Origin of the sequence: Minwuia thermotolerans, assembly GCF_002924445.1 — a bacterium.
GTDB classification, from domain to species: Bacteria; Pseudomonadota; Alphaproteobacteria; order Minwuiales; family Minwuiaceae; genus Minwuia; species Minwuia thermotolerans.
The window spans coordinates 1-43,444 of the sequence record NZ_PIGG01000042.1; the positions used below are offsets into that span (position 1 = coordinate 1).

At 65.7% G+C, this 43,444-nt stretch carries 44 protein-coding genes and 2 pseudogenes; 32 read left to right on the forward strand and 14 right to left on the reverse strand.

What is annotated here, in order from left to right; translation table 11 throughout:
* From CWC60_RS13880 to CWC60_RS13890, 4 genes and pseudogenes are all read right to left on the reverse strand, one after another.
* A pseudogene (locus CWC60_RS13880) lies at nt 1–114 on the reverse strand (IS630 family transposase); the annotation flags it as partial.
* A gap of 60 nt (nt 115–174) precedes the next feature.
* A complete protein-coding gene (locus tag CWC60_RS13885; RefSeq protein WP_109794548.1) occupies nt 175–1,068 on the reverse strand; it encodes an NACHT domain-containing protein in 894 nt (297 codons plus the stop codon).
* Complete coding sequence (locus CWC60_RS23290; RefSeq protein WP_125182787.1) at nt 1,055–1,390, reverse strand: restriction endonuclease; 336 nt, start codon at nt 1,388–1,390, stop codon at nt 1,055–1,057. Before CWC60_RS23290 ends, CWC60_RS13885 begins: the two co-directional genes overlap by 14 nt.
* A gap of 93 nt (nt 1,391–1,483) precedes the next feature.
* Nucleotides 1,484–2,491, reverse strand: coding sequence for an NADPH:quinone oxidoreductase family protein (locus CWC60_RS13890; RefSeq protein ID WP_109794549.1), 1,008 nt, complete (start codon nt 2,489–2,491; stop codon nt 1,484–1,486).
* A 324-nt stretch (nt 2,492–2,815) separates the two neighbouring features.
* Between CWC60_RS13890 and CWC60_RS13895 the strand changes: the two genes are divergently transcribed.
* On the forward strand, nt 2,816–3,283 hold the full coding sequence (locus tag CWC60_RS13895; RefSeq protein WP_109794550.1) for a PAS domain-containing protein: 468 nt from the start codon (nt 2,816–2,818) through the stop codon (nt 3,281–3,283).
* Nucleotides 3,284–3,460: 177 nt separating this feature from the next.
* Here CWC60_RS13895 and CWC60_RS13900 read toward each other — a convergent pair whose 3' ends face one another.
* Complete coding sequence (locus CWC60_RS13900; RefSeq protein ID WP_109794551.1) at nt 3,461–4,450, reverse strand: aldo/keto reductase; 990 nt, start codon at nt 4,448–4,450, stop codon at nt 3,461–3,463.
* Nucleotides 4,451–4,476: 26 nt separating this feature from the next.
* A complete protein-coding gene (locus tag CWC60_RS13905) occupies nt 4,477–5,577 on the reverse strand; it encodes an iron-containing alcohol dehydrogenase (protein WP_109794552.1) in 1,101 nt (366 codons plus the stop codon).
* 140 nt (nt 5,578–5,717) lie between these two features.
* On the opposite strand from CWC60_RS13905, the gene CWC60_RS13910 reads away from it, so the two are divergent.
* From CWC60_RS13910 to CWC60_RS13920, 3 genes are all read left to right on the forward strand, one after another.
* Nucleotides 5,718–6,203 carry an NUDIX hydrolase gene (locus tag CWC60_RS13910; RefSeq protein ID WP_109794553.1) on the forward strand — a complete coding sequence of 162 codons (486 nt, stop codon included), beginning with the start codon at nt 5,718–5,720 and terminating at the stop codon, nt 6,201–6,203.
* Between the two features lie 86 nt (nt 6,204–6,289).
* On the forward strand, nt 6,290–7,768 hold the full coding sequence (locus CWC60_RS13915) for an inorganic phosphate transporter (protein WP_109794554.1): 1,479 nt from the start codon (nt 6,290–6,292) through the stop codon (nt 7,766–7,768).
* A gap of 109 nt (nt 7,769–7,877) precedes the next feature.
* The gene (locus CWC60_RS13920; RefSeq protein WP_109794555.1) at nt 7,878–8,396 is read left to right on the forward strand and encodes a universal stress protein; all 519 of its coding nucleotides are present in this window, start codon (nt 7,878–7,880) and stop codon (nt 8,394–8,396) included.
* 10 nt (nt 8,397–8,406) lie between these two features.
* On the opposite strand, the gene CWC60_RS13925 is transcribed toward CWC60_RS13920, so the two are convergent.
* From CWC60_RS13925 to CWC60_RS13940, 4 genes are all read right to left on the reverse strand, one after another.
* Nucleotides 8,407–9,192, reverse strand: coding sequence for a fumarylacetoacetate hydrolase family protein (locus CWC60_RS13925; protein ID WP_109794556.1), 786 nt, complete (start codon nt 9,190–9,192; stop codon nt 8,407–8,409).
* A gap of 10 nt (nt 9,193–9,202) precedes the next feature.
* On the reverse strand, nt 9,203–10,078 hold the full coding sequence (gene yghU, locus CWC60_RS13930) for a glutathione-dependent disulfide-bond oxidoreductase (protein WP_109794557.1): 876 nt from the start codon (nt 10,076–10,078) through the stop codon (nt 9,203–9,205).
* Nucleotides 10,079–10,121: 43 nt separating this feature from the next.
* Nucleotides 10,122–10,544, reverse strand: coding sequence for a nuclear transport factor 2 family protein (locus tag CWC60_RS13935; protein WP_164516547.1), 423 nt, complete (start codon nt 10,542–10,544; stop codon nt 10,122–10,124).
* Between the two features lie 89 nt (nt 10,545–10,633).
* On the reverse strand, nt 10,634–11,779 hold the full coding sequence (locus CWC60_RS13940) for a patatin-like phospholipase family protein (RefSeq protein ID WP_206419934.1): 1,146 nt from the start codon (nt 11,777–11,779) through the stop codon (nt 10,634–10,636).
* A 156-nt stretch (nt 11,780–11,935) separates the two neighbouring features.
* On the opposite strand from CWC60_RS13940, the gene CWC60_RS13945 reads away from it, so the two are divergent.
* On the forward strand, nt 11,936–12,811 hold the full coding sequence (locus CWC60_RS13945) for an NAD(P)-dependent oxidoreductase (RefSeq protein ID WP_109794559.1): 876 nt from the start codon (nt 11,936–11,938) through the stop codon (nt 12,809–12,811).
* 103 nt (nt 12,812–12,914) lie between these two features.
* Here CWC60_RS13945 and CWC60_RS13950 read toward each other — a convergent pair whose 3' ends face one another.
* A complete protein-coding gene (locus CWC60_RS13950; protein WP_109794560.1) occupies nt 12,915–15,365 on the reverse strand; it encodes a GcvT family protein in 2,451 nt (816 codons plus the stop codon).
* A 153-nt stretch (nt 15,366–15,518) separates the two neighbouring features.
* On the opposite strand from CWC60_RS13950, the gene CWC60_RS13955 reads away from it, so the two are divergent.
* Nucleotides 15,519–16,607 (forward strand): carbohydrate kinase family protein, encoded by a 1,089-nt coding sequence (locus CWC60_RS13955; RefSeq protein WP_109794561.1) that lies wholly within the window; start codon nt 15,519–15,521, stop codon nt 16,605–16,607.
* A gap of 11 nt (nt 16,608–16,618) precedes the next feature.
* Here the strand turns inward: CWC60_RS13955 and CWC60_RS13960 are convergent, their stop codons facing one another.
* Nucleotides 16,619–17,536, reverse strand: a complete 918-nt coding sequence (locus tag CWC60_RS13960; RefSeq protein WP_109794562.1) for an SDR family NAD(P)-dependent oxidoreductase — start codon at nt 17,534–17,536, stop codon at nt 16,619–16,621.
* Between the two features lie 155 nt (nt 17,537–17,691).
* Here CWC60_RS13960 and CWC60_RS13965 point away from each other — a divergent pair, with 155 nt between their 5' ends.
* From CWC60_RS13965 to CWC60_RS14060, 20 genes are all read left to right on the forward strand, one after another.
* A complete protein-coding gene (locus CWC60_RS13965; RefSeq protein WP_109794563.1) occupies nt 17,692–18,252 on the forward strand; it encodes a tyrosine phosphatase family protein in 561 nt (186 codons plus the stop codon).
* Nucleotides 18,253–18,346: 94 nt separating this feature from the next.
* Nucleotides 18,347–18,772, forward strand: coding sequence for an Hsp20/alpha crystallin family protein (locus CWC60_RS13970; RefSeq protein ID WP_109794586.1), 426 nt, complete (start codon nt 18,347–18,349; stop codon nt 18,770–18,772).
* 112 nt (nt 18,773–18,884) lie between these two features.
* Nucleotides 18,885–19,379: a hypothetical protein gene (locus tag CWC60_RS13975; protein WP_109794564.1), complete on the forward strand. Its 495-nt coding sequence runs from the start codon at nt 18,885–18,887 to the stop codon at nt 19,377–19,379.
* A gap of 66 nt (nt 19,380–19,445) precedes the next feature.
* Complete coding sequence (locus tag CWC60_RS13980; RefSeq protein ID WP_109794565.1) at nt 19,446–20,237, forward strand: SDR family NAD(P)-dependent oxidoreductase; 792 nt, start codon at nt 19,446–19,448, stop codon at nt 20,235–20,237.
* Nucleotides 20,238–20,301: 64 nt separating this feature from the next.
* Nucleotides 20,302–20,850, forward strand: a complete 549-nt coding sequence (locus CWC60_RS13985; protein WP_109794566.1) for a methanogen output domain 1-containing protein — start codon at nt 20,302–20,304, stop codon at nt 20,848–20,850.
* The gene (locus CWC60_RS13990) at nt 20,847–21,878 is read left to right on the forward strand and encodes a sensor histidine kinase (protein ID WP_125182788.1); all 1,032 of its coding nucleotides are present in this window, start codon (nt 20,847–20,849) and stop codon (nt 21,876–21,878) included. The genes CWC60_RS13985 and CWC60_RS13990 overlap by 4 nt, the downstream gene beginning before the upstream one ends.
* The gene (locus CWC60_RS13995) at nt 21,875–22,360 is read left to right on the forward strand and encodes a response regulator (RefSeq protein WP_109794568.1); all 486 of its coding nucleotides are present in this window, start codon (nt 21,875–21,877) and stop codon (nt 22,358–22,360) included. Before CWC60_RS13990 ends, CWC60_RS13995 begins: the two co-directional genes overlap by 4 nt.
* Nucleotides 22,361–22,540: 180 nt before the next feature.
* Nucleotides 22,541–23,836, forward strand: coding sequence for an ATP-grasp domain-containing protein (locus CWC60_RS14000; protein ID WP_164516548.1), 1,296 nt, complete (start codon nt 22,541–22,543; stop codon nt 23,834–23,836).
* Nucleotides 23,837–23,863: 27 nt separating this feature from the next.
* Nucleotides 23,864–25,909: a CocE/NonD family hydrolase gene (locus CWC60_RS14005; RefSeq protein ID WP_109794587.1), complete on the forward strand. Its 2,046-nt coding sequence runs from the start codon at nt 23,864–23,866 to the stop codon at nt 25,907–25,909.
* A gap of 30 nt (nt 25,910–25,939) precedes the next feature.
* Complete coding sequence (locus tag CWC60_RS14010; protein WP_206419936.1) at nt 25,940–26,803, forward strand: DUF6544 family protein; 864 nt, start codon at nt 25,940–25,942, stop codon at nt 26,801–26,803.
* A 108-nt stretch (nt 26,804–26,911) separates the two neighbouring features.
* Entirely contained in the window at nt 26,912–28,006 is a 1,095-nt protein-coding gene (locus CWC60_RS14015; protein ID WP_109794570.1) for an HD-GYP domain-containing protein, read from the forward strand.
* Nucleotides 28,007–28,083: 77 nt separating this feature from the next.
* On the forward strand, nt 28,084–28,758 hold the full coding sequence (locus CWC60_RS14020) for a nitroreductase family protein (protein ID WP_109794571.1): 675 nt from the start codon (nt 28,084–28,086) through the stop codon (nt 28,756–28,758).
* 4 nt (nt 28,759–28,762) lie between these two features.
* Nucleotides 28,763–30,235: a flavin-containing monooxygenase gene (locus tag CWC60_RS14025; RefSeq protein WP_109794572.1), complete on the forward strand. Its 1,473-nt coding sequence runs from the start codon at nt 28,763–28,765 to the stop codon at nt 30,233–30,235.
* A gap of 288 nt (nt 30,236–30,523) precedes the next feature.
* The gene (locus CWC60_RS14030; protein WP_109794573.1) at nt 30,524–31,807 is read left to right on the forward strand and encodes a tyrosine-type recombinase/integrase; all 1,284 of its coding nucleotides are present in this window, start codon (nt 30,524–30,526) and stop codon (nt 31,805–31,807) included.
* Nucleotides 31,808–31,879: 72 nt separating this feature from the next.
* Nucleotides 31,880–32,077, forward strand: a complete 198-nt coding sequence (locus tag CWC60_RS14035) for a helix-turn-helix transcriptional regulator (RefSeq protein WP_109794574.1) — start codon at nt 31,880–31,882, stop codon at nt 32,075–32,077.
* A 515-nt stretch (nt 32,078–32,592) separates the two neighbouring features.
* A complete protein-coding gene (locus CWC60_RS14040) occupies nt 32,593–33,327 on the forward strand; it encodes a hypothetical protein (RefSeq protein WP_125182789.1) in 735 nt (244 codons plus the stop codon).
* Nucleotides 33,328–33,753: 426 nt separating this feature from the next.
* Nucleotides 33,754–34,209, forward strand: a complete 456-nt coding sequence (locus tag CWC60_RS14045) for a hypothetical protein (RefSeq protein ID WP_109794576.1) — start codon at nt 33,754–33,756, stop codon at nt 34,207–34,209.
* A 284-nt stretch (nt 34,210–34,493) separates the two neighbouring features.
* The gene (locus CWC60_RS14050) at nt 34,494–34,676 is read left to right on the forward strand and encodes a hypothetical protein (RefSeq protein WP_125182790.1); all 183 of its coding nucleotides are present in this window, start codon (nt 34,494–34,496) and stop codon (nt 34,674–34,676) included.
* Nucleotides 34,677–34,917: 241 nt separating this feature from the next.
* Nucleotides 34,918–36,018, forward strand: coding sequence for a glycosyltransferase family 4 protein (locus CWC60_RS14055; protein ID WP_206419937.1), 1,101 nt, complete (start codon nt 34,918–34,920; stop codon nt 36,016–36,018).
* A gap of 7 nt (nt 36,019–36,025) precedes the next feature.
* The gene (locus CWC60_RS14060; RefSeq protein WP_109794579.1) at nt 36,026–36,811 is read left to right on the forward strand and encodes a YdcF family protein; all 786 of its coding nucleotides are present in this window, start codon (nt 36,026–36,028) and stop codon (nt 36,809–36,811) included.
* A 2-nt stretch (nt 36,812–36,813) separates the two neighbouring features.
* Here CWC60_RS14060 and nusG read toward each other — a convergent pair whose 3' ends face one another.
* Nucleotides 36,814–37,326 (reverse strand): transcription termination/antitermination protein NusG, encoded by a 513-nt coding sequence (gene nusG, locus CWC60_RS14065; protein ID WP_109794580.1) that lies wholly within the window; start codon nt 37,324–37,326, stop codon nt 36,814–36,816.
* 375 nt (nt 37,327–37,701) lie between these two features.
* Between nusG and CWC60_RS14070 the strand changes: the two genes are divergently transcribed.
* The 6 genes from CWC60_RS14070 to CWC60_RS14095 all read left to right on the forward strand — a co-directional run bounded on the left by CWC60_RS14070 (nt 37,702) and on the right by CWC60_RS14095 (nt 43,206).
* The gene (locus CWC60_RS14070) at nt 37,702–38,043 is read left to right on the forward strand and encodes a MarR family EPS-associated transcriptional regulator (RefSeq protein WP_206419938.1); all 342 of its coding nucleotides are present in this window, start codon (nt 37,702–37,704) and stop codon (nt 38,041–38,043) included.
* A gap of 896 nt (nt 38,044–38,939) precedes the next feature.
* A complete protein-coding gene (locus tag CWC60_RS14075; protein ID WP_206419939.1) occupies nt 38,940–39,503 on the forward strand; it encodes a GNAT family N-acetyltransferase in 564 nt (187 codons plus the stop codon).
* Complete coding sequence (locus CWC60_RS14080) at nt 39,500–39,937, forward strand: sugar 3,4-ketoisomerase (RefSeq protein WP_109794582.1); 438 nt, start codon at nt 39,500–39,502, stop codon at nt 39,935–39,937. The genes CWC60_RS14075 and CWC60_RS14080 overlap by 4 nt, the downstream gene beginning before the upstream one ends.
* On the forward strand, nt 39,934–41,052 hold the full coding sequence (locus tag CWC60_RS14085; protein ID WP_109794583.1) for a DegT/DnrJ/EryC1/StrS family aminotransferase: 1,119 nt from the start codon (nt 39,934–39,936) through the stop codon (nt 41,050–41,052). Before CWC60_RS14080 ends, CWC60_RS14085 begins: the two co-directional genes overlap by 4 nt.
* A 152-nt stretch (nt 41,053–41,204) precedes the next feature.
* The gene (locus CWC60_RS24295; RefSeq protein WP_277422331.1) at nt 41,205–41,609 is read left to right on the forward strand and encodes an acyltransferase; all 405 of its coding nucleotides are present in this window, start codon (nt 41,205–41,207) and stop codon (nt 41,607–41,609) included.
* Nucleotides 41,610–41,655: 46 nt separating this feature from the next.
* A complete protein-coding gene (locus CWC60_RS14095; RefSeq protein WP_109794584.1) occupies nt 41,656–43,206 on the forward strand; it encodes an O-antigen translocase in 1,551 nt (516 codons plus the stop codon).
* 6 nt (nt 43,207–43,212) lie between these two features.
* Here the strand turns inward: CWC60_RS14095 and CWC60_RS14100 are convergent.
* Nucleotides 43,213–43,444, reverse strand: a pseudogene (locus CWC60_RS14100) (IS630 family transposase); the annotation flags it as partial.

Consider the following 43,444-nt stretch of genomic DNA (forward strand, 5'->3'; position numbering starts at 1 on the left):
GAGGACGATCCGGGCTCGCCAGACATGGTTCTGAGGGGCGTTCCGATCCCGGACGAGCGCCTCAAGACGAGAGCGGTCATCCGGAGAAACTTCGAAGCTGATACCCGTGCGCATGCCGCAGACTCGCACGCAAAGCCGACAAGGGGAATCCCCATCGGGACTCCACTGTCGGGTTCAATCCACTAGCAAGTAGGCAATAATAACGGGTTTACCGGACAAAGACCTTCCGCCATCGTTAGATTTACTATTTCGAAGGGTCCTTTGTAATATATTTAGAATTAACCTCTGCCCTCTTGCATCGCCTTCGAGTTTGCGTCGAATTAGATTTTCTGTCTGTTCTACTGTTAGATCTCTTAAAATACGTTCATAACGATTAAGTATATGTTCTTCTATTAACGAATCTATGGCCTTTTCTTCTTCAATATACCGTTTATCCCTCTCTCCTACATAAAAAGTTCTTTGAGAAAGTGCGCTATACAATGACTCAAATACCCGTAGCTCCTCGTCCTGGGTAAAATAGTTGGGCCGACTGGTCAAAATACCTCTTGCGCCGTCAACGGATAGATCTGCAAGAGATTTTAGACAGGCACGACGCTCCCTTGGATTCATGAATTGCGCCATCTCATCGTATCCATCCAAAAGCAATATTATTCTCTGCTCTCGAATTAAAGTAAAGACAAATTCAATTGGAATGTGACCGAGACTATTATGGTCCAAAAAATGATGTAATAGTGTTCTTGCATCAAATTGCCTAGAAAAATCTCGTAATGATATCCTCATAGGCAGTTTCCCTTCTGGATGTTCGTGATATCGGCAAATTAGACGATACTGAAGAACCTCAGTCAGGCACGTTTTTCCTGTTCCATACTCACCTAATAAAATAATCCACCGATTCTCCACATTGTCGGTGTATGCCCAGTTAGTAATCCAATCAGTGGCAAATTCTTCTCCGTGCGCATCTTCAAAATTTGCCTCTTCGTATGTTTCCGACAATTCTTTCATACGAGGGTCATTCATTATTTTCTGAATGTAATCGTCAAATTTCTCAAATGCCTTAAAAAAAATCATTGTAAGTATACGTTCGGACTCTTGAGGCGCGAGCGCGCTCTTCTACATCAGGCGTGAATCCGGTTAAAGACACAATAATGCAGATTGCTTCTGGATCTAGTTCTCTAATCACGCCGAATTTTGTGAAATCCTTTCCATATTTTGTGTTGTCAACGTACGAAATGGTGGCTTCAATATACAGCTTTTGACCAAAGGCGGCGCCCTTGGGGCTTGCAACTATATCTACTTCACTACCTGAATACTTGCGGCTAAATTCCACATTATAATTGTTCTGACGAAGAATTTCGCCGATAGCTGCCGGAAGCGTTTTCTCATTGAGCATAATTGTCCCCTCTTGGGGGACGATTCCAGATTTCCAACTCTATGCTGTCAAGTGTTTTCAACAGGCCGGCGTTCCGACCTATTTCCTCTCCCTCTACGGCACAACCACCACGCGTCCCATCGCCTGGCGGGAGGTGACGATCTTCATGGCCGCCTGGAAATCCTCCAGCGGCAGGACGTGGGAGGTGTGCAGGCTGAGCCGGCCCTCGCGCCACCACTGCACCAGGCGCTCGACATCCGCCGCGAGCCGGTCCGCGTGTTCGTAGCGCACGTCCTCCCGCCCCCAGCCGCAGTAGTAGCCCAGGAACAGGCCGCAGACGGCGATGTTCTTGACCAGCAGGTGGTTGGCCGGGATCAGCGGGATGTCGCCGCCGGCGAAGCCGATGGGGCAGATGCGCGCGCCGGGCGCCATGCAGCGGAGCGACTGGCGGAAGACCTCGCCGCCGACGGGCTCGTAGACCGCGTCGACGCCGCGGCCGTTCGTGATCTCCATGACCTTCCGGCGGAAATCGTCCTCGGCGTAGTTGATGACGTGGTCGGCGCCGTGCTCGGCGACGAAGCGGCATTTCTCCGCCGTGCCCGCGGTGGCGATGACCCGGGTCCCCAGCGCCTTGCCGATCTCGACCGCCGCCAGGCCGACGCCGCCGGCCGCGCCGTGGACCAGCAGCCATTCGCCTTCCGAGACGTCGAGCTGATGGCGCCAGGTCAGCGCCGCCATCGACGTCGCGTAGGAGGGCGAGAGGCTGGCCGCCTCCGGGAAATCCAGCTCGTCGGGGATGGGGTAGAGATTGGCGTCGTAGCCCGCGGCCTCCTCGGCCAGCGCGCCCCAGTCGATGATGCCGGCGACGCGGTCGCCGACCTTCAGCCGCTCGACGCCTTCCGCGACCTCGGTGACCACGCCGGCCACCTCGCCGCCGGGCACATAGGGCATGGGCGGGCGGCGCTGGTAGTCGCCCGTCGCCATCAGCCGCAGCGCGATCGACAGCGGCGCGGCCTTCACCTGGATACGCACCTGGCGCGGCTTCAGCTCCGGCCGGGGCGCGTCATGCTCCAGGACCAGATTCTCGAACTCGGTGAACTCGTGGATACGCACGGCGCGCATGGCTTCGCTCCTCCCCAGTTGCGATGCGGCGCGATCATGGCCCGCGGCGACAGGAGCGGCAACCGGCCCCCGCGCAGGGCGGGGCTGCACGGGGCGGCGCTCCCCGTATCCCGCCGCTCACGCCGCGCGCGCGGGATCCATGCCTGAGCAGGTCCGGCGAACGCGGCGTTTCCATGATTCAGAAGGCGCGCGGGCCGGCCAGGCCATCCCCCGCGCGCCGACCGGCAATGCGCGCCGGCCGGCAATGCGCGCCGACCGGCTCCGCTTGGCGCGTGTGTGCGGGCGGGGTATTCTTGTCACCCTGGGGGGGGGAATCGATAACCTGTGTCGGGCGACATCGACTGGAGCGTGCGCGAACTGGACGCGCCGGAGCATCCGCTGAACCGGCGCCTGCTGGCGTGGTACGAGGCGCTGCCGGCGGCGGACGGCGTGCCGTCCCGCGCCGACCTGGACCCGGCGGCGATCGGGCCGCTGCTGCCCGGCTTCTTCATGGTGGAGCCCGCGGGGGAGGGCGATGACGTGCGCTACCGCCTGGTGGGCTCCGCGATCGAGCACCGCCTCGGCGTCACCTTGACCGGCAAGCGCGCCTCGGAACTCTTCGCGCCGGAGATGGCGGCCGCGGTGATGGCGGTCTACCGCCGTATCTTCGAGGGCCGCGAGCGCATCGTGCTGCGCGGATCGTTCGAGGGGCTGGGCATCGAGTTCATCGAGTTCGAGGCGCTGATCCTGCCCATGCGCGCCCGCAACGGCGAAGGCATGATGGCGGTGGGCGGCCTCTTCGCCTTCGGCTGAGGGGCGGGGAGAGCGGAACGCCGCCGTCCCCCACCCTGTCCCTCCCCCTTGGCCAAGGGGGAGGGTGGTCCCGCGTCAGCGGGAGCGGGAGGGGGTGAACCCGCGAACGCGGCGTTTCCATGAATCAGAAGGCGCGCCGGCCAGCCGGGCCATCCCCGGCGCGCCGACCGGCAACTCCTAGCAGTACCGCTCCGGCGCTTCCCACTGTTCGGCGTTGTAGCGGTCGCCATGGCACCAGCCGACGGGCAGCACGCTCTCGATCCGGGCCATGTCGCCGTCCGTGAGGTCCATTTCCGCGCCGGCGACGCATTCCTTCAGGTGCTTTACCGAGCGCGTGCCGGGGATCGGCAGGACGTGTTCGCCCTGTTTCAGCAGCCAGGCGATGGCGAGGCTCGCCGCGGCCACGCCCATATCGGCGGCGAGCGCCCGGAACTTCGCGTTGTAAGCCAGGTTGGCCGAGTGGTTGGGCTCGACGAAGCGCGGGTTGTTCTTCATGAAGCCCATGGTCCGGCAGGCCTCCAGGCTGTGCGGGCGGTCGGTCAGCAGCCCGCGCCCGACGGGCGAGAAGGCGACCAGCGCCGCCCCCAGCTCCTGGCACGCCTGCACCAGGCCCAGCTCCGGCGCGCGGGTGGCGAGCGAATATTCCGACTGCACCGCGGCGATGGGGTGGATGGCGGCGGCGCGGCGCAGCGAGGACGGCGCGATCTCCGAATAGCCGATGGCCTTCACCTTGCCCGCCTTCACGAACGACGCGAGGGTCTCGGTGACGTCCTCGATCTCGTGCGCGGTGTCGCGGCGGTGGACGTAGTAGAGGTCGATGGCCTCGACGCCCAGGCGCTGCAGGCTGCCGTCGAGCTGTTCGCGCATGTGGTCCGGGTCGTTGTTGAAGCGCCGCTCCGGATCGCGCTGGATGCCGACCTTGGTGGCGATGGCGAAGGGCGGCCGGCCGCCGCGGGCCTTCAGCCATTTGCCCAGCCAGGTCTCGGAACGGCCATTGCCGTAGACGTTCGCGGTGTCGACATGGGTGACGCCCAGCTCGACGCAGGCGTCGAGGATGGCCATGGAGCCTTCCTCCGTCGCCGGCCCGTAGAAGTCGGCGAAGGACATGGCGCCATAGCCCACGGCGCTCACCATCGGGCCGTCCGCGCCCAGTTTCCGCTGCTGCATTCCCTCGTCTCTCCTCGGTTTCCGGTCTACCAGAGTTCGTCCAGCAGCGCCGCCAGCGCCTCGGGCGTGGCGATGTCCGCATCCGGCGCGCCGAGATGGGCGAGCTCGTCGGCCACCGCCTTCGCCACCAGCGGGATCTCGTCGCGCTTCGCCGTCGTGTCGGAGAGCCGCCGCGGAATCTCGAGGCGGTCGAAGAAGGCCTCGATCGCCGGGGCCGCGCCGTCCGCCCCGGGCAGCCCCATGGCCGCTGCGATCTTCGCCTGCGCCGGGCCGGTGCGGTCCTTCAGGAAGCGGGCCGCCGCCGGCAGCGCGATGCACGACGTCACCCCGTGCGGCACGTCCCAGCGCGCCCCGATCTGGTGGCCCAGCGGGTGGCTGAGGCGGAAGCCGACCTTCTTCGCCCCCAGCAGGCCCCAGATGGATTTCCACGCCGCGTGCTGGCAGGCCAGCCGGTCCTCCAGCGCCTCCGGGTCGCGCGACCGCGCCAGGTGCGCCGTCAGATCGGCGATGGCCCCCAGCCGAAGCGTCTCCAGCAGCGGATGGCAGTCGGGCCACCACAGCCCCTCGACGGCGTGGTCCAGGGCCTTGATGCCGGTGGTCAGCCACAGCTCCGGCGGCGTCGGCCGGCAGAGCTCCGGGTCGTAGAGGATGATCTCAGGCTGCATCGCCGGGTCGACGTGGACATGCTTGATGCGCGTCTGCTCGTCGGTCATGCCCGCGGCGAAGGTGAATTCGCCGGCCGAGAGCGTCGTCGGGATGACGATCTGGCGGGGCGGGGCCTCGCCCGCTTCCTTCAGCTTCAGCACCACCATCTTGGCCGTGTCGATGGGGCTGCCGCCGCCGAAGACGACAATGCCGTCTGCGCGGCCCTCGCGCGCCGCGGCCACCGCCGCGGTCACGGTGCTTTCGGGCACGTGCTGGGCGCAGCCGCTGAACGTGCCGGCGTGGCGGGCGCCCAGCGTCGTCTCGACACGGGCCACCAGATCGGTCTTCTCCGCCAGCGTCCGGCCTGTGAGAACCAGCGCCCGTTCGACGCTCATGTCGGCCAGCACGCCGGGCAGTTCGGCGAGCGCGCCGATGCCGCTGATCACGCGGTCCGGCCCGCATTCGGTGAAATCATGGATCATAGCGTCCCCTCCCCAGGAACCGAGAGGCAACAGCCTAGAGCCGTTCGCGGCGCGTGGGAACCGGCGTGCGCGGCCCCCTTGCACCCGGTGATTCGCGATCGGATATAGTAGATTGATGATTCGCAAGGGATTCGCCTGAGATGTCACGCCTGCTGCACAGGGCCTGGGCCGACTATCTGCAGCCGCTGCTCCGGCGGCCGGACCGGCTGCAGATCGCCGCGCTGTGCCACCGCGGCGCGGCGGATGGCGGGCGGCAAGTCCTGCTGGTGACGTCGCTGCACACGCAGCGCTGGATCCTGCCCAAGGGCTGGCCCATCGACGGGCTGGACTTTCCCCAGGCGGCGGCGCACGAGGCCTGGGAGGAAGCCGGCGTCATCCCGTCTGGCGTGACCGAGGCTGCGGTTGGGAGCTACTACTACGACAAGAAGCTGCGCGGCGGCGCGCCGGTCGGCTGCGAGGTCCGCGTCTTCGCTGTCGAGGTGGCGCGGCTGGCCGACGACTATCCGGAAGCGGCGCGCCGGCGGCGGGAATGGCTCGCCCCGGCCGAGGCGGCATCCCGGGTCGAGGAACCGGATCTGGCGGCGCTGCTGGCGGAATTTGCGACGCGGGCGCACGCGAACGCTTGAACCGCGGCCCGGCTGCGGCTAGGCAGAGCCTTTCATGACAGTTTTGTGACAGTCCGGCGTCAGCCGGCCGGCGAAATGGCGGGGCCTTGAGCACGGACAGCGAGCCGAAGCAGTGGAAGACGCTCGACAAGGACCTGAACCGCATCAGCCGGGTCGAGTACGCCACGCGATATGTCGCCCGGCCGCTCGTCGGCGTGGGCGTCGCCTTCGCCTTCGTCGCCCTGGCGACGCTGGCCGCGGCGGTCACCTTCGGCCAGGCCCAGGGCGCGGTCTTCGTCGTCGCCGCCGCCGCCTTCGGGGCCTACATGGCCCTGAACATCGGCGCCAACGACGTCGCCAACAACATGGGTCCCGCGGTCGGCGCACGGGCGCTGACCATGGGCGGCGCCATCGTCATTGCGGCGATCTGCGAAAGTGCGGGCGCCCTGCTGGCGGGCGGCGACGTGGTTTCGACCATCTCCAAGGGCATCATCGATCCGGCCGGCGTCGCCGACGGAAGCACCTTCACCTGGGCCATGATGGCGGCGCTGATCGCGGCGGCGCTGTGGATCAATCTGGCGACGTGGATCGGCGCCCCGGTCTCGACCACCCATTCCGTGGTCGGCGGGGTGATGGGCTCGGGCGTGGCCGCCGCCGGCGTGGCGGCCGTCAACTGGCCCAGCATGGCCGCGATCGCGGCGAGCTGGGTGGTCTCCCCGGTGCTGGGCGGCGTCATCGCCGCCGCATTCCTGGCCTTCATCAAGACCTTCATCATCTACCAGGACGACAAGATCGCCGCCGCCCGGCGCTGGGTGCCGGTGCTGGTGGGCATCATGGCCGGCGCCTTCGCCGCCTATCTCGCCATCAAGGGGTTCAAGCGGGTGATCGCCATCGACCTGCTGACCGCGCTGCTGATCGGCGCCGGGGCGGGCGCGGTCGCCTATGTCGTCACCGCGCCGCTGATCCGCCGCCAGTCGGAAGGCATGGAGAACCGCAACCGCTCGCTGAAGGAGCTGTTCGGCCTGCCGCTTGTGATCTCGGCGGGACTGCTTTCCTTCGCCCACGGCGCCAACGACGTCGCCAACGCCGTGGGGCCGCTGGCCGCGATCGTCCATGCCCAGGAGGCCGGCGGCTTCGCCGGCAAGGTCACGATCCCGCTCTGGGTCATGGTGATCGGCGCGCTGGGCATTTCCTTCGGGCTGGTGCTGTTCGGGCCGAAGCTGATCCGCATGGTCGGCAGCCAGATCACCAAGCTGAATCCGATGCGCGCCTATTGCGTGGCGCTTTCGGCCGCGATCACGGTAATCATCGCCTCCTGGCTCGGCCTGCCCGTCAGTTCGACCCACATCGCCGTGGGCGGGGTCTTCGGGGTCGGCTTCTTCCGCGAATGGGACACCGAGCGGCGCGCCCGCAAGGGCAACCGCCATATCGCCGTCAAGCAGGTTGCGCCGGAGGAACGCCGCCGGCGCAAGCTGGTGCGGCGCAGCCACTTCATGACCGTGATCGCCGCGTGGGTCGTCACCGTGCCGGCTACGGCGCTGATCTCCGGCCTGGTCTTCCTCGCTCTGGACGGCGCCTTTTCTTGATACGGATCAAGGGCCCGCGGCGGCCAATGCTTCACGATGTCTCCCGTGAAGGGGCGGGCTCCGTGTTCGGCGGGTCGCCCGGAATACCGGCAAGCGGGAGGTATCTGCGATGTTCAAGACGATCCTTTGCCCGATCGACGGGTCTGATCACAGCCGCAAGGCGCTGAAGCTGGCGATAGACCTCGCCGGGACCCACGGCGCGAAACTGGTCATCCAGCACAACATGCTGCTGAACGCGGATGCGGAGGAACTGGAGCGGTTCGCCCGGGCCGAAGGGCTGGGCGGCAAGGTCGAGCCCGAAGTGAAGCGGTTGCGGGCTGTCGAAGGCCGGCTCAACTACGGCTTCGAGGAACCCCCCGAGAGCACGCCGCGCATGTACGCGGAGATCGGCCAGAGTCTGCTGGACGGGGCGAAGGAAGACGCGCGGGAAAAAGGTCTGAAGCACGTCGAGACGGTCCTGACCGACGGCGAGGCGGCGCGGCAGATACTGCGCTGCATCGAGGACAGGGAGGTCGATTGCGTCATCATGGGTTCACGCGGTCTGAGCGACATGCGCGCCCTCTATCTCGGCAGCGTCTCCCACAAGGTGCTGAATCGCGCGCCGTGCACCTGCATCGCTGTAAAATAGCCGTCTCGTCTCAGCCGGAGGCGCGGATAACGGGATTGCGGAGCCGGCCGATGCCGGTGATCTCGATCTCGCAGATATCGCCGTGGACCATGTTCTCACTTTTGCCCTCGGTACCCATCCAGATGACGTCGCGGGGATAGAGCGTGACATAGCGGGTCATGCGGACCAGAAAATCGGCCACGGAATGCACCATGTTCGCTGTCGGGAAATCGATGATCTCCCGGCCGTTCAGTCGCACTTTGGTGCGCGCCGCCTGCTGGTCGAATTCGGTCTCGATCCAGGGGCCCATGGGCGCGAAGCTGTCGGTGTTCTTGGCGCGCCAGAGGGTGAAGTCCTCCTTCTGCCACGACCGCTCGGAGACGTCGTTGCCGATGGTGAATCCCAGAACGCAGTCGAAGCAATTGTCATAAGTCAGGCGCTTCGCTTCCCGGCCGATGACTGCAACCAGTTCCGCCTCGTACTGGATCTGATCGCTGGCGTCCGCCGGGATGACGATGGGGTCGCCGGGTCCGGAAATCGCGTTGATCGCGCGATAGCCGATATCCGCCGCCTTCGGGATCTCGGGCGCCATACCGACAGACTCGGCGATTTCGCGAACATGTTCCGCGTAGTTCAGGCCGGCGGCATAGAACGTCCGCGGCATGACCGGCGCCAGCAGTTTCGTTTCCGCCAGCGGCCGGGTCGCGCGCGTCCGCTCGAAGCCGTCGAAGGGATCGCCCGTCACGTCCGCAAGGCGGTCTCCTTCCAAGAGCCCGAAGGTCTCGCGGCCGTCGACGAGATAACGCGCCCAGCGCATGCGCCGGGCCTCAGTCGGCGGCGTCCAGCTTGTCCTGCGTCTTCGTCTCGAAGTCGCTGGCGTCGTGGCGCTCGTGAAGCTGGCTGGAAGGGTCGCCGAAGGTGCGGTTGACCATCCGGCCCCGCTTCACCGCCGGCCGCTGCGCGATCTCGTCGGCCCAGCGGTGCACGTTCTTGTAGGTATGCGCCTCGATGAATGTGGCGGATTCACCGTAGATGACGCCCTTCACCAGCGCGCCGTACCAGGGCCAGACGGCCATGTCGGCGATGGTGTAGTCGCTGCCGCCCAGATACTGCGTCTCGGCCAGCCGGCGGTCGAGCACGTCGAGCTGGCGCTTCACTTCCATGGTGTAGCGGTCGATGGCGTATTTGATCTTGATCGGCGCATAGGCATAGAAGTGCCCGAAGCCGCCGCCCAGATAGGGCGCGCTGCCCATCTGCCAGAACAGCCAGTTGAGCGCCTCGGTGCGTCCCGCGTGATCCTTCGGCAGGAAGGCGCCGAACTTGTCCGCCAGATAGAGCAGAATCGAACCGGATTCGAAGACCCGGATCGGCTCCGGACCCGAACGGTCCACCATGGCCGGGATCTTGGAGTTCGGATTGATGTCGACGAAACCCGAGCCGAACTGGTCGCCCTCCTGGATGCGGATCAGCCAGGCATCGTATTCCGCGCCCGTGTGTCCGGCGGCCAGCAGCTCCTCCAGCAGCACCGTCACCTTGACGCCATTGGGCGTGCCCAGCGAATAGAGCTGGATCGGGTGGTCGCCGACCGGCAGATCCTTGTCGTGGGTGGGACCAGCCACGGGTCGATTGATGTTGGCGAAGCGCCCGCCGCTCTCCTCGTCCTGCTTCCAGACGGTCGGCGGCGTGTATTCCTGATCGCTCATGGCGTGCTCCCTGAGATCGGCGTTCTATGTGCTGCGGCTTGATCTAGGACGCCGCTTCCGCCTGTCCACCGACGGCGGCGAGTTTCAGCTTGTCGGCCTTGGCGTAGGTCAGTTTCGCCGTGATCCGGCCTTCCGCGTCGAAATGCAGGATGTCGAGGCCCCGCCAGCCGGCGCGGCCGCGGCTGGTGTCCATGCTGCAGAGCCAGCTCACCATGGTCTTGCGCGTTTCCGGATCGACGAAGATGTCCTCCTCGGCGAAGCGCATCTTCCCGAATGTGCCGGAGAACTGGGGCTCGAAGGCGGCGCGGATTTCATCCATCCCCTTCGCCGGCGCGCCGTCGAACTGGTCATAGACGGCGTCGGGCGCGAAATAGCTCATCACGCCCTCCAGATCGTCGTTGTTGAAGCAGGCGGTGAAGTCGAGCGTGAGCTGCTTCAGCCGTTCGTACTCGGCGCTGTTGGCCATGATCGCCTCCCCTTGCATCTCCTCGAGCGCGGGATGCTAGCGCGCGCTGCGCGCGGTGGCCATAGCGCCCCGCCGTCCTGCGGAGGGGTTCAGCCCCCGTCATCGAAGCCGAGGAAGCGTGCGAGTTCGTCGCGTTGGGCCATCGCGTCTCCGTAGCCCAGCTCGATCAGTTCGCGCGTGAAGGCGGGCACGAACATCAGATAGCTCGGAAGCTGGCCGTCGGCGCCGCCCATGCCGAGACCCCGGAGCAGCATCCGGATGTTGAAGGGCAGCTTGCCGAAATGCGCGGCCGCCATCCGGCGAATGTCGCGGGAGGGGCGGATGGCCTGCACGGCGATGTATTCCAGCCGTGTTTCCGACCGTCGTTCCTCGGGCAGCAGCGCGAGCGTCGCGTTCACCCGTTCCAGCCGTTCGATATCGGCGTTCAGGTTGTCCATGAACAGCACGTCCAGCAGATAGCCGCTGAGTTGCCCGAGGCTCGGATAGTCCGGGCGCTCGGAGGGACTGTCGGGGGCCTCGTGGCGGGTGCCGATGACCAGGATGCGGTTGGCGCCGAGCCGGATCGCCGGGCTGAGCGGCGCCGTCAGCCTGAGCGAGCCGTCGAGATAGTATTCGTCGCCGATCTGCCTGGCCGGAAAGATGAACGGCAGGGCCGAGGAGGCCACGAGATGGGCCACGTCCAGTTCCGCCCGGAAACCGTCGCGGCGCGCGCGCTCCCAGTTCTCCGGCCCCTCGCACGACTGGAAGAAGGTGATCGCCCGCGTCCGGGAATAGCTGGAGACCGAGATCGCCAGTGCCCGCAGGGCGCCGGCGTCGATGGCCGGGCCGATGTCGCTCATGCGGATCTCCCGCGCCAGGAAATCCTCCAGCGGCTCGTTGTTCAGCAGCGAGCGCGGATTGGCGAAGCCCAGGCCGCCGAAGAACAGCGCGACGGCCCAGTGCAGGCCGCGGCGCATGATGTCTCCGAAATCGGTGCGGTAGACGTCGGCCACCTCCAGCCGCCCCCACATCTCCGCCAGATCTTGCGCGCCCGCCCGGAAATCCTGCGCCCGGCAGGCGAGCGCCGCGGCGTTGATCGCGCCCACCGAAGAGCCCGCGATCACGGGAAACGGGTTGCGTCCCGCCGGCGCCAGTTCGGCGATGGCCTGAAGCGCGCCGGCCTGATAGGCCCCGCGCGCGCCGCCGCCCGGCAGCACCAGGCCCGTGCAGATCCTGTCGGGTTCCATGTTCGGCATGGCTCGCCGTGATCCTCCCATCCCGGGCGATTCGCTGACAGTGTCTCACAGGTGGCGGGTCTTGCGAATCCGGCGACGATGTCCCCCGGCCTTGCCGCCGCGGCGCTGCCGGCGTAGCTGTGAAGCCAGGGTGCGGAAGGAAGGGAGACTGGCGCCATGGCGGAAGCGATCGGATTCATCGGCGTCGGCGTGATGGGCGAGCCCATGTGCGCCAACATCCGGGCGAAGTCGGGCCGGCCGGTCATGGCCTTCGACCTCAGTGCGGAACCGCTGGAACGGCTGAAGGCGAAGGGCGTGGTCATCGCCGCGTCGGTGGACGAGATCGCCGCAAACTGCGCCGACATCCTGCTCTCGCTGCCCGGCGGGCGGCAGGTGGAGGATCTCTGTCTGGGCGATGAGGGCCTGGTGGCGAAGCTTCGCGAAGGCCAGTGCCTGGTCGACGCCTCGACGGCGCCGGTGGCGCTGGCGCGCAGGCTGGAGGCGCTTTGCGCCGAACGCGGCGTCCTCTTCGCCGACGCGCCCGTGGCCCGCACGCGGCAGGCGGCGATCGACGGCACGCTCGCCATCATGGTCGGTGCGTCGGATGCCGTGTTCGACCGTGTGAAGCCGATCCTCGACTGCTGCGGCGAGGAAATCGTACATTGCGGCGCCGCCGGCGCCGGCCAGGCGGTGAAGATCCTGAACAACATGGTGCTGTTCCAGACCGTGGTCGCGCTCTCCGAGGCCCGGCGCATCGCCGAGGGCAACGGCATCGACCCGCAGGTGGTCTTCGAGACCCTGCAGAAGGGCTCCGCCGACAGCTTCGCGCTACGCAATCACGGCATGAAGGCGATCCTGCCCGGCGTCTTTCCCGAAAAGGCCTTCCCCGTCACCTACGCGCAGAAGGATCTCTCCTACGCGCTGGAGATGGCGGCCGACGCCGGCATCGAGCCGCTGGGCGCCAACGCCGCCCGGGCGATGCTGGAACGCGCCGAGAAAGCGGGATTCGGCGGCAACTACTTCCCGGCCCTGGTGGAGACGGTGGGGAAGTAGGTCACAGCACTGATACGGCGTCCTGGGGCTTGACCCCAGGACCCAGTCATTCTTTTCGCTGGGCCCTTGGATCAAGTCCAAGGGCGCCGTCGAGTGAAGCGGCTCACATCCTCACCCGTTCCGCCTTCGGGTCGTAGATGGGCCGCAGCGAGGCCTCGGCGGGGAAGCGTTCGCCCGCGATCTCGATCTCGTAGCCGGACGCCAGCAACTCCTTCGCGCTCTCCCCGGGGCAGGGGACATAGCCCAGGCCCACCGCGCCGCCCAGCGCATGGCCGTAATTGCCGCTGGTGAGATAGCCGACGATGGCGCCGTCGCGGACGATCGGTTCGCCGTGAAAGAGCAGCGGCTCCGGATCGGTCAGTCGGAACTGGACCAGCCGGCGTTCCAGCCCGGCCTCGTGTTTCCGCAACACGGCGTCGCGGCCGATGAAATCGCCCTTGTCCGGTTTCACGGCAAAGCTGAGCCCGGCCTCGAGCACGTGGTCCTCGTCGGTGATGTCGTGGCCGAAATGCCGGAAGGCCTTCTCGATGCGGCATGAATCCAGCGCATGCAGGCCGCAGAGTTTCAGCCCGTGCGGCCCGCCAGCTTCTTCCAGCGCCTCGAAGACATGGGCGGCCATGTCGGCCGAGACGTAGATCTCCCAGCCCAGTTCGCCGACATAGGTGACCCGGTGGGCGCGGGCGAGGCCGTAGCCGATCTCGATCTCGCGCATGTGGCCGAAGGGATGGGCGTCGTTGGAAAAGTCGTCGGGCGAGCAGGCGGCCAGCACCTCGCGCGCCTTCGGTCCCATCAGCGAAAGGACGGCCTCGCCCGCAGTGACGTCGGTGATGGCGACGTGGCGCTCGCTGTCCAGATGCCGCCGGAGCCAGGCGAGGTCGCGCCGGAGCGTCGCCGCCGGCACCACCAGCAGGAACGCGGCCTCAGAGAGGCGGGTCACGGTCAGGTCGCTCTCGACCCCGCCGCGGGCGTTCAGCATCTGGGTGTAGACGATGCGCCCCGGCTCGACGTCGATCCGGTTGCCGCAGAGCCGGTCGAGGAAGGCGCAGGCGTCCCGGCCCTCGACGCGGATCTTGCCGAACGACGACATGTCGAACAGCCCGACGCCGGTGCGGACGGCGATGTGTTCCGCGCGGCTGTTGCCGAACCAGTTCTGGCGTTTCCAGGAGTAGCGGTATTCGCGCGGCTCGCCTTCCGCCGCGAACCAGTTGGCGCGCTCCCAGCCCGCCGTCTCGCCGAAGACCGCGCCGCGCACCTTCAGATGCTCGTGGACGGGCGAGCGGCGCACGCCGCGGGCGGTTGCCGGCTGGCGGTAGGGGAAGTGGTCGGCGTAGAGCAGGCCCAGCGTCTCCGAAACCCGTTCCCTGAGATATGCCCGGTTGGACATGAAGGGCTCGGCGCGGCGGATGTCGACTTCCCAGAGGTCGAAGGGCGGCTCCCCGTCCTCCAGCCACTGCGCCAGCGCGAAGCCCGCGCCGCCGGAGGAGACGATGCCGATGGAGTTGTAGCCGGCGGCGATCCAGTAGCCGCGGAGTTCCGGCGCCTCGCCCAGATAGTAGCGGTCGTCGGGCGTGAAGCTCTCCGGCCCGTTGAAGAAGGTATGGATGCCGGCCTCCGCCATCAGCGGCATGCGGTGGACGGCCTTCTCCAGGATCGGCTCGAAATGGGCGAAGTCCTCCGGCAGCTGGTCGAAGCAGAAGTCCTCCGGGATGCCGTCCATGCCCCAGGGCTTGGCCCTCGGTTCGAAGGCGCCGAGCATCATCTTGCCGGCGTCCTCCTTGTAGTAGGCGCATTCGTCGGGCACGCGCAGGACCGGCAGCCGGCCCAGCCCCTCGACCGGCTCCGTCACCAGGTAGAAATGCTCGCAGGCGTGCAGCGGGATCGAGACGCCGGACATCCGGCCCAGTTCGCGGGCCCACATGCCCGCGCAGTTGACGACGATGTCGCTTTCGATCCGCCCCTCGGAACCGTCCTCGGCGGCCCAGGCCACGCCCGTCACCCGGCCGTCGCGCTGGTGGACGGCGCTCACCCTGATCCCTTCCGCGATGCGGACGCCGCCGGCCCTGGCGCCGCGGGCCAGCGCCATGGCGATGTTCGCCGGATCGCACTGACCGTCCTTTGGCAGGTGCACGGCGGCAACGACGCCGTCGGCGTTGAGATGCGGGTACATAACCTTCAGGTCGCCGACGCCGATCTCCTCCACCTCGACGCCGAAGGCCCGAGCCAGGGAGGCCTGGCGGAGGAGTTCCTCCCGCCGCTCCCCGGTCAGCGCGACCGAGATGGAGCCGTTCTGCCGCAATCCCGTGGCGACGCCGGTCTCATCCTCCAGCCGCGCGTAGAGATCGACTGAGTATTTCGCCAGCCGGGTCATGTTCTGGGAGCCGCGAAGCTGCCCCACCAGCCCCGCCGCATGCCAGGTGGTGCCGGAGGTGAGCTGCTTGCGCTCCAGCAGCACCACGTCGCGCCAGCCCAGCTTCGCCAGGTGATACGCCAGTGAGCAGCCAGAGACGCCGCCGCCGATGATCACCGCCCGCGCCTTCTCCGGCAGTTCCGTCATGTTCCGCTCCCGCACGCGTTCCCCGTTCCACTCAAGCGTGCCACGCAGACCGGGCCGCCGCCAGTACGGCCGCGCGGGGCTGTCTTCCGGCGGAGGGACGCACTAACCTCCGGGCCGGATCGCGGATCAGGCAGGAAGGGCGGAACTCCCCGGATGAAGATACTCACGGTCGGCGGCGCCATGGTCGACGCCATCGCCATCGTCGACAGCGACCAGATCGAGCGCATCACCATGCGCAACGCTGACACCTCCTACCTGCTCATGGAGGAGGGGCGGAAGACCGAGGCGCTGGATATCTCCACGCATTGCGGCGGCGGCGCGGTCAATGCCGCCGTCGCCATGGCGCGCCTGGGCCACGACGTTTCGGCGCTGGTCAAGCTGGGTCAGGATTCTCGCGCCGATCAGATACTCACCGGCCTGGAGTCCGAGGGCGTCTCCACGCGCTGGGCCATGCGCGTGGCCGGCCAGAAGACCGGCGCGTCGCTGATCATCGCCTCGCATGAGCGCAATGCCGGCATCTTCGCCTTCCGCGGGGCGAACACGACGATCCGCGCCGACGACCTGAAGCCGGAGGCCTTCGGCGTCGATCTCTGCTATGTGACCAGCCTGTCGAACGAGAGCGCCGACTGCTTCCCCGAGATCGTGGCGCGGGCGAAGGCGAAGGGCGCGCTGGTCGCGGTCAATCCGGGCATCCGCCAGCTTTCCGCCCGGCAGGGACCGTTCCGCGAATGCCTGGACCGGATCGATCTGCTGGCCGTCAACCGGGTCGAGGCCGATGCGCTGGTCGCGGGGCTGGCCGGCAAGTTCGGCGAGGGCGGGGCGAAGATCGAGCACGACCCCGACCGGCCGCTGCCGGATCTGCTGACCCGCGGCTTCGAGGGCGGCGGCTTCCACATGACCGCCCGCGCCTATTTCAACGCGCTGGCGGATTGCGGCCCGCGCTGGGTTCTGGTCACCGACGGCCGCGACGGCGCCTTCCTGGCGACAGAAGGCCGGCTCCATCACTGCCCGCCCGCGCCCGCCGAGGTGGTGGGCACCGCCGGCGCCGGCGACGCCTATTGCGCGACGCTGGCGTCCGGCCTCGCTGCCGGGCTCGAGCCGGCGGAGGCGATGGTGCGCGCGACGCTGAACGCCGCCGCCGTGGTCGGCCATGTCGACACCCAGACGGGACTCATGGACGCCGCCGCCCTCGATGCCGCCCGCGCCGCAGCGCGGATCGCGGTGGAGAGCTGGGCGATCTGAAGGCGTTCGCCTCAGACCGGGTCGTAGGGGAAGACGTCGCGGGCGGTGCCGAGGTCCGTGAAGACGGGTCGGAAGACCGGCATGGCGTGCTCCAGCACCGTCGTCGGCGTCCAGCCCTCCAGCCGGGTCATGTTGCGGATCGGCCGCGGATGGTTCCACAGGAAGATCTCGTTGCCGCGGACGGAGAAGATCTGCCCGTTGACGTCCTTCGCCTCGTCGGCCAGCAGCGCCACGGAAGGCTGGGCGATCTGGTCGGGCCGCATCTTCCGCTGCATCATCTCCAGGCGGTGGCGGGTCGCCTCGTCCTTGATCGGGATGGTGCCGATCATGCGCGTCCAGGCGCTGGGCGTGATGACGTTGCAGCGCACGTTCTTGCGCGCGTTCTCCATGGCGATGACATGGCTCAGGCCCGCAATGCCCATCTTGGCCGCGGCGTAGTTCGCCTGGCCGATATTGCCGATCAGTCCCGACGTCGAGGAGAACAGCACCATCGAGCCGTCTTCCTGGTCGCGGAAGTGGTTGATGGCCGCGCGGCAGATGTTGAAGCTGCCCTTCAGGTGGACCTCGATGACCTGGTCCCAGTCTTCTTCCGACATCTTGTGGAACATGACGTCGCGCAGGATGCCGGCGGGACTGATGATGCCGTGCAGGCCGCCCAGCTCGTCCTTCGCCTGCTCGACCATGGCCTCGCAGTCCTTCAGCGAGGCGACGCTGCCGCCATTGGCCACGGCCTCGCCGCCGGCCGCCCCGATCTCTCCGGCGACCTGCTGCGCCACCGTCCGGTCGTCGTCGTCGCCGCCCTGGATCGAGCCGCCCAGATCGTTGACCAGCACCTTCGCGCCCTCCCGCGCCGCCAGCAGCGCGCATTCGCGCCCGATGCCGCGGCCTGCGCCCGTGACGATCACCACCTTGCCGTCCAGCTTGCCCATTTCGCCTCTGCCCTCCCGGTCTCACTTGTCCGTACCGTGAAATCTAAGCCCGGCGGAGACCGTTTCGCCAAGCGCCGATGACGGGATGCCATCATGCCGACACAAGCCGGCGGCAGGCTGCCCGGCGGGGCGGAATCGTGTAGAAGGGCCGGATCATGATATCGATCGACTTCACCATCTGCGGCGTCGAGGAACTCGACCGCGAGCTCGACGGCCGCATCAGCCATGTCGTGTCCATCGGCGACCCCGGCTGGCCCGAGAATCCGGCGCTGGACCGGATCGCGCCGGGCCGCGTACACCGGTTCCGCTTCAACGACGTCATCGCCGCGGTCGAGGGACACGACCGGGTGCCCGCGCCGAAGGACATCGTCCGCCTGCTGGAGGCCGGCGACCGCATCCGCGCCGACGATCCGACGCATCTGCTGGTTCACTGTCAGATGGGCGTCTCCCGCTCCAGCGCGGCGACACTGATCCTGCTGACCCAGGAGCATCCGGGCCGGGAGATGGAGGTTGCCGACCGCATCTCGAAACGCCGGCCCCAGGCCTGGCCGAACTCCCTGATGCTGGAGCTGGCCGATGCGGAGCTGGGACGCAATGGCGGGCTGATTGCCGCCGGCCGCGAAGTCCGCCGCCGCACAGCCAGCCATCGCCCGGACTTCGCCGATTACCTGCGCGGGACGCACCGCCGCGCCGAGGTCGAGGAACTCGATCCCTGAGATCACATCGATTGACCTGAATCAAGGCGCGCCGGCGCCGCTCCGGCGAAGATGCCCATGTCGTCAATTTCTGTATGAAATTCGGAGAATGAGCATGGTCGAGAAATCGGAAACCACCCCGGCCGGGCCGGACATGTGGGCGCAGATGATGGCGCCGGTGCGCCATCTGGGCCGGCAGGTCGCCGACCTGTTCGCGCCGAGTTCGGAAGCGACCGGTTCCGATGACGCTTATGAAATCACCGTTGAACTGCCCGGCGTGAAGGACTCCGACATCAGTGTCGAGGTCGACGACCGCCGCGTCACGGTTTCCGGCAAGAAGGATTCCAGCCGTGAGGAGAAGGACAAGTCCTATTATTTCTCCGAGCGTGTCTACGGTTCGTTCACCCGCAGTTTTCGCGTGCCCGACGACGCCGATCTCGACAGGATCGAAGCGACCCATACGGATGGCGTGCTGAAGATCTCCATCCCGCGCCGCAGCAAGGGCCCCGCGCGCAGGATGATCAAGGTCGGCAAGGACTGAGCTGGAGCCCGGGATTGCCGCATTGAGGCACCCGTTCCATGATCGGGAACTGGAGGAGCGGCGGTCCCGGGCGACCGGAAGCGCCGCCGTTCCTGTCCGGGGCGGAGCGGCGATGCAAGCGCGCAGGACGATCCGGGCCGACGTCGCCGAAGTCTTTTCGGCGACGGAGCTGCGCGCCTTCCGGCGCGGAGACGGGCGGATATACACCGTTGTCGGGCACAATCCGGATCATCGGCTGCTGACCGATATCTGGCTGGGCGGCTTCGGCTCGCTGGACAATTTCCGCGCCGTGCTCGACTTCGTCTGCGAACGCTTCGAATGCGGCGGCTACAGCTACTGGCTGGCCGATCTGCGCCACCTTTCGGAGAGTTTCTTCGAGGCGGAGGAATACCTGGCCCGCACCGTCGTCCCGCGTGTGATGGCGGCGGGCATGCAGCGGGAGGCGGTGGTCGCGCCCGCGCTGGAGCCCGGCGTGCCGCAGGGCTACGACGTCTTCGGCGCCGCCGACACGGCGCTGCGCCGTATCGCCGATGGCCGCATCCGGGGATTCACCGACATCGCCGCCGCGCGGGCCTGGCTGCTGGACGGCAACCTGCCCGGCGCTTGAGCGTTCCGCCCGCCCGGCGCGGCGGGTAGTCTTTCCCCGCTGAACGAGCCGAGGGGAGGGGCAGCGATGCAACTGAAGGACAAGGTCGCGATCATCGCCGGGGCGGGTCAGACGCCGGGCGAGGGGATCGGCAACGGGCGCGCCACGGCGCTGGCCTTCGCGCGGGAGGGCGCGCGGCTGGTCCTGGCCAGCCGGACGAGGCAATCGCTGGAAGAAACCCGCGACATGGTTCGCGCCGAAGGCTTCGAGGCGGAGACGATCGCCGCCGACATCACCCGCGCCGAGGACTGCGCGGCCATGGCGGCGCGGGCGATGGAGCGGTTCGGGCGCATCGACGTGCTGCACAACAACGCCGCCGTCGGCGCCTTCGAGGGCGACACCGTGAAGATCGACCCGGCGGAATGGCGCCGTGTGCTGGACATCAACCTGACCGGCGCGGTGCTGGCCAGCCGGGCGGTGCTGCCGGCCATGCGGGCGCAGCAGGCCGGCTGCATCACCCATGTCGGTTCCATCGCCGCCGTCGCGTCCTATCCGATCATCGCCTACAAGGCGTCCAAGGCGGCGCTGAACGAGTTCACCAGGTGGCTCGCTTTCGAGAACGCGAAGTACAACATCCGCTGCAACGTGCTCCAGCTCGGGCTGATCGACACGCCGCTGGCCATCGAGGGCTATCACGCCGCCAGCGGCGCCCCGCGCGAGGAACTGCGCCGCCAGCGGGCCGCGCAGGTGCCGATGGGCCGCATGGGGACAGCCTGGGAATCCGCCGCCGTCGCGGTCTTCCTCGCCTCCGACGCGGCGTCCTATGTCAGCGGGGCCATCCTGCCTGTTGACGGGGCGATCGCGACGAAAGTGGGGTAGGGCGGCTGTCACATATGCGCGCCGTCGGGATGACGGGACGTGAATATCGTGCGAGACTTCGCGCATGAACAGGGACGGGACCGCGAAAGAGTCCGGAGCAACCGGGGTCGCGCGGGCGGACATTCCACTGGAACGCGATGTCTTCCTGCGTTCCCTGCTGCGCGAACTGGCCGGCACGCTGGAAGAGGTGGTGGGTCTGGAAGACGCGTCCGGCTATATCAGCATCGTCGGCGGCGCGATCGGGCGGCAGATCAACGACGATTACAGCCGCGCGCTCGGGGTGGAGCGGCTGTCGCGGGAACAGGTCGGCGAGGTGCTCGTCGACCTGAAGCGACGAATCCAGGGCGGTTTCCACATCCTCGAGATGACCGGGGACCGGATCGTGCTGGGCAACGACCGCTGTCCCTTCGGCGTCCATGTCGAGGGCCGGCCGTCGCTGTGCATGATGACCTCGAACGTCTTCGGCTACATCGCCGCCGAGAACACGGGCTACGCCCATGTGACGATCGAGGAGGCGATCGCCCGGGGCGATGCCGGCTGCCGGGTGGTGATCGACCTGAAGCCGCAGGACGAGCCCGGCGACGGTCGGGAGTATTTCGGCGGCGACCTGTGAACGCCGGGCCCACCATGGCGGAGTTGATGGAGTTCGCGGCCGAGCCGATCTTCTTCGTGGATGGCCGCGGCACGGTGCTCGACGCCAACAGCCGCGCCCTCGAAGTGCTGGCGGGGCTCGGCATCGGCGATGTCCTGCCCGATCGGATCGAAGGCGGTAGCGAGGCCTTCGACCGGATCATCCGGCGCAGCGCGCGCACCTCGTCGGCCCTGCCCTGCGGCATCGTCCTGAACGGCGGCACAGGGTCGGAACGATACAAGGCGGAATGCCGCCGCTTCGGCGGCGCGGACGCCGGTGCGCCCGTATTCGGGTTCCGCATCAGGGTCCGCGACGCCAACCGTTTCGCGGCGCTGAAGGACCGGATCGACGACCTCAATGACGAGGTCCGGGAACGGCGGCGCCTGCAACTGCGGCTCGAACAATCCCTGGAGGCCAACGAGCGCCTGCTGAAGGAACTTCAGCACCGGGTCAAGAACAACATCCAGATGCTGACCGCCCTGCTGGGCCAGCAGGCCCTGCGCGCCAACGATCCGCGGTTCCTGGAGCTGGTGGAGACCGCGCGGCAGCGCCTGCTGGCGATCGGGCGGGCGCACGAATTCATGTACAGGACCGGGCAGTTCGCCTTCGTGCCGGCCGCCGACTTCATCGGATCGCTGGTCGATCTGCTGAGGGAGAGTTTCGAAGGCGATGTCCGGATCGGGCTCGATCTGCACCACGGATGGCAGGTGCCGCACGAGCGGGCCAACACCCTGGCGCTGATCGTCAACGAACTGGTGGTCAACGCCTATCAGCACGGCCGGGTCGACGGGCGCTGCGCCATCGCCGTGTGTCTGGAGCGTACGTCCGATGCTCACCTGCTGACGGTGCGCGATGACGGTCCCGGATTTCCCAAGGACGTAGAGCGCTCCGGCTCTCTCGGCCTGGTGCTGGTGCGCGGCCTCTGCAACGACCTCGGCGGCCGTCTTGAGATGGTCAACGACGACGGCGCGGTGGCGCGGGTGCGCGTGCCGGTGGAGGAGGCGCCATGAGCGCCGTCCACCGTGACAGCACGGCCCCGGGCATGCCCTGGGCGAAACGGCCGCCGACGGTTTCCGCCGATCGCGAGAGCGGCGGCGTGGCCGGTGGAAACGGCGATTCGCTGCGGCTTCTGATCGTCGAGGATGACTTCCTTATCGCCATGGCCATCGAGGAGATCGCCCGCCGGGCCGGAATGAAGATCGTCGGGGTCGCCGCCAACCGCAGCGAGGCGCTGAAGCTTTGCGACGAGCGCCGCCCGGATCTTGCGACGATGGACATCCGGCTCTCCGACGGCGACAGCGGCGTGGTCGCCGCCCGCGAGCTGCATGACCGCCACGGCGTGCGCAGCCTGTTCGTCAGCGCCTTCAGCAATACCAACAGCCGCAAGGCGACCGAGGAAACGCGGCCGCTGGGCTGGATATCCAAGCCATTCACCTCGGGGCGGCTCATCTCGGCGCTCAACCGGGCGGCTCACGAGCTCAGGCGGCAATAGAACCCCGCCCGCCGCGACTTCTCCCCTCGCTTTCACCAGCTTGAAATGGTCCGGCGCGCCCCAACGTGGACGGATGATGACCGCGCTCGCCCGAAATGCGCGCCAGGCCAAACGGCACGTGGCGGCGCGGCAATCCAACTGACGCGGCTGCGTAGCGTAGAAGAAGAAGGACGTCAGGACATGGCCAGCAAGAACCACAACAGCATCGGCGTCATCGGCATGGATGAATTCAACAGCCGGTATCTGCTGAAGGATCTCCGCGACACCGATGACATCGAGTTCCATACCCTGCTCGACCGCGAGGAGATTTCGATCGTCGATTCCGGCTTTCCCTTCGAGGAGCGGCTGAACACGGCTCTGAAGCGCGCCCGCGACGTGGACGGCGGGATCGACGGCGTCGTCACCCACTGGGATTTTCCGTCCACGATGATCACCCCTCTGCTGGCGGACGAACTCGGCACGCCCTACGCCACGCCCGAGGCGGTGATGAAGTGCGAACACAAGCTGTGGTCCCGCCAGGAGGAAAAGAAGGTCACGAAGACGCCCGGCTTCTGCGGCTTCCATCCCTTCTCGGACGACCCTCTGGCGGAGATCGATCTCGACTATCCGTTCTGGGTGAAGCCCGTGGTGGGACATTCCTCGATGCTCGGCTTCGAAATTCGCAGCGGCGAGGATTTCGACGCCGCCCTGGCCGAGATCCGCGAGCACATCAGGGAACTGACCCGGCCCTTTCGCTATGCCCTGGAACACATTCCCCTGCCGGAAAAGCTGGCCGAACAGGGCGCCACGCTGTGCATCGCCGAGGAGATCATTTCCCGCGAGGACCAGTTCACGCTGGAAGGCTACGCCCATGACGGCCAGGTCGAGATCTACGGCGTGATCGATTCGATCCGGGAGCCCAACGGGCACACCTTCTCCCACTACCAGTACCCCACGCAGGCGGACCAGGCGGTGGTCGCGCGCATGGAGGACATAACGCGCAAGGTGATCACACAGTTCGGCTACACGGACAGTCCCTTCAACATCGAATTCTTCTACAATCCGGAGACCGACCATCTGCATCTGCTGGAGATCAACTCCCGCGTTTCCCAGTCCCATTCGGACCTTTTCCTGAAGGTGGACGGCCAGCCGAACCAGCAGATCGCCGTCGACCTGGCGCTTGGACGGACACCGCGGTGGCGGCGCGGCGCCGGCGCGTTCGACATGGCCGCAAAGTTCTTTCTGCGCTGCCACGAGGACGCCCGCGTCGAGGCCGTACCGACCGAGGCGATGCTGCAGCGTCTGGAACAGGAGATGCCGGACGTCCGGGTCGACATCGGTGTCGAGCCCGGCCAGAGGCTGAGCGAACTGCACGAACAGGAGAGCTACAGCTACGAGATCGCCGACCTGTTCATCGGCGGCCGCGACGCGAAGGAACTCGAAGAGAAGTACGAGGCCTGCAACCGCATCCTCCAGTTCGAATTCAGTCCCGCATAGACCGCGAGGACGGAGGGCAATCGCATGATGAACTACCGCGAGGATCTGCCCCACGAGGTGGAGGAGACCCGGCATGTGGTGATCGAGATGCCGGACGGCGTCCGGCTCTCGGCACGGCTGTGGCTGCCTGCAGGGGCGGAGAACCGGCCGGTGCCGGCGATCCTGGAGTACATCCCCTACCGCAAGAACGACCATACGGCGGTGCGGGATTCCATGATGCACGGCTACTTCGCCGGCCACGGCTACGCCTGCGTGCGCGTCGATCTGCGCGGCAGCGGAGATTCGGAAGGCATCCTGCGCGACGAATATCTGCAGAGCGAACTGGACGACGGCGTGCGCGTGCTCGATTGGATCGCCGCCCAGCCGTGGTGCGACGGCAATATCGGCATGATCGGCATTTCGTGGGGCGGCTTCAACGGCCTGCAGATCGCTGCCATGCGGCCCGACCCGCTCAAGGCCGTGATCACGGTCTGCTCCACCGACGACCGCTATGCCGACGACGTCCACTACATGGGCGGGTGTCTGCTGGGCGACAACATTTCCTGGGCCTCGCAGATGTTCGCCTACAACTCCATGCCGCCGGACCCGGAGCAGGTCGGCGACAAGTGGCGCGAGATGTGGCTGGAGCGGCTGGAGGCCAACGAGCCCTGGTTGATAACCTGGCTGCAGCATCAGCAGCGCGACGGCTACTGGCGCCACGGCTCGATCTGCGAGGACTGGTCGGATGTGCAGTGTCCGGTCATGGCCGTTTCCGGCTGGGCCGATGGCTATTCCAACGCGGTCTTTCGTCTGCTGTCCAACCTGGAGACGCCGCGGCTCGGCCTGGTCGGACCCTGGAGCCACAAATATCCCCATATCGGCGAGCCCGGCCCGGCCATCGGTTTCCTGCAGGAATGCATCCGCTGGTGGGACAAGTGGCTGAAGGGCGAGGAGAGCGGCATCATGGAAGAACCGATGCTGCGCGCCTGGATGCAGGATTCCATGCCGCCGACCACCAGCTACCGCCAGCGCCCCGGCCGCTGGGTCGCCGAGGACGGCTGGCCTTCGGCGAATGTCGAGGAGCGGGCGTGGCGGCTGATGCCGGGCTACCGGCTGCTGCCCCAGGACGATCTGCGGGAGGCCGATGGCCAGTACAATCCCGACGACAGGCCCTACATCTCGGTCGAGTCGCCGCTGAGCACGGGGCTGTTCGCGGGCAAGTGGTGTTCGTACGCCGCGACGCCGGATCTGCCCCATGACCAGCGCCAGGAAGACGGCGGCGCGCTGGTCTTCAACAGCCCGCGGCTGACGGAGAGCATCGAGATTCTGGGCGCGCCGGTGCTGGAGTTCGAGTTCGAATCGGACCGGCCGGTCGCCATGGTGGCGGTCCGCATTTCCGACATCCTGCCCGACGACAAGGCGACCCGTGTGAGCTATGGCGTGCGCAATCTGGCCCATTCGGACGACCACGCCGAGGTGCAGCCGATCGGTGCGGGGCGGCACCGCGTCCGCGTCAAGCTGAACCATATCGCCCAGCATTTCCCCGCCGGTCACCGCATCCGCGTCGCCATATCGACCAGCTACTGGCCGCTCGCCTGGCCGTCGCCGGAGCCGGTGAAACTGAAGGTATTCACCGACGCCTGCAGGTTGCTGCTGCCGGTGCGGCCCCCACGGGGGATCGACGAGGACGTCCACTTCGCCGCCGCCGAGGCTGCGCCTCCGATACCGACCGAGCAGAAGGGGGTCGAGGACCACAACTGGCACGTCATCTACGATCTGGCGCGGGACCAGTACCTGCTGCATGTTGTCGACGATGACGGGATCAAGCACATCGCCGACGCCGACATCGATTACATCGACCGGACCGAGGAGTGGTACGCCTCCATCGCCGACGAATTCGAATCGATCAGCGCCGAGGTCCGCGCCAGGCGCGGCCTGCGCCGCGGCGGCTGGCGTCCCCACACCACCACCCGGACGAAGCTCACCTGCACGGCCGAGCATTTCATCGTCACGGCCGAGCTCGACGCCTATGAGGACGATCAGCGGGTTTTCTCCCGCAACTGGCAGCGCCGTATCCCGCGTCACGGCGTCTGATCCGGACACGGCCCGGCGCTGCGGGCCCGCATGATGACCTGGCTCGCCATCGGGATACTGGTTCTGACCGCCGTGATCGGCGGACTGGCCGGCATGTCCGTGCGCGACCGCCGCCAGGACGCGGATCTTCGCCGCGCGCTGCTTCACGATCGGGCGTCCGCCGCGCCCGGGACATTCGATCCCGCCATCCTCGACGGTCTGCCGGAACCGGCGCGCCGCTTCTTCCGCTTCGCCATCGCCGAAGGCGCGCCGCTGTGGCGCGTCGCCGAGATCGAGATGGATGGCGAACTGGCGTTGGGTGAGCCCGGCCGGGCGAAGCCGATGCGGATGCGCGCACGCCAGACCCTCGCCGCGCCCGCCGGCTTCCTCTGGGAGGTCCGGGCCCGCCGCGGCCTGATGCGCCTCTCCGGTTCCGACGCGTTCGGTTTCGGCCGGAGCTGGAGCCGTTTCCGCCTGTTCGGCTTCCTGGCCGTGGCGCGGGCCGGCGGCACGGACGACCATGCCCGCTCCGCCTTCGGCCGGATGATCGCCGAGGCGCTGTTCTGGACGCCGGCGGCGCTGCTGCCCGGGCCGGGCACATGCTGGGAAGCGGCTGGTCCGGACACGGCGCGCGTCACCGTCGGCCACGGCGAACTGACGCAGGCCGTCGATGTCACCGTCGATGCAGAGGGCAGGCCCACCGACGTTCTGTTCCAGCGCTGGAGCGATGCCAACCCCGGGCGCGCCTTTCGCCTGCAGCCCTTCGGCGGCAAGCTGGCCGACTTCAGGGATTTCGGCGGCTTCCGGCTGCCGACGTCGGTCGAGGCGGGCAATTTCTACGGCACGCCCGACTATTTCCCCTTCTTCCGCGCCCGGGTGACCGGTGTGCGGTTTCCGCCGGACATGACGGACTGAGCCGCCGCGCCCGCCGGCACCTCAACCCCGTGTTAACGCCCGCCGGTGCAGGATCGTCTGTCACACAGGCGCAACAGACAGCGGTCCGGAAGGCGGAACAGGGCGGAAATGCCGGCAGCGAACACGATCTCCCTCATCGGCGACGGCAAGAACCTGGATCAGCGGATATGGCGCATCATCGCCGACCGCTTCCGGGTTTCCGTGCATACGCTGGAGAAGGTCGCGGAGCGTGAGCGGCTGGCCGACGGTTTGCACATCTTCTGCCTCTCCGATCTCCGCCGCCACATGTTCACGCTCGCGCGGGTGCTCGCCGCCAGTCCGGGCCGGGCGCTGTTCATTCTTGCCAATCCCACCGACGAGGACCGGGCGATCGCCCGCGAACTCGGTGCGCTGGGCCTGCTGAGCCAGTTCGCCAGCGAGGACGACATCGCCACCGCCGTGCGCCGCGCCGCCAACCGCTTCGTCGAGCGCGCCTGGTCCGAGATGAAGCCCGAGGAGGAAGCGGCGCTCCGCGCTTCGCTCGCCAGTTTCGACAAGGTCATGACCTCCGGCGCGGACGGGGAACCGCTGCCCCTGGATGAGGTCTTCGACGCCTGCGTCCGCATCCAGGGTGCGCTGGGCGTCTCCGACGTCAACCGCTGGCTCGGCGCCCTGGCGTCCCATCACGACAACACCTACCGCCACAGCATGTATGTCTGCGGCGCGCTCGCCTTCTTCGCCCGCGCTCTCGGCATCCGGGGCGAGGACCTGAAGGAGGTCACCGTCGGCGGTTTCCTGCACGACGCCGGCAAGTCGATGATCCCGCTGGCGATTCTCGACAAGCCGGGCAAGCTGGACGACGACGAATGGGCGGTCATGAAGCGCCATCCCGAGCATTCGCGCGAGATCCTGCTGCGCGAGAACGGCCTGAACCAGCGGGTCGTGCACATGGCCGTGCACCATCACGAACGCCTGGACGGCGCCGGCTACCCCGACCGTCTGGCGGCTGCGGATCTGGACGACCCGACGCGGCTCACTGCCATCGCCGACGTCTACGCCGCCCTGACCGAGGACCGGCCCTACAAGCGCGCCATGGCGCCCGAGGCGGCGCTGGACCTGATGAGCACCTTCAAGGGGCATCTGGATCTCGACCTCGTGCGCGTCTTCCGCGACTTCATGCTGGACCAGCGCGCCCGCCAGGTTTCCCTCGCCGCCACCGGATAGCCGACCCGGACTTGCGCGGGCGCGCCCGACGGCCCAACCTTCCCCGCTCGCGAGCCACAAGGGGGAGGAGGCCTGCCATGAGCGTCTACGATCTGAGCGTTACCGACGCGTTGCTGACCACCACGCGTGCGGTGCGCAAGCGTCTCGACTTCGACCGGACGGTGCCGGACGACGTCATCCGCGAATGCCTGGAACTGACCCTGCAGGCGCCGACGGGCTCCAACCGCCAGGGCTGGCGCTGGATCGTCGTCACCGACCGGGGAAAACGCGAACGGCTGGCGGAGATTTACCGCAAGGGCGCGGGAACCTATCTCGATCAGGGCTACGAGAGCGCGAAGGCCGCCGGCGAGGCGCAGGACAGCCGGGTGTTCGATTCAGCCCGCTATCTGGCCGAACGGCTGCAGGATGCACCGGTCCACGTCATCCCCTGCATCCGCGTCGACCACCTGCCGGAGAATCCGCCGCGGCGCGTCTGGGCGGGGCTGATGGGCTCGATCATGCCCGCGGTCTGGAGCTTCCAGCTCGCGCTCCGCGCCCGCGGCCTCGGCACCGTGCTGACCACGCTTCATCTCACGCACGAGGAAGAGGCGGCCGAACTGCTGGGCGTGCCCGACGGCATCATGCAGGTCGGCCTGCTGCCGGTGGCGTACACGCTGGGCACCGATTTCAAACCGGCGAAGCGCCCGCCGCTCGACACCATCCTGCACTGGAACCGGTGGGACGCGGAGCGCGACGGGCCGGGGAACTGGTAGGCCCGTGAGCGAGGAAACGCGTGCCGACATCGGCATTCTCGGCGCCGGCATTTCGGGCGTGCTCATGGGCATGCTCTACCGCCGCGCCGGCCTGGACGACTTCATCATCCACGAGAAGCTGCCCGACTACGGCGGAACCTGGCTGCGCAACACCTATCCGGGGCTCTGCTGCGACGTGCCCTCGCACCTCTACAGCTACAGCTTCGAGCCCAATCCGGACTGGTCCCGGCTCTACGCCAGCCAGCCGGAGATCCAGCGCTATGTCCGCGCCTGCGCCGAGCGCCACGGCCTGCCGGAGCGCACGCGCTTCCGCGCCGGCGTCGAGACCGCGCGCTTCGAGGAAGATTCGGGTACCTGGCTGCTGGAGGACGCCGAGGGGCGGCGCACGCGGCACCGGGTGCTGGTCGCCGCCACCGGCGGGCTGACGGCGCCGCGCTTCCCGAAGATCGGGGGCTATGACGACTTCGAAGGGGAGTTCTGGCATTCGGGCGGATGGCGCAGCGACGTCGACCTGGCGGGCAAGCGGGTCGCCGTCGTCGGCAGCGCGGCCAGCGCCGTGCAGGTCGTGCCCGAGGTCGCCCGCCGCGCGGCCCGTCTGACCGTCTTCCAGCGCTCGCCAAACTGGATCGTGCCCCGCGGCAACCGCCCCTACACCACGGCGGAAAAGGCCGCCTTCCGCGACCGGGCGGCGTGGCGGCGGCACTGGCGCGAGCTGCACCGCCGCTCGCTGCTGCTGCACCGGGTCTTCCATCGCCGGCCGGACGCCCAGACCGAGTTGCGCCGGCTCTGCCTGGAGCCCATGCGCGCGGCCATCGCCGACCCGGCGATCCGCGAGGCGCTGACGCCCGATTACGAGCCCGGCTGCAAGCGCATCCTGTTCTCCGACGACTACTACCCGGCGCTGGCCTGCGACCACGTGACCCTGGCGCCGCGCGGCGTGAAGGGGCTCTCGCGGCAGGGCGTGGTCGACGCCGCGGGCGAGGAGCACCCGGCCGACATCGTCATCTTCTGCACCGGTTACCGCCTCGGCGGGCGGGAGGACGGCAGCCCGGCGGTCGAGGTCTACGGCAGGGACGGGCGGCGTCTCGCCGACGCCATCGGGGAGCGGCCCGAGGCCTGGCGCGGCGTCTCCACGCCCGGCTTCCCGAACCATTTCACCGTCTGCGGCATCAACGGCGTCGCCGCCTATACCTCCCTCTTCGCCTCGGCCGAGATCAACGGCGCCTATATCGTCCGCATGACCCGCCGGGCGCTGGAGACGCCGGGCGGCTGGATCGACATCGACCCGGAGGCCACCGCGGCCTACGCCGCGGGACTGCAGGACCGGCTGCAGCGGATGAGCTGGGCCGGCGACTGCACCAATTTCTACAAGGACGCGAAGGGCCGGATCCTGTCCTTCTATCCCGGCACCCTGGGCGAGATGCGCCGCCGCGCGGAGGCGGACGACGGCGGGAGTTATCGCGTGGCGGGAGGCTGAGGCGCCAGGCGCCGCCCCGAGATTCATCGATTTTCCGGAAATCTGGTAGCGGGGGAGGGATTCGAACCCCCGACACGCGGATTATGATTCAAATTTTTCGCTGAATTTCATTGAACATTTCGCCACCTTATCGATCTCATAAGCTATTAATATAAAAAGAAAAAATGAAATCAGGTGCTCATAGGTGAACATAAATGGATTTTGCAGAGCGGCCAATTTCTGTTACCTATACGTTACCTAAAGCGAGATATCCTAGTGTCGCCCCGAAGCCCGAAGGAACGCCAAGCGATGCCCAAGCGAAACCTCAATGCGGCAGTGGTCAAGCGCCTGAAACCGCCGGCCAGCGGACAGGAAGATAATTTCGACAAGGGTTACCCCGGCCTCGCCCTGCGGATTTCCTATGGGGGGCGGAAAACCTGGGTGTTCTTCTATCGTCTGCATGACAAGCAACGGCGGATGAAGCTCGGCAGCTGGCCTGCCATGTCGGTAGCAGAGGCGCGACAGGCCTGGCGGGATGCACGAAACGAGGTGGAAGCCGGCAAGGATCCCGCCGCCGAGAAGCTTGAGGCCCGGCGCCGGGAGCCCGACACTGTTGAACGGGTGGGGGAGCAGTTCATCGAAAAATGGCACCGGCCCCGAAACCGGACAGCCGATGAGGTCGCCCGGATGCTCGAACGCCATGTCTATCCGGTCATCGGTCACCGGGAGATCGGGGACATCGGGCGACGCGACATCCTCGACGTTCTCGACAAGGCGGAAGCGCGGGGTCTGTCCGTTGGCGTGAACAGGGTATTGGCGAATGTCCGGCGGCTGTTCGCATGGGCTGTCGAGCGGGGACTGATAGAGACCTCACCGGTGACCGGGGTCAAACCACCGGCGAAGGAACAGGCGCGGGACCGAGTACTGACGGACTATGAGCTACGCGCGTTTCTCGTGGCGTGCGACAAGGCTGGTCCCCCTTTCGGCGCGGTCTTCAGGCTATTGCTTCTCACCGCCCAACGACGCGACGAGGTCGTCTCGGCGGCATGGTCGGAATTCGATCTGCGTGAGAAGCTGTGGCGTCTGCCCGGCGAGCGGACCAAGAACGGCAAACCCCATGATGTGCCATTGAGCCAGGCAGCTGTCGAATTGATCGCCGGGCTTGATAGCAGGGATCATTCGGCCCTGCTGTTTCCGGCATGGTTCGCCCGCGACGGTCAAAGCGAGCAGAAGGAGCGGCCGGTATCCGGGTTCGGCCGCGCGAAAAACCGGGTCGACGCAGCAATGCTCGCCGAACTCCGGCGTATGGCGGAGAAACGTGGCGACGATCCTGCAAAAATCGCACTCATGCCCTGGCGCATTCACGATCTGAGACGCACAGCGGCCTCCGGGATGGCGCGCCTTGGCGTTGGTATTCATGTCGTCGAGAAGCTTCTGAACCATACAAGCGGGACATTCGGCGGCATCGTCGCCGTGTACCAGCGTCACGATTTCGCAGACGAGAAACGAGCCGCGGTGGAAGCCTGGGCCGAGTTCATCGCGACCCTGAGTAGCAAGTCCATTCAAGAGCTCGCGTCAGAAGCTGCGGATTGATATCATCGCGGCACCCGTGGGTATTGTCGTAACCAGGGGCATCGCGATGCTTCTCCATCAAGGAGCATCGTGATGAGGATACTGTCGAAGCGTCAGCTGAAGGAGCTGGTTCTGTACTCGCCGCAACATGTCGCGCGGCTGGAAAAGGCCGGGAAGTTCCCCAAGCGGGTCCAGATCGGTCCGAACAGAGTGGGATGGGTTGAGGACGAAGTGCTTGACTGGCTTCAGGAACGGCTGAACCGCCGGGACGAACCTGTCCGACACTCCTGAATGCAGGAGCGGGACGGCCGGGCGTGCACAGCCCGGCCGTCCTTCATTTCTGTTGAAGGAGCGTCCGAGGCGCTGATTTCGCGCGAACATGGACGCGGAGCCGCAAGACACGGAACTGAAGGGCGCCCCACCATGGGAGCGGTCCGGCAGAGACATTGGAGGACGCAGAGGATCGTTCTCGCCCGCTCCAGATTTCCTGGTGCGTCCTGGTACCGAAGGGTCGCGACGCCTTGCGGCAGACCCGCGTATCATGCCTCGATTCATGGCCCGCCCCGGTGAGCACTGGCCCAGGCAGTCCGACCTCGACCAGCGAAATGATGTTGCGGAATCAGATCGCTCATTCTAGTTAACCAGTCTCAACTCCGTGGTCGGGAATCCGGGGTTTCGAAGGGCGCTTTGTGTCGGCTTCGCAACCCCATTGTGTCAGACGGGGTGACAGCCAGACATCCCAACCCCCGAGACACGATGGCGGGCAGGGTTGTTGGAGAGAAATCGAATCCTCCCGGGAGGCCGCTGTGAAAAACAAGGGAAGGCGACCCTATTCTGGACTGCCGCATCTGGATCTGAATTCGTCTATTCTTTTGGCGCGCGGCGTCCTGCGGGAGAAAGATTCGGCGACGCCACATGAGTTTGCGGAGTTTCTGAACCAGGAGAGTTTCAATAGCGGGACGCGTCTCCGGATTGCCGCGACCAGACATTTCGGTCTCACGACAACCGCAATGAATTTGGTCAAGATCACGCCGCTTGGCCGGGCGCTCATTGAAAACGATCCAGATGTGGAAAAACTGCAGGTCGCTTTCCTGAATCCGCCCCTGTTTCTGACGGCTGCCGCGCATTTCACCGATACGCCGGTTCCGATCGACAATGCGGCGCTGGAAGAATATCTGATCCAGATTGGCGTACGGCCAAGCATGGTGTCCCGCGCAAGATATGTTTTCCTGAAATCTGCGCAACAGGCCGGACTCATGAAGGCCCGGGGCGACAAGCTGGCGTTTGTCGGTGAGGCCGCGGGTCTCCTGAACTCGGCGCCGGATCGGCAGTTCAACCCTGCCAGAATCGAGGAGCGCAAGAAGTCGACGCAGTATTTCGATGCGACACTGAGCATGTTTCCCGGAACGGAAAACGTATCGATTGACAGGTACTACGAGTGGCTCAGACTTGTTGTCGACGGCATAAATTTCCAGATTTCCGAAGATGAGAACAGGCGGATACAGGTCACGATTTCTCGCCCGGCGCCGCCGGACTCGTAATTCCGGGCGCGCCCGACCTCCGGTCCCGGCGCCCGGCGGCTTGGACGATGCAGCCGGAGAAGGTGGTCGGGCAGGGATCGGATCCCCGATCGTGCCATGATGCTCCACAATCCTCGATCATCATGCTGTTGCGGTCGACAAGTGGGTCGACCGACGACGTCGCGTAGCCCGGCGAGGAGTCGGGGCCGGCGGAGGGCCTGGCTCGCAGGGCACGGTCAGCTTGAAGTCCATGCGTGCTTCAGATCGGCAATGTCTCACTTGACGTGGGCGTCGCGCGATGTCGATAAGAAAGCCAGGAGGGCAGGCGGACATATGACCATTGCTTCGTCACGGGAGCGTTCGGGCTCGGTCACCTGGCGTTGCTCGCCCCGCCGTTCTACAGTCGCATTCATCTTTTTGCGTGTTGTCGCGACGGAGGCGTGATCCTTGGCCAGAATATACGCGCGCACGAATTATATCGCCCATGACATCACGCCGGGGAAGCTCTACCCGGTTCGCGAGGACGACGGCCACAAGTTCACAATCGTTGACGACTCCGGACGCGAACTGGCCTGCCACTGGCGCGGCTGTGCGCATCTTGGCCGCGAGGACTGGGAACGCTTCGAAACGGATGACCCGCGAGCCCGTGCATCCGTCGACGAGAAAGTTAACAATCTGGCAATGTTTACCGACTTTGACCCGCAGATCGACGAGCTGAAGATGGTTGTCCGGGAGAATGCGGCGCGTGTCACGGAGCTGCAGCTGCTGAACCTCGATCTTCTGCATGCGCTGCGCCGGGCCCGAATCGCCCTCGGACCGTTTCACAACCACAAGGATCCGACCTTGCTGGCCGAGATCGATGCGGCGATAGCCGCAGCGGAGGACGCTGGTCCGGACCGTTGAGTGCCGGCCGCGCCAGGCGGCGTCCATCGGCGCTTCGCACCGCGCACCGGCGAGGCCAACTTCGGCTCAAATCAAAGTTGCGGATCGAGGGGCCGTGGCAATCGAGCGGCGGCCCCAGGGTTGTCGTGGCGGGGCATGCCTGCTTGCAGCGCGATGGGCGGTGGCCTACCAGAGGGCAGGCGTTTCCCGGCGCCCCGATCGGGGCCAACGGATCGCGTACGCCATGCGTAATCTGGAAAGATGTGTCGGTCGACAGGGCCGGCCGGGACAAGGAGAGCAAGCGGATGAACATCGAGGACCTGGTCCTGAGCTACGACTTCGAAAGGGAAGCGTTCAAGGTGCAGGGTCCGGACGGCGAGAAACCCATTGCTGCAGAGACCGCCGCGGCCCTTGCCCAGTTGCAGTCGCTGGAGATGATCCGGCGGGTGGCGAAGACGATGGAGCGGCTGGGGTTCGCGCTCGATTGAGGGGAGGCCAGGGCCTTGGGGTCAAGCCAGCGGCGCCATCATGAGGCGCACGGCATATCGCTCAGGCCAGAAGCGTGATCGACGCGCCTTTTCGGGCGGCTGAAGGCAAGTGTAGAACCGGTGTGCCGGCGCGCCGGAGCGGAAGCGGGTTTCGTGATCTGCATCTGCACCATGCGAGGCGCGCATGGTATGTCGGTCGGGGCCGGATCGGGGCGGTTGGGGCACATCGATGCATGTCGTGATGACCGTGAATGCGGCCTGGAATATCTGGAATTTCCGCCGGGATCTGGTGGCCGCACTCCTGGCGGAAGGGCACGATATCACGGTGGCGGCGCCGCCCGATGACAGTGTCGCCGAGCTCGAGGCGCTGGGGTGCCGGTTTATCCCGTTGAAGATGAGTGCTCAAAGTCTGAGCCCCGTCGAAGGGATGAAGCTCCGCGCCCAGTACAAGGATCTGTTCCGCAGCCAGCGCCCCGACATCGTGCTGAGCTACACCATCAAGAACAACATCTTCGGCGCCATGGCGGCCCGGGCCTGCCGGGTGCCTTTCATTCCCAACGTCACGGGGCTGGGCACCGCTTTCCTGTCAGGCGGTATCCTTCAGTTCGTGGCAGAGGGTCTCTACCGCCAGGCGTTCAGCCAGTTGCCCGTCGTGTTTTTCCAGAACCGGGACGACCGGGACCTCTTTCTCGCCCGGGGGATTATCCGTGCGGATCAGGCCCGCCTGCTGCCCGGTTCCGGGATCGATCTCCGGCGGTTTGCCGCCGCCGCCTACGCGGACGACGCGGAAGCGACGATTTTCCTGATGATCGGCCGATTGCTGAGAGACAAGGGGGTGAGGGAATTCGTCGACGCCGCGCGCATGGTCCGCCGCCATCGGCCCGATGCGCAGTTCCGCTTGCTTGGCGCCGTCGACGCGGCCAATCGGACCGCCATCGATCGCGAGACCGTGGCGCGCTGGGAGCGGGAAGGCGTGGTCGAATATCTCGGCGTGCAGCCGGATGTGCGCCCGTCGATCGCCGCCGCCCATTGCGTGGTCCTGCCCTCCTACCGCGAAGGCGCCCCCCGGACCCTGATCGAGGCCGCCGCGATGGCGCGTCCCCTGATCGCGACGGACGTGCCGGGCTGCCGGGACGTGGTCGATCATGGCAACACCGGATTTCTGTGTGAGCCAGGCGACGCCGCAAGCCTTGCCGCCGCCTGCCAGACCTTTCTGTCCCTGCCGCGGGAGACGAGAGCGGCGATGGGGCGGGCGGGCCGGGCCAGGATGGCCGCGGCGTTCGATCAGACGATTGTGCTGGACGCCTATCGGAAGGCGATGGCCGAGATGACCGCAGGATAGCAGGGCGATGGATACGGTCTTCTTTATCGCGTCCAAGCTGGTGGGTCTGCTGATCCGGGTCGACAGCTGGATCGTGCTGGCCCTGGCGCTCATCGTGATCGCGCTGTTCATGGAATGGCGCCGTCTGGCCAAGGTCCTGGCGGTCGGCACGATCACTGTTCTGCTGGCCCTCTCGATCCTGCCCTTGGGCGACTTGCTGCTTCGGCCGCTGGAGAGCGCCTATGCACCGGCGCCGCAGCTCGACCGGGTGGATGGCATCATCGTCCTGGGCGGCGGGGAGGACGCCGCGGCGTCCCGCTTCTGGGGTCAGGCGCAGGTCAATGAGGGCGGCGACCGTTTTCTCGCTGCCCTGTCGCTGGCGCATCGTTTTCCTGACGCCGTTGTGCTTTTCGCCGGCGGCAGCGGCCGGCTCCGCGATACCGCCGGCGGCGCCGGGGCGACGGAAGCCGATGTCGCCGCGCAGATCTTCCGCGCCCAGGGCCTGGCGCCGGATCGCCTGCTGCTGGAGAGCCGCTCGCGCAACACGGCGGAAAATGCGCGCCTGAGCCATGCGCTGGCGCAGCCGGAGGCGGACGAGGTCTGGGTGCTGGTGACCAGCGCCTTCCATATGCCCCGGGCGATGGCGAGTTTCCGGGCGGCCGGCTGGGAGGGGCTTGTCGCCTATCCGGTCGATTATCGCACAAGCGGCTTCGCCGACGGCCTCGAATGGGAACCGGCCGGCCATATCGAGACGCTCAACACGGCGATCAAGGCATGGGTCGGGCTGATCGCCTATCGCCTCGCCGGCCGCTGAATTCAGGCGAGGCGGAGCTTGTCGGCGGCCACCGTCATGCGCGTCTTGCGTCCCATGAGATCGAGCAACACGAAGACCCGGTTGTCGGGGGCCAGTTTCTCGACGGTGGCGACAAAGTCCGCAAAAGGCCCGCGGGCAATCCGCACCGCGTCGCCGGGCGCGAGCGTGCTGGGGGGCTGGAACTTGCCTTCTCTGTCGCAGCGCGCCATCAGGCCATCGACCAGCTCGGACGGCACCGGCGCCGGGCTCCGCCCGAAACTGACCAGGCGGGCGACGCCGGTGGTCGAATTGACCTTGCGCCAGAGGCCGTGGTCTGGATCGAAGGCGATGAAGATGTAGCCGGGGAACAAGGGCCGCAGCAGGGTCAGGAACTTCCCCCGCTGGCGCCGGGTCTCTTCCTGCATGGGCAGGAAATAGCGGAAGCCCTGGCGGTCCAGATTGCGTCTCGCAAGCTTGTGGCCGTTCGGCTTCAGCTGCGCCAGGAACCAGCGCGACCCCTCGTCGGTATCTGTCATGGAACGCTCCGATACACCCTCACAGCGATCTGATATCGATTTCCGAGGCTGTGGGAAAGCCGAATGTTCATTTTTGAACAGTCGGCGGCGAGGCGACGGATCGGGCCTGCGGTGGCTTTCCGGCGGCGCGCCGGGGTGATTGATGCCAGGGGCCGCACGGGGAGCCAGATATGATGTTCGCGGCGCTTGCGTTCGCTCACGGCGATCCGTATCGTTCATCTTCGAACGAATGCAGTTGCGTCACCGCCCATTCTTGCGCGAGCCAGACCGTGATCGGCATAGAGCCAGTCGCGGTGCGGTAGCCTGCGCGATTTCTCCGGCCGCTCTCGCGGGAGAGAGCTGATACCGGGCCGGCGGGACGATCTCCAGGAAGATGTGCACTTCCGTATTCTCAGACTCTTGCAGGCCAATCCGGAGATGAGCCAGCGCGAGATGTCCGATGCCCTGGGTGTCAGCTTAGGGGGCGTGAACTACTGTCTCAAGGCGCTGCTTGAGAAGGGGCTGGTGAAGCTGGGCAATTTCTCCGCTGCGCCCGACAAGCGCCGCTACGCCTATATCCTGACGCGCAAGGGCGTGCTCGAGAAGGCCCGGCTGACGCGGCGCTTCCTGAAGCGCAAGATGGCCGAGTACGAGGCGCTGAAGGCCGAGATCGAGACCGTGCGCGCGGAGATGGACATCGACGCCGAGCTGGCGCCGCAGCCCTCTCGGGATGCATGAGCGCGGCCGGGCGCTATGGCCGGGGCCATCGGCCCGTGGGGCGAGGCGGGGCTTCCGGGGCCGCATCCTTCCGCCGGTTCGTTACGTTATCGGGCATTTGGAGGGGGGCGCGTCATGAGGCTGGCGACCGAGTGGTCGTCGATCCCGCCCGGAGACGCCGGGTTTGCTGAAGTTCACTTGAGTGAAACAGGTGCCCGAGACGTATCAGCGAATGGTCGGCCCTGACTGGTATGAGCTCTGACCTGGTATGAGTTTAAGACGAGCATCACGGATGCCGTCGGTATTCCCGCGGATGCGTTCCATCTGCCTCTCGGGCTTGTCGTCTATCTTGTCGTGGCTTGGCTCTTGCGCCGCTTCCGATGGGGGCCGGTCTGGGCGCTTCTGCCGGTGGTTCTTCTCCAGGGGCTCAACGAGGCGCTCGACGCGAGGGATTGGCGTCAATGGACCGGATCGGTGTCATGGGCAGAGGCAGTGGTCGACACATTGGCGACAATTGCTCTGCCGGTCGTTGTGGCGGTGGTCTGGATGCTGAGGCGCACGCGGAAAAATTGATCAAGGTTGGGATCTAAAGGAAGGCATGAGACGGTGAGTGCCAGTGGCGGAATACCGGACTCATACATGGGACCCCCATCGCGCGGGGCTCAAACGCGATTCGACCCTCTCTGTCTTCAGTCTCGTCTCCGATGCCCTCGACACAGTGCCTGAAGGCTGGTGAGAACTGTTGTCAACGCGCTGTCCAACGACAAAGCGATTAAAATGTTCATGCACCGGCTCAGCAGCGTGAAGGCCTTTGGCCGGCCCGCATATCTGGGCAAGGAACGTTCAGCTTTGGGGATTGGAGTCGATCTTCTATTCGCAGATATCGCTATGACGTCAGCGGGTGTCGAGGTGTGCGCTTGAGCCTGGCGGTTGACGGGTTGCAGCGCGTGGAAGGCGTCCGGCTGGCGATCCGTCTCGTGGAGCCGAGTGATGCCGCATATATTCATGGCTTGAGAACCGATCCGGCATACAACACCCACCTTTCCAAGGTTTCGGGGACGGTCGATGACCAGCGCGCCTGGATTGAGTCCTACAAGGGGCGGGAGGCGGAGGGCCGCGAATATTACTATGTGATCGAGCGTCTCGCCGACGGAATGCTATGCGGCGTTGTTCGCCTCTACGACATCCGGGAAGAGAGCTTCACCTGGGGCAGCTGGATCCTCGACGAGAACAAGCCCCGCAAGGCCGCATTGGAGAGCGCGTTGCTTTCCTTCGGGGTCGGGTTCGATCATCTTGGCCTGCCGACGGCGTTGATCGACGTACGGCGCGACAATCACCGGGCGCTGGACTTCTACCGGCGCCTTGGAATGAAGGAAACCGGTGCTGACGATGTTGATATTTATTTCTCGTACTCTGAGGACCGATATTTTCAGGATCGAGAGCTATTCATGGCCACTGTGCGAGAGGCAGGCGCTGCATGAGCCTTGGCAACCAACTCTCCCCGGGTATGGCTCAACTGATAGACCTCCCGGTAGTCACGGATCCAAGAGGCGATCTTACATTTGTCGAAGGCGGTAATCACGTACCCTTTGACATCGCCAGGGTCTATTATCTCTACAATGTCCCGGTTGATGCGGAGCGCGGAGGCCACGCCCATAGGCAGCTTCAACAGGTCGTCTTCGCATTGTCAGGGAGTTTCCGTCTCAGGGTCGATGATGGTAAGGCGCGCGAAGAATACTGGTTGCGAGACCCACGGCAGGGCGCCTTCATAAATCGGTTGATCTGGCGCGAAATGGACCGCTTCAGCCAGGGTGCGGTCTGCATGGTTCTCGCCTCGCACCCTTATGACGAGACGGACTACATTCGCGACTACGACGAATTTCTCCAGGCGGCGGCGCGGGCGCGTGTCCGATGATCCCCTTCCTTGATCTGAAAGCGGCGTACTGCGAACTCAAGCCCGAGATCGACGCAGCGATCCACCGTGTGCTCGAGTCCGGCTGGTACATCCTCGGGCCGGAGGCCGAGGCTTTCGAGGCCGAATGGGCTGAGTATTGTGGCGCAGCCCACGCGGTCGGCCTGGCCAACGGGCTGGATGCGTTGACCCTGGCGCTTCGAGCCTTGGAGGTCGGGTCGGGGGATGAGGTGATCGTGCCCTCGAACACCTATATCGCGACATGGCTGGCCGTCAGCGCCGTCGGCGCTCGGCCCGTACCGGTCGAGCCCGACCCCGCGACGTACAACATCGATCCCGACCGGATCGTGGCGGCGATCACGCCTGCCACAAGGGTCCTCCTGCCGGTCCACCTCTACGGTCAGCCGGCCGATCTCGACCCGATTCTGACTCTCGCGCGGAAACATGAGCTGGCCGTGGTCGAGGACGCCGCCCAGGCCCATGGCGCGCGCTACAAGGGACGGCGGATTGGATCTCATGGTGATGTCGTCTGCTGGAGCTTCTATCCTGGCAAGAACCTCGGCGCACTCGGTGATGCTGGGGCCGTCACCACGGATCGCGCTGACCTGGCCGACCGCATTCGGGTTCTGCGCAATTACGGCTCACGCCGAAAATACGTGAACGAAGCGGCCGGCGTAAATTCGCGACTTGATCCCCTTCAGGCCGCGGTGCTGCGGGTGAAGCTGAAGGTGCTGGACGAGTGGACCGAACGCCGCCGCGCTGTTGCCACGGCCTATGCGGAGGGGCTGCGGGGCAGCGGCCTCACCCTGCCATATGCGCCCGACTGGGCCGAGCCTGTCTGGCACCTGTACGTGGTGCGCAGCGAGGCGCGGGACGCACTGCAGGAACGTCTGACGAACGCGGGCATCGACACGCTGATCCACTACCCGATTCCGCCGCATATGCAAGGAGCCTATGCCGAACTGAAGATGGCCCCCGAGGCAATGCCGCTGGCCCGCGATCTTGCGGACAAACTGCTGAGCCTCCCGATGGGACCACATCTTGGCACCGCACGGGCGCGTTCTGTGGTTTCCATGCTGACCGCCATGAAAGTGGCTAAAGAGAACCCGGGCCGATGAAGTTCCTGGATCTCCTATCGCGATTGGCTGGGTACCGAGCGCGGCTTAGATATGAGATCTGGTGCCGCAAGCAGCGACTCTTCGGACGGGTAGTTGTGCATGGTCCAAAAGGAGTACTTGGGCGCAATGTTAGGGTACTGGGAGGCGTGGCAATGGACCTTGGGGCGCGGGTCGGTATCCGGGAGAACGTTATAATTGGCGGATATGGGCACTTTATCGTTGGGAACGATACGGCGATCAACGAAGGCTGCATCATCACAGCAATGGAGAAGGTAGAGATAGGCGCAAACGTCATGCTGGCACCGCGAGTCTACCTCCTCGACGTTGACCACCGGTTTGAACGCCGCGACATTCCAATTTCGAAGCAGGGCTATTTGGTGCGTCCCGTCAGGATCGAGGACGATGTCTGGATCGGGACAGGGGCAGTTATCACCAAAGGTGTCACGATCGGCCGGGGCGCGATCATTGGTGCCAACAGTGTGGTCACCCGCGATGTGCCCGCCTACGCAATCGCGGCTGGCGTACCGGCGATGGTGGTCAAAGGGCGCCCCGAATGACTTTTGACCTCCGCGACACGCTCCCCGTTCCAATGCGCAACTCAAATTGTCCGAGCCGGGCACGCAGGACAAGTCGCTGACGATGTCTGCAGAGCACAAAGACTCGTTTCGCACGATCCTACGATCGTCCTCGATCATTGGTGGCTCAACGCTGATCAACATCTTTTTCAGTCTGATAAAGATGAAGGTCGCTGCCTTGCTGCTCGGTCCGGTTGGGGTTGGCCTCATTGGTACCTACCAGAATCTAATCCAGACTGCTTCGATCTTGGCGGGACTGGGGTTCGATGGAGCGGGTACACGTCAAGTCGCCGCCGCGCGAGTTGAAGAAGGGAGCAAAAGGCTCGCACTTAGTCGCCTTTCACTCTTATGGGGATCGATGGGTCTGGCCATAGCTGGAGGCGTGGTCTTCTGGCTGCTCAGCGACTCGATTGCGCATCTGGTTTTTGGCGACTCGCAGGCGGCGGGCGACATCACCTGGCTTGCCCTTGGTGTGGCCCTGAGCGTCGCCGCTGCATCGCAACTGGCCTATCTCAAGGGCATGCGAATGATCGGCGACTTAGCGCGCGTAAATATCATTACTGGCTTTATTGCCACAGTGTTGGGAATTATTGCGATTTTCCTATGGCGGAATTCTGGCGTTACGGTATTAGTGTTGCTCGTGCCATTGACTACTTTCGTTACAGGATATTATTTCGTCGCCCGCGCTAACCGAACTCTCGCAAAGATACCGCGGCCAGCGTGCATCGAGCTGGCGGCCGAATTTCGTGGCCTCACATTACTCGGCATCGCGTTTATGCTAAGTGCTCTGGCCATGACGGGCGCTGAACTTGCGGTGCGCAGCATGGTGCAGCAACGATTGGGGGAAGAGGCGCTAGGACAGTTCCAAGCCTCGTGGTCGATCGGAATGATCTACCTCGCCGTCATCCTTGGCGCGTTAGCAACTGACTACTACCCGCGCCTGACCGGTATCATCAACGACAGGCAGGCGGCGAACCGCACTATAAACCAACAATCCGAAGCTGTGCTGCTTCTATGCGCGCCATTGCTTTTGGGGGTGCTTTCGCTTGCGCCTTGGGTGGTTCGCCTTCTCTATTCTGTAGAATTCGTACCTGCGGTGGATATCCTGCATTGGCAGTTGCTCGGGGATACGCTGAAGATCCTCAATCTGCCCTTAGGCTATGTCGTCATTGCTAAAGGAGCGGGTCGAATCTATATCGTCATTCAAGCCCTTGGGGCCGGGACGTTAGTCGGTATCACCTATCTTGGCCTTCCGTGGATAGGAGTCGCCGCTACTGGCGTGGCCTTTATTGCGATGTACGTCGTCGTTCTTCCGCTGAATCTGATCGCGGCGCGCTACTGGCTTGGGTTCCGATGGTCGCGCTCGGTCAAATTGCAGGCCTCTGTACTGACTCTGGGGGCCGTCACGCTTGTGGCACTCGGTAATGTTTCAGATTTGGCCGCTGCTATTGCAGGCGTGCCCTTGTCTATCGCATTTGCAGGCTACGCGCTCCTTCGGCTCAGCCGGGTGGCGGATGTTGGTGGGCCGGTCGCGCGGTTCATCAGGTTGTCGCGTTCGATACGGAACAGGATAGCTTAGCGAGTCCTAGTGGAGCGAATCTAACTCTTGGTGCCCGCGTTTGACGGCTTCGATGATCCTGTCGGGATCGGCGGTCCAGACGAACGGCCTGGGCTTCTGTTTGTGCTCGGCAACGAAGCGATTGATGGCGGCTTGGAGGTCGACCAGCGAATGGAACACGCCGCGCTTCAGGCGGCGCTTGCTGAGCCGCGCGAAGAAGCCTTCCACGGCGTTCAGCCAGGAACAGGAGGTCGGCGTG

Bases quoted from the DNA above. Each gene is read 5' to 3' on its own strand.
- CWC60_RS14015 (WP_109794570.1), top strand. From the start codon at position 26,912: ATGCCGGCAGCGAACACGATCTCCCTCATCGGCGACGGCAAGAACCTG.
- CWC60_RS13970 (WP_109794586.1), top strand. From the start codon at position 18,347: ATGGTCGAGAAATCGGAAACCACCCCGGCCGGGCCGGACATGTGGGCG.
- CWC60_RS13955 (WP_109794561.1), top strand. From the start codon at position 15,519: ATGAAGATACTCACGGTCGGCGGCGCCATGGTCGACGCCATCGCCATC.
- CWC60_RS14085 (WP_109794583.1), top strand. From the start codon at position 39,934: ATGATCCCCTTCCTTGATCTGAAAGCGGCGTACTGCGAACTCAAGCCC.
- CWC60_RS13935 (WP_164516547.1), bottom strand. From the start codon at position 10,544: ATGGCCAACAGCGCCGAGTACGAACGGCTGAAGCAGCTCACGCTCGAC.
- CWC60_RS14055 (WP_206419937.1), top strand. From the start codon at position 34,918: ATGACCGTGAATGCGGCCTGGAATATCTGGAATTTCCGCCGGGATCTG.
- CWC60_RS24295 (WP_277422331.1), top strand. From the start codon at position 41,205: ATGGACCTTGGGGCGCGGGTCGGTATCCGGGAGAACGTTATAATTGGC.
- CWC60_RS13975 (WP_109794564.1), top strand. From the start codon at position 18,885: ATGCAAGCGCGCAGGACGATCCGGGCCGACGTCGCCGAAGTCTTTTCG.
- CWC60_RS13985 (WP_109794566.1), top strand. From the start codon at position 20,302: ATGAACAGGGACGGGACCGCGAAAGAGTCCGGAGCAACCGGGGTCGCG.
- CWC60_RS13950 (WP_109794560.1), bottom strand. From the start codon at position 15,365: ATGACGGAACTGCCGGAGAAGGCGCGGGCGGTGATCATCGGCGGCGGC.
- nusG (WP_109794580.1), bottom strand. From the start codon at position 37,326: ATGACAGATACCGACGAGGGGTCGCGCTGGTTCCTGGCGCAGCTGAAG.
- CWC60_RS14060 (WP_109794579.1), top strand. From the start codon at position 36,026: ATGGATACGGTCTTCTTTATCGCGTCCAAGCTGGTGGGTCTGCTGATC.
- CWC60_RS14030 (WP_109794573.1), top strand. From the start codon at position 30,524: ATGCCCAAGCGAAACCTCAATGCGGCAGTGGTCAAGCGCCTGAAACCG.
- CWC60_RS13980 (WP_109794565.1), top strand. From the start codon at position 19,446: ATGCAACTGAAGGACAAGGTCGCGATCATCGCCGGGGCGGGTCAGACG.
- yghU (WP_109794557.1), bottom strand. From the start codon at position 10,078: ATGAGCGATCAGGAATACACGCCGCCGACCGTCTGGAAGCAGGACGAG.
- CWC60_RS13960 (WP_109794562.1), bottom strand. From the start codon at position 17,536: ATGGGCAAGCTGGACGGCAAGGTGGTGATCGTCACGGGCGCAGGCCGC.
- CWC60_RS14035 (WP_109794574.1), top strand. From the start codon at position 31,880: ATGAGGATACTGTCGAAGCGTCAGCTGAAGGAGCTGGTTCTGTACTCG.
- CWC60_RS13885 (WP_109794548.1), bottom strand. From the start codon at position 1,068: ATGATTTTTTTTAAGGCATTTGAGAAATTTGACGATTACATTCAGAAA.
- CWC60_RS13965 (WP_109794563.1), top strand. From the start codon at position 17,692: ATGATATCGATCGACTTCACCATCTGCGGCGTCGAGGAACTCGACCGC.
- CWC60_RS14000 (WP_164516548.1), top strand. From the start codon at position 22,541: ATGGCCAGCAAGAACCACAACAGCATCGGCGTCATCGGCATGGATGAA.
- CWC60_RS14080 (WP_109794582.1), top strand. From the start codon at position 39,500: ATGAGCCTTGGCAACCAACTCTCCCCGGGTATGGCTCAACTGATAGAC.
- CWC60_RS13890 (WP_109794549.1), bottom strand. From the start codon at position 2,491: ATGCGCGCCGTGCGTATCCACGAGTTCACCGAGTTCGAGAATCTGGTC.
- CWC60_RS14020 (WP_109794571.1), top strand. From the start codon at position 28,084: ATGAGCGTCTACGATCTGAGCGTTACCGACGCGTTGCTGACCACCACG.
- CWC60_RS13900 (WP_109794551.1), bottom strand. From the start codon at position 4,450: ATGCAGCAGCGGAAACTGGGCGCGGACGGCCCGATGGTGAGCGCCGTG.
- CWC60_RS14010 (WP_206419936.1), top strand. From the start codon at position 25,940: ATGATGACCTGGCTCGCCATCGGGATACTGGTTCTGACCGCCGTGATC.
- CWC60_RS13945 (WP_109794559.1), top strand. From the start codon at position 11,936: ATGGCGGAAGCGATCGGATTCATCGGCGTCGGCGTGATGGGCGAGCCC.
- CWC60_RS13910 (WP_109794553.1), top strand. From the start codon at position 5,718: ATGTCACGCCTGCTGCACAGGGCCTGGGCCGACTATCTGCAGCCGCTG.
- CWC60_RS14005 (WP_109794587.1), top strand. From the start codon at position 23,864: ATGAACTACCGCGAGGATCTGCCCCACGAGGTGGAGGAGACCCGGCAT.
- CWC60_RS13940 (WP_206419934.1), bottom strand. From the start codon at position 11,779: ATGCCGAACATGGAACCCGACAGGATCTGCACGGGCCTGGTGCTGCCG.
- CWC60_RS13925 (WP_109794556.1), bottom strand. From the start codon at position 9,192: ATGCGCTGGGCGCGTTATCTCGTCGACGGCCGCGAGACCTTCGGGCTC.
- CWC60_RS14050 (WP_125182790.1), top strand. From the start codon at position 34,494: ATGAACATCGAGGACCTGGTCCTGAGCTACGACTTCGAAAGGGAAGCG.
- CWC60_RS13995 (WP_109794568.1), top strand. From the start codon at position 21,875: ATGAGCGCCGTCCACCGTGACAGCACGGCCCCGGGCATGCCCTGGGCG.
- CWC60_RS13905 (WP_109794552.1), bottom strand. From the start codon at position 5,577: ATGATCCATGATTTCACCGAATGCGGGCCGGACCGCGTGATCAGCGGC.
- CWC60_RS23290 (WP_125182787.1), bottom strand. From the start codon at position 1,390: ATGCTCAATGAGAAAACGCTTCCGGCAGCTATCGGCGAAATTCTTCGT.
- CWC60_RS13920 (WP_109794555.1), top strand. From the start codon at position 7,878: ATGTTCAAGACGATCCTTTGCCCGATCGACGGGTCTGATCACAGCCGC.